At 68.9% G+C, this 55,665-nt stretch carries 63 protein-coding genes (1 of these 63 running past the window's edge); 59 read left to right on the forward strand and 4 right to left on the reverse strand.

The genetic code is table 11. From position 1 onward, the window contains the following. The first annotated feature begins 276 nt into the window (after positions 1–276). The 5 genes from ACZZY9_RS10070 to ACZZY9_RS10090 all read left to right on the forward strand — a co-directional run bounded on the left by ACZZY9_RS10070 (position 277) and on the right by ACZZY9_RS10090 (position 6,593). Entirely contained in the window at positions 277–1,371 is a 1,095-nt protein-coding gene (locus ACZZY9_RS10070; protein ID WP_463463989.1) for a flagellar hook-length control protein FliK, read from the forward strand. Between the two features lie 12 nt (positions 1,372–1,383). Next, the gene (locus ACZZY9_RS10075) at positions 1,384–1,830 is read left to right on the forward strand and encodes a flagellar hook assembly protein FlgD (protein WP_243215751.1); all 447 of its coding nucleotides are present in this window, start codon (positions 1,384–1,386) and stop codon (positions 1,828–1,830) included. Between the two features lie 103 nt (positions 1,831–1,933). Then, positions 1,934–3,106: a flagellar hook protein FlgE gene (locus tag ACZZY9_RS10080; protein WP_463463990.1), complete on the forward strand. Its 1,173-nt coding sequence runs from the start codon at positions 1,934–1,936 to the stop codon at positions 3,104–3,106. Positions 3,107–3,301: 195 nt separating this feature from the next. Continuing rightward, on the forward strand, positions 3,302–5,164 hold the full coding sequence (locus tag ACZZY9_RS10085) for a glycosyltransferase (RefSeq protein ID WP_463463991.1): 1,863 nt from the start codon (positions 3,302–3,304) through the stop codon (positions 5,162–5,164). Beyond that, entirely contained in the window at positions 5,139–6,593 is a 1,455-nt protein-coding gene (locus ACZZY9_RS10090; RefSeq protein WP_463463992.1) for a hypothetical protein, read from the forward strand. Before ACZZY9_RS10085 ends, ACZZY9_RS10090 begins: the two co-directional genes overlap by 26 nt. Before the next feature lie 64 nt (positions 6,594–6,657). Here the strand turns inward: ACZZY9_RS10090 and ACZZY9_RS10095 are convergent, their stop codons facing one another. Together ACZZY9_RS10095 and ACZZY9_RS10100 are read right to left on the reverse strand one after the other, a co-directional pair. Then, the gene (locus tag ACZZY9_RS10095) at positions 6,658–7,512 is read right to left on the reverse strand and encodes a YitT family protein (protein ID WP_463463993.1); all 855 of its coding nucleotides are present in this window, start codon (positions 7,510–7,512) and stop codon (positions 6,658–6,660) included. A gap of 161 nt (positions 7,513–7,673) precedes the next feature. After that, positions 7,674–8,291, reverse strand: coding sequence for a hypothetical protein (locus ACZZY9_RS10100; RefSeq protein ID WP_463463994.1), 618 nt, complete (start codon positions 8,289–8,291; stop codon positions 7,674–7,676). A gap of 310 nt (positions 8,292–8,601) precedes the next feature. Here ACZZY9_RS10100 and ACZZY9_RS10105 point away from each other — a divergent pair, with 310 nt between their 5' ends. From ACZZY9_RS10105 to ACZZY9_RS10175, 15 genes are all read left to right on the forward strand, one after another. Continuing rightward, positions 8,602–8,967 carry a flagellar FlbD family protein gene (locus ACZZY9_RS10105; protein WP_463463995.1) on the forward strand — a complete coding sequence of 122 codons (366 nt, stop codon included), beginning with the start codon at positions 8,602–8,604 and terminating at the stop codon, positions 8,965–8,967. A 1-nt stretch (position 8,968) separates the two neighbouring features. Next, entirely contained in the window at positions 8,969–9,787 is an 819-nt protein-coding gene (locus tag ACZZY9_RS10110) for a motility protein A (protein ID WP_463463996.1), read from the forward strand. Then, the gene (locus ACZZY9_RS10115) at positions 9,784–10,824 is read left to right on the forward strand and encodes an OmpA/MotB family protein (RefSeq protein ID WP_463463997.1); all 1,041 of its coding nucleotides are present in this window, start codon (positions 9,784–9,786) and stop codon (positions 10,822–10,824) included. Before ACZZY9_RS10110 ends, ACZZY9_RS10115 begins: the two co-directional genes overlap by 4 nt. Before the next feature lie 46 nt (positions 10,825–10,870). Further along, positions 10,871–11,806, forward strand: coding sequence for a flagellar motor switch protein FliM (locus ACZZY9_RS10120; protein ID WP_192061013.1), 936 nt, complete (start codon positions 10,871–10,873; stop codon positions 11,804–11,806). After that, complete coding sequence (gene fliN / locus ACZZY9_RS10125) at positions 11,803–12,534, forward strand: flagellar motor switch protein FliN (RefSeq protein ID WP_192061014.1); 732 nt, start codon at positions 11,803–11,805, stop codon at positions 12,532–12,534. The genes ACZZY9_RS10120 and fliN overlap by 4 nt, the downstream gene beginning before the upstream one ends. Before the next feature lie 2 nt (positions 12,535–12,536). Further along, positions 12,537–13,184, forward strand: a complete 648-nt coding sequence (locus ACZZY9_RS10130) for a FliO/MopB family protein (RefSeq protein ID WP_463463998.1) — start codon at positions 12,537–12,539, stop codon at positions 13,182–13,184. A gap of 323 nt (positions 13,185–13,507) precedes the next feature. After that, positions 13,508–14,356 carry a flagellar type III secretion system pore protein FliP gene (gene fliP, locus ACZZY9_RS10135; RefSeq protein ID WP_463464665.1) on the forward strand — a complete coding sequence of 283 codons (849 nt, stop codon included), beginning with the start codon at positions 13,508–13,510 and terminating at the stop codon, positions 14,354–14,356. Beyond that, on the forward strand, positions 14,356–14,631 hold the full coding sequence (gene fliQ, locus ACZZY9_RS10140) for a flagellar biosynthesis protein FliQ (RefSeq protein ID WP_192061016.1): 276 nt from the start codon (positions 14,356–14,358) through the stop codon (positions 14,629–14,631). The genes fliP and fliQ overlap by 1 nt, the downstream gene beginning before the upstream one ends. 8 nt (positions 14,632–14,639) lie before the next feature. After that, entirely contained in the window at positions 14,640–15,398 is a 759-nt protein-coding gene (locus ACZZY9_RS10145; protein ID WP_463463999.1) for a flagellar biosynthetic protein FliR, read from the forward strand. 2 nt (positions 15,399–15,400) lie between these two features. Then, positions 15,401–16,660, forward strand: a complete 1,260-nt coding sequence (locus tag ACZZY9_RS10150) for an EscU/YscU/HrcU family type III secretion system export apparatus switch protein (protein WP_463464000.1) — start codon at positions 15,401–15,403, stop codon at positions 16,658–16,660. Then, on the forward strand, positions 16,660–18,711 hold the full coding sequence (locus tag ACZZY9_RS10155) for a flagellar biosynthesis protein FlhA (protein ID WP_463464001.1): 2,052 nt from the start codon (positions 16,660–16,662) through the stop codon (positions 18,709–18,711). Before ACZZY9_RS10150 ends, ACZZY9_RS10155 begins: the two co-directional genes overlap by 1 nt. A gap of 1 nt (position 18,712) precedes the next feature. Beyond that, positions 18,713–19,810, forward strand: coding sequence for a hypothetical protein (locus tag ACZZY9_RS10160; RefSeq protein ID WP_463464002.1), 1,098 nt, complete (start codon positions 18,713–18,715; stop codon positions 19,808–19,810). Between the two features lie 36 nt (positions 19,811–19,846). After that, a complete protein-coding gene (gene csrA / locus ACZZY9_RS10165; RefSeq protein WP_192061021.1) occupies positions 19,847–20,086 on the forward strand; it encodes a carbon storage regulator CsrA in 240 nt (79 codons plus the stop codon). A 241-nt stretch (positions 20,087–20,327) separates the two neighbouring features. After that, positions 20,328–20,996, forward strand: coding sequence for an ABC transporter ATP-binding protein (locus ACZZY9_RS10170; RefSeq protein ID WP_463464003.1), 669 nt, complete (start codon positions 20,328–20,330; stop codon positions 20,994–20,996). Next, complete coding sequence (locus ACZZY9_RS10175) at positions 20,993–22,432, forward strand: hypothetical protein (protein WP_463464004.1); 1,440 nt, start codon at positions 20,993–20,995, stop codon at positions 22,430–22,432. The genes ACZZY9_RS10170 and ACZZY9_RS10175 overlap by 4 nt, the downstream gene beginning before the upstream one ends. Before the next feature lie 6 nt (positions 22,433–22,438). On the opposite strand, the gene ACZZY9_RS10180 is transcribed toward ACZZY9_RS10175, so the two are convergent. Next, positions 22,439–23,296, reverse strand: a complete 858-nt coding sequence (locus tag ACZZY9_RS10180; RefSeq protein ID WP_146853326.1) for a spermidine synthase — start codon at positions 23,294–23,296, stop codon at positions 22,439–22,441. Between the two features lie 295 nt (positions 23,297–23,591). Between ACZZY9_RS10180 and rpoB the strand changes: the two genes are divergently transcribed. From rpoB to map, 34 genes are all read left to right on the forward strand, one after another. After that, entirely contained in the window at positions 23,592–27,083 is a 3,492-nt protein-coding gene (gene rpoB, locus ACZZY9_RS10185) for a DNA-directed RNA polymerase subunit beta (protein WP_192061025.1), read from the forward strand. Positions 27,084–27,129: 46 nt separating this feature from the next. After that, entirely contained in the window at positions 27,130–31,011 is a 3,882-nt protein-coding gene (locus ACZZY9_RS10190) for a DNA-directed RNA polymerase subunit beta' (protein ID WP_192061026.1), read from the forward strand. A 150-nt stretch (positions 31,012–31,161) separates the two neighbouring features. Then, on the forward strand, positions 31,162–31,707 hold the full coding sequence (locus ACZZY9_RS10195; protein ID WP_463464005.1) for a GNAT family N-acetyltransferase: 546 nt from the start codon (positions 31,162–31,164) through the stop codon (positions 31,705–31,707). Positions 31,708–31,717: 10 nt separating this feature from the next. Continuing rightward, complete coding sequence (locus ACZZY9_RS10200) at positions 31,718–32,263, forward strand: DUF6121 family protein (RefSeq protein ID WP_320479792.1); 546 nt, start codon at positions 31,718–31,720, stop codon at positions 32,261–32,263. A 262-nt stretch (positions 32,264–32,525) separates the two neighbouring features. Next, the gene (gene rpsL / locus ACZZY9_RS10205) at positions 32,526–32,900 is read left to right on the forward strand and encodes a 30S ribosomal protein S12 (RefSeq protein WP_043593380.1); all 375 of its coding nucleotides are present in this window, start codon (positions 32,526–32,528) and stop codon (positions 32,898–32,900) included. Continuing rightward, entirely contained in the window at positions 32,900–33,370 is a 471-nt protein-coding gene (gene rpsG / locus ACZZY9_RS10210) for a 30S ribosomal protein S7 (RefSeq protein ID WP_055799861.1), read from the forward strand. Before rpsL ends, rpsG begins: the two co-directional genes overlap by 1 nt. 84 nt (positions 33,371–33,454) lie before the next feature. Further along, a complete protein-coding gene (fusA, locus tag ACZZY9_RS10215; RefSeq protein WP_243214130.1) occupies positions 33,455–35,569 on the forward strand; it encodes an elongation factor G in 2,115 nt (704 codons plus the stop codon). A 126-nt stretch (positions 35,570–35,695) separates the two neighbouring features. Further along, entirely contained in the window at positions 35,696–36,889 is a 1,194-nt protein-coding gene (gene tuf, locus ACZZY9_RS10220; RefSeq protein WP_192061030.1) for an elongation factor Tu, read from the forward strand. A 123-nt stretch (positions 36,890–37,012) separates the two neighbouring features. Further along, entirely contained in the window at positions 37,013–37,225 is a 213-nt protein-coding gene (locus tag ACZZY9_RS10225; RefSeq protein ID WP_192061031.1) for an Rv0909 family putative TA system antitoxin, read from the forward strand. A gap of 64 nt (positions 37,226–37,289) precedes the next feature. Then, complete coding sequence (locus ACZZY9_RS10230; RefSeq protein WP_320477440.1) at positions 37,290–38,264, forward strand: DNA topoisomerase IB; 975 nt, start codon at positions 37,290–37,292, stop codon at positions 38,262–38,264. Between the two features lie 95 nt (positions 38,265–38,359). Beyond that, positions 38,360–39,187: a DarT ssDNA thymidine ADP-ribosyltransferase family protein gene (locus ACZZY9_RS10235; RefSeq protein WP_206758087.1), complete on the forward strand. Its 828-nt coding sequence runs from the start codon at positions 38,360–38,362 to the stop codon at positions 39,185–39,187. A gap of 428 nt (positions 39,188–39,615) precedes the next feature. Further along, positions 39,616–39,924, forward strand: a complete 309-nt coding sequence (gene rpsJ, locus ACZZY9_RS10240; protein WP_056259724.1) for a 30S ribosomal protein S10 — start codon at positions 39,616–39,618, stop codon at positions 39,922–39,924. Between the two features lie 15 nt (positions 39,925–39,939). Beyond that, positions 39,940–40,590: a 50S ribosomal protein L3 gene (gene rplC, locus ACZZY9_RS10245; protein WP_167627285.1), complete on the forward strand. Its 651-nt coding sequence runs from the start codon at positions 39,940–39,942 to the stop codon at positions 40,588–40,590. A gap of 3 nt (positions 40,591–40,593) precedes the next feature. Then, positions 40,594–41,256, forward strand: a complete 663-nt coding sequence (gene rplD / locus ACZZY9_RS10250) for a 50S ribosomal protein L4 (protein ID WP_192061034.1) — start codon at positions 40,594–40,596, stop codon at positions 41,254–41,256. After that, on the forward strand, positions 41,253–41,552 hold the full coding sequence (gene rplW, locus ACZZY9_RS10255) for a 50S ribosomal protein L23 (protein WP_055799883.1): 300 nt from the start codon (positions 41,253–41,255) through the stop codon (positions 41,550–41,552). Before rplD ends, rplW begins: the two co-directional genes overlap by 4 nt. An 18-nt stretch (positions 41,553–41,570) precedes the next feature. Beyond that, positions 41,571–42,410, forward strand: a complete 840-nt coding sequence (rplB, locus tag ACZZY9_RS10260) for a 50S ribosomal protein L2 (protein WP_192061035.1) — start codon at positions 41,571–41,573, stop codon at positions 42,408–42,410. Between the two features lie 12 nt (positions 42,411–42,422). Next, on the forward strand, positions 42,423–42,704 hold the full coding sequence (rpsS, locus tag ACZZY9_RS10265; RefSeq protein ID WP_123355173.1) for a 30S ribosomal protein S19: 282 nt from the start codon (positions 42,423–42,425) through the stop codon (positions 42,702–42,704). Positions 42,705–42,728: 24 nt separating this feature from the next. Then, on the forward strand, positions 42,729–43,121 hold the full coding sequence (rplV, locus tag ACZZY9_RS10270) for a 50S ribosomal protein L22 (RefSeq protein WP_055799894.1): 393 nt from the start codon (positions 42,729–42,731) through the stop codon (positions 43,119–43,121). Then, complete coding sequence (rpsC, locus tag ACZZY9_RS10275; protein ID WP_043593357.1) at positions 43,121–43,900, forward strand: 30S ribosomal protein S3; 780 nt, start codon at positions 43,121–43,123, stop codon at positions 43,898–43,900. Before rplV ends, rpsC begins: the two co-directional genes overlap by 1 nt. A gap of 2 nt (positions 43,901–43,902) precedes the next feature. Then, a complete protein-coding gene (gene rplP, locus ACZZY9_RS10280; RefSeq protein ID WP_055799897.1) occupies positions 43,903–44,322 on the forward strand; it encodes a 50S ribosomal protein L16 in 420 nt (139 codons plus the stop codon). Further along, positions 44,322–44,651: a 50S ribosomal protein L29 gene (rpmC, locus tag ACZZY9_RS10285; protein ID WP_055799900.1), complete on the forward strand. Its 330-nt coding sequence runs from the start codon at positions 44,322–44,324 to the stop codon at positions 44,649–44,651. Before rplP ends, rpmC begins: the two co-directional genes overlap by 1 nt. Then, positions 44,651–44,947 carry a 30S ribosomal protein S17 gene (gene rpsQ / locus ACZZY9_RS10290; RefSeq protein WP_055799902.1) on the forward strand — a complete coding sequence of 99 codons (297 nt, stop codon included), beginning with the start codon at positions 44,651–44,653 and terminating at the stop codon, positions 44,945–44,947. Before rpmC ends, rpsQ begins: the two co-directional genes overlap by 1 nt. A gap of 34 nt (positions 44,948–44,981) precedes the next feature. After that, entirely contained in the window at positions 44,982–45,350 is a 369-nt protein-coding gene (rplN, locus tag ACZZY9_RS10295) for a 50S ribosomal protein L14 (protein ID WP_043593350.1), read from the forward strand. A 3-nt stretch (positions 45,351–45,353) separates the two neighbouring features. Further along, positions 45,354–45,713 (forward strand): 50S ribosomal protein L24, encoded by a 360-nt coding sequence (gene rplX, locus ACZZY9_RS10300; protein WP_192061037.1) that lies wholly within the window; start codon positions 45,354–45,356, stop codon positions 45,711–45,713. After that, positions 45,713–46,297: a 50S ribosomal protein L5 gene (rplE, locus tag ACZZY9_RS10305; protein ID WP_192061038.1), complete on the forward strand. Its 585-nt coding sequence runs from the start codon at positions 45,713–45,715 to the stop codon at positions 46,295–46,297. Before rplX ends, rplE begins: the two co-directional genes overlap by 1 nt. 141 nt (positions 46,298–46,438) lie before the next feature. Then, positions 46,439–46,837 (forward strand): 30S ribosomal protein S8, encoded by a 399-nt coding sequence (gene rpsH, locus ACZZY9_RS10310; protein ID WP_192061039.1) that lies wholly within the window; start codon positions 46,439–46,441, stop codon positions 46,835–46,837. 6 nt (positions 46,838–46,843) lie between these two features. Beyond that, a complete protein-coding gene (gene rplF, locus ACZZY9_RS10315) occupies positions 46,844–47,380 on the forward strand; it encodes a 50S ribosomal protein L6 (protein ID WP_320477441.1) in 537 nt (178 codons plus the stop codon). Between the two features lie 2 nt (positions 47,381–47,382). Then, positions 47,383–47,754: a 50S ribosomal protein L18 gene (gene rplR, locus ACZZY9_RS10320; RefSeq protein WP_192061041.1), complete on the forward strand. Its 372-nt coding sequence runs from the start codon at positions 47,383–47,385 to the stop codon at positions 47,752–47,754. After that, positions 47,751–48,509 (forward strand): 30S ribosomal protein S5, encoded by a 759-nt coding sequence (gene rpsE / locus ACZZY9_RS10325; RefSeq protein WP_243214132.1) that lies wholly within the window; start codon positions 47,751–47,753, stop codon positions 48,507–48,509. Before rplR ends, rpsE begins: the two co-directional genes overlap by 4 nt. Next, positions 48,509–48,694 carry a 50S ribosomal protein L30 gene (rpmD, locus tag ACZZY9_RS10330; protein WP_055799925.1) on the forward strand — a complete coding sequence of 62 codons (186 nt, stop codon included), beginning with the start codon at positions 48,509–48,511 and terminating at the stop codon, positions 48,692–48,694. The genes rpsE and rpmD overlap by 1 nt, the downstream gene beginning before the upstream one ends. Continuing rightward, the gene (gene rplO / locus ACZZY9_RS10335; protein ID WP_463464006.1) at positions 48,694–49,323 is read left to right on the forward strand and encodes a 50S ribosomal protein L15; all 630 of its coding nucleotides are present in this window, start codon (positions 48,694–48,696) and stop codon (positions 49,321–49,323) included. Before rpmD ends, rplO begins: the two co-directional genes overlap by 1 nt. A 68-nt stretch (positions 49,324–49,391) precedes the next feature. Further along, a complete protein-coding gene (secY, locus tag ACZZY9_RS10340) occupies positions 49,392–50,714 on the forward strand; it encodes a preprotein translocase subunit SecY (protein ID WP_192061042.1) in 1,323 nt (440 codons plus the stop codon). Continuing rightward, entirely contained in the window at positions 50,711–51,334 is a 624-nt protein-coding gene (locus tag ACZZY9_RS10345) for an adenylate kinase (RefSeq protein WP_463464007.1), read from the forward strand. The genes secY and ACZZY9_RS10345 overlap by 4 nt, the downstream gene beginning before the upstream one ends. A 5-nt stretch (positions 51,335–51,339) precedes the next feature. Continuing rightward, positions 51,340–52,173, forward strand: coding sequence for a type I methionyl aminopeptidase (gene map / locus ACZZY9_RS10350; protein ID WP_463464008.1), 834 nt, complete (start codon positions 51,340–51,342; stop codon positions 52,171–52,173). 59 nt (positions 52,174–52,232) lie between these two features. On the opposite strand, the gene ACZZY9_RS10355 is transcribed toward map, so the two are convergent. Next, the gene (locus ACZZY9_RS10355) at positions 52,233–53,483 is read right to left on the reverse strand and encodes an LCP family protein (protein ID WP_463464009.1); all 1,251 of its coding nucleotides are present in this window, start codon (positions 53,481–53,483) and stop codon (positions 52,233–52,235) included. Between the two features lie 179 nt (positions 53,484–53,662). On the opposite strand from ACZZY9_RS10355, the gene infA reads away from it, so the two are divergent. From infA to ACZZY9_RS10380, 5 genes are all read left to right on the forward strand, one after another. Next, on the forward strand, positions 53,663–53,884 hold the full coding sequence (gene infA, locus ACZZY9_RS10360; protein ID WP_043593329.1) for a translation initiation factor IF-1: 222 nt from the start codon (positions 53,663–53,665) through the stop codon (positions 53,882–53,884). A gap of 68 nt (positions 53,885–53,952) precedes the next feature. After that, positions 53,953–54,069 carry a 50S ribosomal protein L36 gene (gene rpmJ / locus ACZZY9_RS10365; protein ID WP_043593327.1) on the forward strand — a complete coding sequence of 39 codons (117 nt, stop codon included), beginning with the start codon at positions 53,953–53,955 and terminating at the stop codon, positions 54,067–54,069. A 177-nt stretch (positions 54,070–54,246) separates the two neighbouring features. Further along, complete coding sequence (gene rpsM / locus ACZZY9_RS10370) at positions 54,247–54,621, forward strand: 30S ribosomal protein S13 (protein ID WP_055799939.1); 375 nt, start codon at positions 54,247–54,249, stop codon at positions 54,619–54,621. 45 nt (positions 54,622–54,666) lie between these two features. Beyond that, positions 54,667–55,065, forward strand: coding sequence for a 30S ribosomal protein S11 (gene rpsK, locus ACZZY9_RS10375; protein WP_055799944.1), 399 nt, complete (start codon positions 54,667–54,669; stop codon positions 55,063–55,065). Positions 55,066–55,253: 188 nt separating this feature from the next. Continuing rightward, positions 55,254–55,665: the start of a DNA-directed RNA polymerase subunit alpha gene (locus tag ACZZY9_RS10380; RefSeq protein ID WP_055799947.1), read on the forward strand. 581 nt of this gene lie beyond the right edge of the window; only the first 412 of its 993 coding nucleotides appear in the window; the start codon lies at positions 55,254–55,256; its stop codon lies off the right edge, out of view.

Consider the following 55,665-nt stretch of genomic DNA (forward strand, 5'->3'; position numbering starts at 1 on the left):
GACGACGCGGCGCCCGCCGACGCCACGCCCGCCGACGCGGCGCCCGCCGACGCCACGCCCGCCGACGCGGCGCCCGCCGCGGCTCTGGCAGCTGCCCTCGCGTCCGCGCCCCCTGTGCCGCCCGTACCCGGAGCATCCTCGACATCCGCTCTTACGCAAGCACGCGTAGGAGCCTCCTCCGCCAGCCCAGCCCCCGCCGCTCACCCGGCAGCTGCGGGCACGTCCGCGCCGCCGGCTCCGGGTGCATCCCCCACTTCGGCTATCACGCCTGCAGGCGTGACAGCTGATCCGACCGGCATCCCTGCTCCGGGAGCGAACGTCGCGGTCGCCGCCGCCCCGTCCGCATCCCTCGCCGGTGCCGGTGCGGGCGCCGGTGTCCCTGCCGGTGCCGCTGCCCCTGCCGGTGCCTCCCTCGCCGCGCCTCCCTCCGACGGTGCCGCTCCGCATGCAGGCGTAATAGCCGAAGCGAGCGCACCCCCCGCCCCGCTCGCGATCTCGCCCGCCGGCGGCCCCGCCGTCGCCAGCCCCGTCGCCTCACCTGCGCCGCCGTCCGCCGGCGGCCCCTTCGCCGGCGCCGCCGCCGCGCCCGCGATGCCGCCCGCCGCCGCACCGATGACGACGCCCTCCCCCGCCGACGCATCTCCCTCCCCGTCACTCGGCGCACCCGTGTCGCTCACGGCGGCTGCGGACTCGTCGGACGCCGCACCTCCCGCCTCCTCCGCGACCGCGACCGCGGCGGCGACTGCGACCGCGACTGCCACTGCGACCGCGTCCGGATCCGCGCAGGCCGCCGCCCTGCCTCCGATGCTCCCTCCCGCGATGCCCGCGCCGGCGACGCCCGGGCCCGGCACAGCGACCGCTCCGGCGCAGACCCCCGCTGCTCCGCCGACCCCCGCCCCGCTCGGCCAGCAGCTGGCCCGCCCCCTGTTCTCGCTCGCCTCGGCAGGCCGCGGCACCCACACGGTGACGGTGACCGTCGCCCCCGAGGCGCTCGGCCCCGTCACGGTGCGAGCCCACGTGTCGTCCGCCGGGATGCAGGTCGAGATGTTCGCCGGCTCCGACGCGGCGCGCGACGCCGTGCGGGCGATCATCCCCGATCTCCGACGTGACATGGGAGGCGCGGGTCTGCAGGTCGGCATCGACCTGTCGAGCCAGAACCAGCCCTCCGACGCGCGCGCCCAGAGCACCGGGGCGCAGCCCGGGAACCACGGCGACCCGGGCCGATCGGGCCAGCCCGGCCAGACACCCGCCCCCGGCACCCGCCGCCCCGCGGACGACGCCCTCGACCCGGTCGACGCCCTCGACCCGACCGCCGCGGTCGACCCGACCCGCACCTCCCTCCTCTCGACGTCCCTCGACGTCCTGGCCTGAACGGATCCAGACATGCCCTCGATCGACCAGATCAGCGGAAGCGTCGACGCCGCGAGCGCCGCCGCGGCCCTCGCCAACTCGAACGCCGCGTCGCGCACCCCGAAGCAGAGCATGGACAGCGAGATGTTCATGCAGCTGCTCGTCTCGCAGCTCAAGAACCAGGATCCGTCGTCGCCGATGGACACGAACGCCATGATCGGCCAGACGACCCAGCTCGCGATGATGGAGCAGATCACCAACCAGACCACCACGGCGACCGAGGGCTTCTCGCTGCAGATGCGCATCGCCGCGTCGAACCTCGTCGGTCGCGAGGTCAGCTACACGGGCGCCGACGGCAAGCCGGTCACCGGCACGGCGACCAGCGTCTCGTTCGCCGACGCCGTCCCCCGGGTCACGGTCGCCGGGAAGGAGGTCGCGTTGGATCTCATCTCCGGCATCTCCGCGACGACCTCGCCCTGACCCGCCTCACCGGCTCGGCCCGCCTCACGCGCTCGCCCCGCCTCACGCTCCCGGCCCCCCACACGCTCTCGACCCCCTCTTCTCCTCTCGAAAGGCAGCACTCATGCTCCGCTCGCTCTACTCCGGCATCTCCGGCCTCCGCTCGCACCAGACCATGCTCGACGTCACGGGCAACAACATCGCCAACGTCAACACCTCGGGATTCAAGGCGTCGACCACGCAGTTCCAGGACACGCTGTCGCAGATGACCCAGAGCGCCGGAGGCCCGCAGACCGGCGTCGGCGGCACCAACCCGGCCCAGGTCGGTCTCGGCGTGCAGGTCGCGGGCATCTCGACGAACTTCGCGCAGGGCTCGGCGCAGGCCACCGGCAAGGCCACCGACCTGATGATCTCGGGCGACGGCTTCTTCGTCACGCGGCTCGGCAACGACACCGTCTACACGCGCGCCGGGTCGTTCGACTTCGACGCCCAGGGGCGTCTGACCTCGGCCGACGGCAAGCTCGTCCAGGGCTACTCGGCCACGAACGGCGTCGTGAACGAAGGAGGCGCGGTGGGCGACATCACGCTGCCCCTGAACGGCGCCGCACCCGCCGTCCGGACGACGACGGCGACCCTCGGCGGCAACCTGCCCTCGGACACCGCGATCGGCGGCGTCGTCCGTCGGGACACGAAGGTCTACGACGCGGCCGGCAACGAGAGCACCATCTCGCTGACCTTCACCCGCACCGCGCAGGGCTGGGACGTCGAGGGTCGGAACGGCACGGCTCAGGGCACGGCGACGCTCGGTTTCACGGCGACCGGCGGCTCGACCGGCAACACCACCCTCACCGTCGGCGGCGTCTCCGTCGCCCTCGGCGGCATCACCGGCTTCGCCGCGCTCGACACCGTCGCCGTCACCGGCCAGAACGGCCGCGAGGCCGGCACGCTGCAGGGCTTCTCGCTCTCGAAGGACGGCACGCTCGTCGGCCAGTTCAGCAACGGCGAGTCGCTGGCCGTCGGTCGCATCGCGCTCGCCACGTTCGCCAACGCCGGCGGTCTCGAGAAGGCCGGCGGGTCGGGCTACCGCGCGACGGCGAACTCGGGCGACGCTCGCATCGGCGCTCCCGGCTCGCCCGGCGTCGGCTCGCTCGCCAGCGGCACGCTCGAGATGAGCAACGTCGACCTGTCGCAGGAGTTCACCAACCTGATCGTCGCGCAGCGCGGCTTCCAGGCGAACGCCCGCATCATCACCACCTCCGACGAGGTGCTGCAGGAGCTGACGAACCTCAAGCGCTGACACCTGAGCCGGCGCCGGCCCCGCCACGGGTGCCGGCTCCGGCACCAGGCCGATCGCCTCGGCGGCGCGACCTTCGCTCCGCGGCCAGCCCGCGCCTCCTCGGGCCCCGTCGCGGACCCCAGTTCTGGTCACAAGGGGGCGCGCGGCCTCGTTCGGGGGGTGCTGTGTCCCCCATTGCGAGGACACGCTGAGGGTATGACCCCCGACCCGACCCGCCTGTCGACGAGCGACGCCGACTACACGGATCCGCTGCTCGAGGCCGGTGTCGCGAGCGAGCGGCAGATCGAGGAGGCGCGGCGCGAGTCCGCCCGCACCGGCAACGGTCTCGACGAGATGCTGGTGCAGCTCGGTGTGGTCGACTCCGTCGAGCTGCAGCGTCTGGTCGCCCGGTCGTGGGGGCTCGACACCGTCGACACCGAGACGGTCCGCTTCGACCGCGACCTCGTGCGGTCCGGCTCGGGGCAGCGGTACATCGCCGAAGACTGGATGCCCGTGCACCGGCGCCGCGACGGCAGCGTGCTGGTCGCCACGGCGCGGCGTCCGACCCCCGACCGGCAGGCGGATCTCGAGGCCGAGCTCGGCGCCCCCGTGGAGTTCCGGGCGGCCTCGACCTGGGGCATCAAGGACGCGACGCTGCGGGTCTTCGACGACATCGTCGCCGACAGCGCGGCCAACGACCTGTTCCGGGCGAACCCGGCGCTCTCGGCCCGCGTGGTGTTCTCGCGCGGTCAGAAGATCGGCGGGGCGGTGCTCGCGGTCGTGATGCTCGCGGCGGCCGTGCTCGCTCCGGCCGTCCTGGCCAGCACGCTGATCGCGATCGTCAGCGTGGTGTTCCTCCTCGGGACCGGCTTCAAGTTCGTCGTCGCGATGCGGGGAGCCCGGTTCGACGTGGTCGAGCGGATCACCGACGCCGAGGTCGCCGCGCTCGACGATGCGGACCTGCCGCGGTACACGGTGCTCGTTCCGGTGTTCCGCGAGGCGAACATCGTGGCGCAGCTGATCGACAACCTCGGTGGGCTCGACTACCCGCTCGAGAAGCTCGAGGTGCTCATCCTCATCGAGGAGGAGGACGACGCCACCCGCGACGCCATCGCCGCCGCCGACCCGCCGGCGCACTTCCATGTCGTCACCGTGCCGAAGGGGCACCCGCAGACGAAGCCGCGCGCCTGCAACGTCGGTCTCTACCTCGCGTCGGGCGACTTCCTCGTGATCTACGACGCGGAGGACACCCCCGATCCCGATCAGCTGAAGAAGGCCGTCATCGCCTTCGAGCGCGGCGGCGAGCGCACCGTCTGCGTCCAGGCGGCGCTCAACTACTTCAACGCCACCGAGAACGCGCTGACCCGCATGTTCACGCTCGAGTACAGCTACTGGTTCGACTACATGCTGGCCGGGCTCGACCACGCCGACCTGCCCATCCCGCTCGGCGGCACGTCGAACCACTTCCGCACCGAGGCCCTCGTCGGGCTCGGCGGGTGGGATCCGTACAACGTCACCGAGGACGCCGACCTGGGCATCCGCGCGAGCGCCCTCGGGTACCGCGTGGGCGTCATCAACTCGACGACGATGGAGGAGGCCAACACCTCCATCCCGAACTTCGTGCGTCAGCGCAGCCGGTGGATCAAGGGCTACATGCAGACCACGCTCGTGCACGCGCGCCGACCGCTGCGGCTGATCCAGCAGATCGGGCTGGTCCGCTTCGCGTCGTTCGCGCTGCTGATCGGCGGCACCCCGGCGACGTTCCTGGGTGTGCTGCCCTCGTACATCGGCACCGTCGTCGCGCTGCTGCTGCCGTCGGACTGGCTGGCGGCGGTGTTCCCCGCCTGGGTGCTCTGGATCTGCCTGTTCAACTTCATCATCGGCAACGGGATCATGGTCTACCTCTCGATGATGGGCCCCTACAAGCGGGGCACCTTCCACCTGATCCACTGGGCGCTGCTCAACCCCGTCTACTGGATCCTCCACTCCGTCGCGTCGTACAAGGCGCTGGCCCAGCTGCTGACCCGACCGCACTACTGGGAGAAGACCGAGCATGGCCTCACCACGCACTCGTCCTGAGGCCGACGAGCACGGCACGGGACCCGCAGGAGGCGCGGCGACGGCAGACGGGGTCGCCCCGGTCGACGAGGCGGTCGCGACCGCCGCCCCGACCCGCGCCTCCTCGGTGGACCTCGGGCTGAGGCTGCCGCCTCTGCGGCGAGCCGCCCGGCTGCAGCGACCCGCCCCGCTGCGGCGCCCCGTCCCGCTGCAGCGACCCGCCCCGCAGCAGCGACCCGCTCCTCCTGCGGCATCGGTCGGGCGACCGCGCGGCACGGCCCGCGCCCTCGCGTTGCGCGAGCTCGTCCAGGAGCGTCGTCTCGCGTCGGTGCTCGCCGGCATGACGCACTCGGCGTTCCCGCGCACCCTCGCCGGGCGCACCGCGATGCGGCTGCTTCTGGCGGCGCCCTTCGTGATCGTCGCGGTGCTGCTCGAGGTCGGGGGAGTGTCCGAATCCGTGTCGGCGAACGTGCTGCTCGTGGCCCGGACCGCGACCGTCGACTGGACGGGGTCGGGGGCCGCCTGGCTGGGCGACACGTTCCCGCCCATCACGGGCGTGGTCGCGGCGATCACCCCGGGAGGTGCGTTCGGCCTGTCGATCGTGGGAGCCCTCTGCGCCGGCGTCGTCGTGCACGCGATGATCGAGATGATGGTGCAGCGGGGCTTCCACGCGTCGACCGTCACGGCCCTGACGCTCGCCCTCGTCGCGAACCCGCTGTTCTTCTTCCTGGCGACCGAGAACCTGCCGGCGTTCCTCGGCATCGCGTTCTTCGGGCTCGCGATGACCGACGTCGTCCGGTTCGTGACGTACCGCAACACGCAGTCCGGGTTCCGGGCCGGCATCCTGCTGATGCTCGCGACCCTCACCGACCCCAACGGGCTGCTCTACGCGACGGCCGCGGTGCTGACGGTGCCGTTCCTGACGCACGGCCGGCATCAGGTCGGCGTGCACCGGGCGCATGCGCTGGTGCTGGTGTTCCCGACGCTGTCGGCGCTCGCCGCCCTGATGTTCGTGCAGTGGAGCTTCGGCGGCGACCCCCTCGGGGCGTTCCGCAGCGTGCTCGACTACGACGCGTCGCGCTGGCCGATCTTCTGGTCGCTGTTCACGACGCCGTTCGGGCTGCTGCTGCTCGCACCCGTGGCCAGCGCCTGGCTGATGACCACCGTGGTGCGGCGCCTCGCGGGAGGTGTGATCGGGACGCTCCTGCTGGCGGCGGTGCTGCTCGGATTCGTGATCGGCACGGTCCCGATGAACTCGGCGGGCAACACCTTCGTGCTCGTGACCCTGGCCGCGATCGCCCTCGTGCCGCCGTCGACCACGGTGCCGCGGATCGCCCTGGCCAACGTGATGGCTCTGCTTCAGCTGACGATCGCCATCGCCGCAGCCCTGCAGCGCGACGTGGTGGTGGTGTGGCTGGACGCGGTGCTGAGGTCGCTCGGCCTGACGTGACCGGGGTGATGCGCTCGGACTGATGCGCTCGGGGCGACGAGGCCGGCCGATCGAGCTCGGCGGCTCACGTGCGGCCCAGGTACCGCCCCTGCTTGTGGTTGAGGGCGAGCACGAGGTTCAGCACGACCGCGCCGAGAGCCGAGAGCAGCACGACCCAGGGCGACGCGACGATCAGCGACAGGGCGACGATGACGACGTCGACGGCCATCTGGACGTACCCGGCCCGCCAGCCGAGTCGCTCCTGCAGCACGAGGGCGAGGATGTTGATGCCGCCGAGGCTCGCGCCGTGGCGGAAGAGGATGAGCAGGCCGACGCCGACGATCAGGTTGCCGCCGAGGGTGCCGTAGACCGGGTTCAGGCTGTCGATCCGGAAGGCGAGGGGGTGCAGGTACGAGAACGCCGAGACGAGGGCGACGGTCAGGGTCGTGCGGAGGGTGAAGGCGAGGCCCTTCTTCCACAGGGCGAGGGCGAAGAACGGGATGTTGACGGCGAAGAACAGCACGCCGAACGAGATGTGGGTGGCGTAGCTGAGCAGCAGCGCCAGCCCGGCGGTGCCGCCGGAGACCGACCCGCTCTCCTTGAGCAGATACAGCCCGAACGAGGCCAGGAACACCCCGGTCACGACGCCCATCACGTTCTCGACGAGGGTGTGCCGGTTGGCGTCGACGGTCGCGATGGTCTCGGTCAGGGCCGGGTCGTCGACCAGCGGGGTCGCCGTGTCGGGCGACAGCGCGGCGTCCAGCCCGTTCGAGTCGGGCGTCGAGTAGACGGGCGAGCCGTTCGGGCCGTTCGGGCCGTTCGTGGCAGCCGTGTCGGTCGAGCCGGTCGAGCCGGTCGTGGGGGAGGCGGTGGTGGGGGAGGAGGGCCGGGCGACAGGGGTGGCGTCGCGCGTGCCGTCGTTCGCGGGGGTATCGGTCACCGGAGCATCCTGCCAGCCCGGTGTTACGCGCTCGTGTCGCCGCCCCCTCCCGCCCCGCGCATCGAAGTGACCCGTCCGGGGCCCTCCCACCCCGCGAAGGCCCCGAACGAGTCACTTCGATCCCGCGCCGGCCCGCCCGGCGGCGCCGGGGGCGGCGGCGCTCACGCGGCGGTCGCCAGCACGAGGGGCACCACCACGATCGTCGTCGCGACGACCACGAGGAGTCCCGTGACACCCGGCCGGCGGAGCGTGAACGTCAGGGTGCCCGGCCTCTCCGCTTCGGCCTGAGGCCCCGTCAGGGTCTGCTGCAGCGGAGTCGGGTCCGCACCGACCCGTCGCGCCACGTCGGCCAGCGCCTCGGGTGCGAAGTACGCCTCGGTCAGGCCGACCAGGCTGCCGGACGAGCCGCGCACGCCGACGTACTCGAGCTCTTCGAGGCCCTGCTTCAGGCGGCAGTGGATGCCGCGCTGCGTTCCGTCGAGCAGCACGGTGCTCTCGCGCCCGAGTCGGCGGTAGGTCAGGCGGTCGGCCGTGACGGTCACCGTGGCGGTGTGGACGAAGACGATGAGGGTGGGGGCGACGATCGCGACGCCGACGGCGAGCACGATCAGCGTGCTGGGCCCCACGCGAGCCGTGACGAGCACGAGGAGGAGGGCGAGCGGGATCAACGCCCTCTTCGCCCGGCGCCCGAACGACGACCATGCGGGTCGGTGGACGACGGGCTCCGAGTCGAGGGTGAGGCGGGATGCTGGCGAGGGGGAGGGGCGGAGGGATTCCAAGGGCGTCGCTTTCGTCGGGCGGCGCTGTCGCCGCGTGGCCAGCCGTAACGATAGCGAACGTCAGCCTATCGACCGATATCCGCAACCCTCCCTGTGGAAAGCCCCCGCGCCTCCTCGGCCACCGCATCGAGACGACTCATCCGGGGGCCCCGCGCCCCGCGAAGGCCCCGAACGCGTCACCTCGATGCCGCCACCACCCCGCACCTAACGGCCACCGACCCCCGGCCGATAGTGACCCGTAGCCACCCAGGACGGGAGGCCACCCCGCCCCACGGATGGAGGCGGGAGAACACAGACCTAGGACGGGCCGATGATCGTCGTCACGCGACTCAACGACAGCAGATTCGCTGTCAATCCAGACCTCATCGAGCGCATCCACGAGACGCCCGACACCACGCTGATCATGGTCGACGGGGCGAAGTACATCGTGACCGAGCCGATGTCCGAGGTCATCGAGATGATCGCCCGCTACCGGGCCCGCATCGTCGCGATCGCCTACGACGAGCCGCACGCGACGTCGCCGTCCGTGCAGCCGCTCGGTACGCGCAGCGGCACCGGTCCGCAGCTCGGGCTCGTCCGAGGCTCAGGAGGCGCGGGTCGACTCAGCGACCTCCGCCCGGCCCCCGCAGACGAACCGACCACGGACGCCCCGGCCACCACCCCCGCGGGGCGCTGACGTGGATCCCGCGACCATAATCGGCATCGTCCTCGCGTTCGGTGCGCTGTTCGGCATGATCCAGCTCGAGGGCGTCAACCTCATGGGTCTGCTGCTGCCCGCGCCGATCATCCTCGTGTTCGGGGCGACGATCGGCGTCGGCATCGCCGGCACCACGATCCGTGACGCGATCCTCAGCTTCACGAAGATCCCCCGCGCCTTCACCGGCAAGGTGATCCCGCCGCAGTCGGTGATCGACGGCATCGTGGGTCTCGCCGAGAAGGCGCGCAGCGAGGGGCTGCTGTCGCTCGAGGCCGAGGCCGAGAAGATGGACGACCCCTTCATGAAGGGCGCGCTGCAGAACATCGCCGACGGCACCGACGGCGAGGAGCTGCGGATCCTGCTGGAGGACGAGATGGAGTCGCGTCTCGCGGCCGACCGCACGGCGTCGAAGTTCTTCATGAGCCTCGGCGGGTACGCGCCGACCGTGGGCATCGTCGGCACGGTCGTCAGCCTCACGCACGTGCTCGAGAACCTCGCCCAGCCCGACGAGCTCGGCCACATGATCGCCGCCGCGTTCGTCGCGACGCTCTGGGGCCTGCTCACCGCCAACTTCCTCTGGCTGCCCATCGGCGCCCGTCTCAAGAAGCTGGCCGACCTCGACGAGGCCCGCATGACGCTGCTGCTCGAGGGGGTGCTGGCGGTGCAGGCGGGAAGCCAGCCGCGCCTCCTCGGCGAACGCCTCAAGGCGATGGTCCCGTCGCATGCCCTCGAGCAGGGCGCGAAGGGCGCGAAGGCCACGGGCCGGGTCGACGCCGGCGACCGGGGGGTCTCGGTATGAGCGGGTCGCGCGGCGCTCGCAAGAAGAAGGTCCATGAGGACGAGCACCCCGACGAGCGCTGGATGGCCTCGTACATGGACATGATCACGGTGCTCATGTGCATGTTCATCGTGCTGTACGCGATGTCGACGGTCGACCAGGACAAGTACGTCGCGCTCCGCAACTCGCTCGCGACCGGCTTCGGGCAGACCGAGCTCGGCGCGATCGACTCGGCGTCGGGCACCGTCGTGCCGGTCGACCAGGTGACCCCCGAGGGCGAGGGGTACTCGGCGGGCGACGAGACCGACATGGCCGAGGCCGCCGCGTCGGGCGAGGCCGAGACGGGCGAGGGCACCGAGACCTCCGAGGCTCTGGCGAAGAGCGAGCTCGACGATCTGACGGCGATCAAGGCGGCCATCGAGGCGAATCTCGACGGGTCGGGCCTCAGCGCCGACGTGCAGTTCGCGACGGACGCCCGGGGGCTGACGGTGCGGCTGGTCGGCTCCGAGACGTTCTTCGGCACGAACAGCGCCGACCTGAGCGCCGAGGCGACGAGGGTCATGGACGCGATCGCGCCGGTGCTCAGCACCTCGGCGCACGACGTGTCGGTCGAGGGTCACGCCGATCAGCGCAGCTCGACGGCGCCGTTCGCGACGAACTGGGAGCTCTCGTCGGCGCGGGCGACGCAGGTGCTGCGCGATCTGGTCGAGCGGGGCGGCATGCCGGTCGAGCACATCCAGGCCGTCGGGTTCGGCTCGTCGCGTCCGCTGGCCGCCGGGGGGTCTCCGGCCGATCTCGCGGCGAACCGCCGGGTCGACATCGTCGTCCTGTCGAACCAGTCCGACGACGTCAGCGCCCTGCTGCCCGAGCTGCAGAGGGCCGCCGAGGGGGCCGGAGGCGCGGTGACCGCGGGCCGGAACGACGCCGCCGCCGAGGTGGCCGCCACCACGGCCGAGGCGCCGGAGCCGGTCGACGCCGAGGCGCCCGCCGCCGACGAGGCCCCCGACGAGGCCGCCGCCGACCACGACTCCGAGGGGGCCCAGTCCGGGGGGCACTGATCACCGTTCTCTAACGCCCGGGAGGCGCGGGTCGATAGGTCCGTCCGTGACCCTCCTCGACGCTCCCGCACCGGCCGCGACCGCCGGCCCGTCGGCGCGCCCGCAGAGGACCGTCGAGGTCTACGACTTCCGCCGCCCGACGACGCTGGCGCGCGAGCACTCCCGGGTGCTCGAGCTGGCGTTCGAGACGTTCGCGCGTCAGTGGGGCACGCAGCTCACCGCGAAGGTGCGCGTGCTGTCGCAGGTCACCTCCGAGAGCGTCCAGATGCTCACGTACGACGACTACGCCGCGTCGTTGCCGGCGACCACGGCGATGGTGCTCTGCCCCCTCGAGGGGGTCGCGGCGAAGGCCGTCGTCCAGTTCTCGGCGTCGGCCGCGCTGGCCTGGGTCGGTCACATGCTGGGTGCGGCGAAGCCCCCGGTGACCCCCGAGCGCGCCTTCACGCCGATCGAGCAGGCGCTCGTCCGGCGTCTCATCGAGGACGCCCTCGACGATCTGCGCTACTCGTTCGGCGGGCTGCTCGTCGATCAGATCGGCGTCGGCGGCTTCCAGTACAACTCGCAGTTCGCCCAGGCGGCGCAGAAGTCCGACCTGATGATCGTCGCGGTCTTCACCATCCAGGTCGGCGAGCGCTCGTCGCTCGCGACCGTCGCCCTGCCGGCCGACGTGCTGCTGCCCCAGCTGGGCGACGCGACGCCGACGGTCGACCCGGCCGACGCCCGGCGTCTGCTCGGTGCGCAGCTGGCCTCGGTGCCGGTCGGCGTCTCCCTGCAGTTCGCCCCGGCCGCCGTGCTGCCGAGCGTGGTGCTCGGGTTGTCCGTCGGCGACGTGCTGCCTCTGCCGCACCCGCAGTCGCGTCCGCTCGAGATCCGCGTCGACGGTCAGCCCGTGGGTCGCGCCGCGGTCGCGTCGAACGGCTCCCGTCTCGCCGGCATCGTCGTCTCCACCTCTCTGACCGGCACCGAAGAAGGAACCTCATGACCGCCACGACCATCACCCTGCACACCGCGGCGGCCGAGGCCCTGGTCGCGAAGCTGCCGACGCCCACGCCGTTGCGGGCCGTCCTCCTCGACGCCGGGCAGTCCGCGCAGAACCGGACCGCCGCCTCCCCGGTCGTCGTCACGTCGTTCGTCGGCGGGGTCTCGGCCGACACGGCGCTGGTGCTCGTCGACATGGACCGCCTCGGCGCCGCCGCCGGCACCGACAGCCCGCTGGTCTCGGTGACCGACGTGCTGCGACCGGCGCTCGAGGCCGCGACGTCGGTGCTCGGCGTGGGAGTGCTCGGCGAGAGCCGTCGCGAGCCCGCCGACACGCTGCTCGCCGATCCCGACACGGTCGTCTTCGATCTGACCGCCGCGGGAGCGCCCGCCGGCTGGTTCGCGATCCGCCTCCGCGAGAACGGGACGGTAGGAGGCGCGGCGCCCGTCGATCACGCCGCCCCGCTGTTCTCGTCGATGGCCGGCAACCTCGGTCGCATCAACAACGTCGAGATGGCCCTCACCGTCGAGATCGGTCGCACGCGGATGTCCGTCCGCGACGTGCTCGGACTCGAGCCCGGCGCCGTCGTCGAGCTCGACCGTTCGGCCGGGGCCCCCGCCGACGTGCTGCTGAACGGGCGCCTGATCGCGCACGGCGAGGTCGTCGTCGTCGACCAGGACTACGCGGTCCGCATCACGACCATCCTCGACGTCGCCGACGGCGCGATCTGATCGTGGACACGCTCTTCGTCGGTCTCCGCGTCGTCCTCTCGCTCGGCGTCGTGCTCGCACTGCTCTACGTGCTGCAGAAGCGCATCGTCAAGGGCGGTCGCGCCGGTCGTCAGGCCGCGCAGGTGACGGTCGTGGCGCGCCAGGGGATCGGCGCGAAGGCCAGCGTCGTCGTGGTCGACGTCGAGGGCGAGCGACTCGTGCTCGGGGTCACCGACGCGTCGATCACGGTGCTGGCCGCCGCCGACCGTCCGGTCGAGCCGGTCGCGCTCGAGCTCGTCCCGGCCCCTGCTTCGGCTCCGGCACCGGCTGCGGCACCGGCTCGGGCTGCGACTCCGGCCCAGGCACCGGCCCCGAGCTTCGCCGCGGTGCTCTCCGCCCATCGAGGTGACGCATCCGGGGTGGTCCCCGCGCCCGAGGCCCCCCGACGCGTCACCTCGATCGCGCCTGCCGCCGCGGCGAGCGCGAACGGCGAGCCGATGCTGCGGCCGCGCGGCGCCGCGCGCCGCGCCGCGGCCGTCCGCGAGCGCGCCCCGCGCGACCTCGCCGAGCGCCGCACCGGTCGCGCCGCGAAAGCCCTCGACGGCTCGATCCTCGCCCCCGACACCTGGCGGCAGGCGGCCTCGGCCCTCCGCAGCGGACGAGCCGGATGACCCTCCGCGCCCCGTCCGCCCGGACGACCCGCGCCTCCTTCGCCACCGCCGTCGCCCGCCTCGCCGGGCCCACCCTGCGCGACGGCCTGCGCGGTCGAGCCCCGGCCCCGCGCGCCCAGACCGGCCGCACCACGATCGACCGCACCTCCGCCGGTCGTCACTCGCTCGTCCGCACCGTGCCGCTCGCCGACCGCCGAGCCCTCGCGCGGCACGCCCTCGGCGCCGCGCCCGTCGGCACAGCCCCGCTGCGATTCGCCGACACCCGTCTCGCCCGCGCCGTCGTCGTCGCGCTGCTCGCGATGATCGTCGCCTCGGGCCTGATCATGCTGATCGGTCAGCAGGCGCTCGCCGCCCCGGTCGAGCCCACCGCGCCCACCGCCCCCGTCGAGCCCGGCACCGGCGGCACCGGCACCACCGACGGCACCACCCCCGGCACCGGCGGCACCGCCCCGACCGACTTCACCGACGGCGACCAGACCGAATCCGACGGCACGGGCACCGGCGGTCTGAACATCGACATCAACGGCCCCGACGGCGCTCCCAGCACGGCGGTCGTGACGCTGCTCGGCATCACGCTGCTGAGCGTCGCGCCGGCCCTGCTGCTGATGATGACGTCGTTCACGAAGATCTTCGTGGTGCTCGCGATGACCCGGAACGCCCTCGCGCTGCCGTCGATCCCGCCGAATCAGGTGCTGGCCGGGCTCGCCCTGTTCCTCAGCCTCTTCATCATGGCTCCGATCCTCGAGCACATCAACGCCGACGCGGTGCAGCCCTACCTCGACGGCAGCATCGACTTCCAGGCGGCGATCGACGCCGGCAGCGCGCCCCTCCGCGAGTTCATGCTCGCGCACACCCGCCAGGAGGACCTCGCGCTGATGACCCGCTCGGCCGACCAGCCGAACCCAGACAGCCAGGCCGACGTGCCGATGCTGACGCTCATCCCGTCGTTCATGATCAGCGAGCTGCGCGCCGCGTTCATCATCGGGTTCGTCATCTTCATCCCGTTCCTCGTCATCGACCTCGTCGTCAGCGCCGCGCTCATGTCGATGGGCATGATGATGCTCCCGCCGGTGATGATCTCGCTGCCGTTCAAGATCCTGCTGTTCGTGCTGGTCGACGGGTGGGGGCTCATCATCACGAGTCTCATCGAGAGCTATCAGGTGACCGCCTGATGGACTCCAACGCCGTCCTCGACATCTCGATGCAGGCCCTCGTCATCACCGCGAAGCTCGCCGCGCCGGTGCTCATCACCTCGCTGGTCGTGGGGTTCGCGATCTCGCTGCTGCAGTCGATCACGCAGATCCAGGAGGTCACGCTCTCGTTCGTGCCGAAGGCCGTCGCCGTCGGCATCGCCCTGATCGTCTGCGGGCACTGGATGATCGCCGAGATGGTCACCTTCACGCACGTGGTGTTCGACCGCATCCCGCAGCTGCTCACGGGCGGCTGACCCCGACCATGGATCTCGACCTCGACCTCAGCGGTCTCGAAGCGACCTTGCTCGCCGCCGTGCGGATGACCGCGTTCATCGTCGTCGCGCCGCCGTTCTCGTACCGGGCGTTCCCCGGCCGGGTGAAGGCGATGCTGGCGCTGGGGCTCGCGCTCGCCGTGGCCCCGCGGGTCTCGCCCGGCTACGAGTCGCTGGCGACGGGGCCGTTCGTGCTCGCCCTGGTGCTCGAGGTCGTCGTCGGCGCCGTGCTGGGGTTCCTCGTCCTCCTGGTCTTCTCGGCCGTTCAGGCGGCCGGCAGCCTGATCGACCTGTTCGGCGGGTTCACCCTGGCGCAGGCGTTCGACCCGCAGTCGATGATCAACGGCGCGCAGTTCACGCGGCTGTTCCAGATGACGGCCCTCGCGCTGATGTTCGCGAGCGGCGGCTACCAGCTGATCATCGGCGGTCTCACCCGGTCGTTCGACGCGGTGCCGCTGGGGCTCGGCATCGACCTGGCCGATCCGGTGTCGCTGATGACCGACGGGGTCACGCAGATGTTCCTCGCGACGCTGCAGATCGCCGGGCCGCTCTGCGTCGTGCTGTTCCTCGCCGACGTCGGGCTGGGTCTGCTCAGCCGGGTCGCGCCGGCTCTGAACGCCTACGCGATGGGCTTCCCGCTCAAGATCCTGATGACGGTCATGCTCGCCGGCGGGGTCTTCCTGGCGCTGCCGAGCGTGGTGCAGAACCTCTCGGGCGACGCCGCCGACCTGCTCACGGGGGTGAGGTAGCCATGGCCGACGACTCCGGCGAGCGCTCAGAGGACGCCACGCAGAAGCGGATGAAGGAGGTCCACTCCAAGGGTCAGCTGTCGAGGTCGCAGGACCTCAGCGCCTGGCTCGGGGTGGGCGCTGCCGCCGTCATGATCCCGACCACCATCGAGCGGGGCGCCGAGGCCGGCACCGATCAGCTGTTCTCGATCGGTCAGGCCATCCGGCATCCCGACGCGCAGACCGTGGTCACGCTGCTGGGCGAGGGCGTGGGCTCGATGGCCGCGACGATCGGCCCGATGCTCGCCGTCGTCGGCATCGTCGTGCTGCTCACCGCGATCGTGCAGGGCGGAGTCCACATCAAGCGGATGACGGGCAACTACGAGCAGTTCAACCTGATCAACGGGCTGAAGACGACGTTCGGCGGTCAGGCCCTCTGGAACGGCGCGAAGGCCCTGATCAAGACGGCCGTGGTCGGTCTCGTGCTGTGGATGGCCATCCAGGGGCTGATGCCGGTGCTGATGAACGGCGGCGGCCTGAGCGTCTCGGCCCTGCTCGACGAGGCGACGTCCGGCACGGCGATCCTCCTCCAGGCCGCGGTCGTCGCCGGTCTGGTGCTCGCCGCCGCCGACGTCTTCGTCGTCATGCGCCGCAACCGCAAGAAGACCCGCATGACCAAGAAGGAGGTGCGCGACGAGAACAAGAGCACCGACGGCGATCCGCTGGTCAAGTCGCAGCGCCGTTCGCGGCAGCTCGCCATGAGTCGCAACCGCATGATGGCCTCGATCGCCGACGCGGACGTCGTGATGGTCAACCCGACCGACTACGCGGTGGCCGTCCGCTACGAGCCGGGTCGTTCCGCTCCGCGGGTCGTCGCGAAGGGCGCCGGCGCCGTCGCGGCCCGCATCCGCGAGCAGGCGGCCGCCGACGGGGTCCCGCTCGTCGAGGACGTCCCGCTGACCCGCGCCCTGCACGCGAACTGCGGTCTGGGCGACGAGATCCCCGTCGACCTCTACACGCCGGTCGCGCGGGTGCTGACCTTCGTCATGGCCCTCCGGGCGCGGGGCGCGTCGGCCGTCGCGGGCACCCACGCGAACCCGCGTCCGACCACCCCCGACGAGGTCGCCGCCGTGCTGACGCCCGGGTCGCTCGCGGCCGAGGCGGTGCCGCAGCGTCTGCGGATCGCTCGCGACGCGGCCGCCCCACCCGCGCCTCCGGGTTCCGCCGCCGTCCGCCCCTCCCGCCCTGCTCCCCGTCCGTCCGCCTCCGGAGGAACCGCCTGATGATCAAGACCCTCCCCAAGCTCGCCGTCCCGGTCGGCATCGTCGGCATCGTGCTGCTGCTCGTGGTGCCGGTGCCGGCCCCGATGCTCGACGTGCTGATCATCCTCAACATCCTGCTGGCGCTGGTGATCCTGCTGACGACGCTGTTCGTCAAGAAGCCGCTCGACTTCTCGGTGTTCCCGTCGCTGCTGCTCGTGGCGACGCTGTTCCGGCTCGGTCTCAACGTGGCGTCGACGCGGCTCGTGCTCGGCGAAGGCTACGCGGGCGACGTCATCGCGGCGTTCGGGCACGTGGCGGTCAGCGGGTCGATCATCATCGGCTCGGTGATCTTCCTCATCCTGGTGGTCATCCAGTTCGTCGTGGTGACGAAGGGCGCCGAGCGCGTGGCCGAGGTCGGGGCGCGCTTCACCCTCGACGCGATGCCCGGCAAGCAGATGGCCATCGACGCCGATCTGAACGCGGGTCTGATCACCGACGAGGTCGCGAAGCAGCGCCGGGCCGACGTCAGCGCCGAGGCCGACTTCTACGGTGCGATGGACGGCGCGTCGAAGTTCGTCAAGGGCGACGCGATCGCCGGCATCATCATCATCATCATCAACCTGGTCGGCGGGGTCGCGATCGGCGCCCTGCAGAACGGGATGGAGATCGGCGAAGCCCTCAACCACTACGGTCTGCTGACGATCGGCGACGGTCTCGTGACGCAGATCCCGGCGCTGCTGATGGCCGTCTCGACCGGCATGATCGTCACGCGCTCGGGCGCCGACAGCGACATGGGCTCGCAGGCCGCGACCCAGCTCGGGCAGTCGCGCATCGCGATCGCGGTGGCCGGCGTCGCCGCGATCGGCATGGGGTTCATCCCGGGCATGCCGATCGTGCCGTTCCTGGTCGTCGGCGCGACGCTGCTGATCGTCGCCCAGCGGCTGGCGGCGAAGTCGAAGGCCGAGGAGGCGCGCGCGGCTCTCGAGAGCCGGCAGGCCGCCGTCGTCGCCCCCACCGACACCACCGACGACCTCCTCGAGCAGATGCGGGTGCACGCGCTCGAGATCCTCCTGGCACCCGACCTCGTCGACATGGTCGGCGGCTCGTCCGACGACCTCCTCGGCCGCGTCAAGGCGCTGCGTCGCAAGATCGCCGTCGACCTGGGCATCGTGGTGCCCCCGGTCCGCACGCGCGACAGCGTCGACCTGCCGCCGTCGACCTACTCGATCCGGATCGCCGGGGTCGAGGCCGGCCGCGGTCAGGCGCCCGCGCGGTCGGTGCTGGCCCTCGGCGAGCACCTCGACGCCCTGCCCGGCACGGCGACCATCGAGCCGGTCTTCGGTCTGGCCGGCAAGTGGGTGCCCGCCGAGATGCGGCACAGCGCCGAGATGACCGGCGCGACCGTCATCGACCGGGTGTCGGTGCTGGTCACGCATCTGTCGTCGATCATCGCGGACGAGGCGGCGCGGCTGCTCAGCCGCGAGGACGTGCGGGTGCTCACCGAGGGCGTCAAGCAGATCAACCCGTCGGCGATCGACGACCTCGTGCCCGGCATGCTCTCGCTGGCCGAGCTGCAGCGCGTGCTGCAGGGGCTCCTGGCCGAGCGGGTGCCGATCAACGACCTCGGGCGGATCTGCGAGGGGCTGACGCTGCGGGCGAAGGTGTCGACCGACCCCGAGGGGCTCGTCGAGGCGGCCCGCGCCTCCCTGGGGCCCGCCCTGGCGGCCCGTCACCTCGACGGGTCCGTGCTGCGCGTGATCATGATCGACCCGGGGCTCGAGCAGTCGATGCTCGAGGGGCTGCGGCCGTCCGACCAGGGCACGCAGATCCTGCTCGACGGGCACCGGGTCGAGCAGGTGCTCGGCTCGCTCCGCGACTCCGTGGCGGCGGTCGAGTCGCAGGGTCTGAGCGCGGTGCTGGTCTGCGCACCCGCCCTCCGCCCCGCGATCCACCGACTCGTCTCGGCGCAGCAGAACGGCCTGCCGGTGCTGTCGTACCAGGAGGCGACGGCGGCCGGGTCGACCATCGAGACCGTGGGCGTCGTGCGCGCCAGCGATGCGATCGTGGCCTGAGATGGCTCCGACGAGAGTGGTGATGACGGGCGAGTCCCTCGACGAGCTGCGTCGGCGCGTGCGCGAGGCCCACGGCCCGGGCGCGCGGATCGTCGCGGCCCAGCGGGTGACCGTCGGGGGAGTGGGCGGGCTCTTCGCGCGCAAGCACTACGAGGCGACCGTCGACGTGCCCGACCCGTCGGCCGACCAGCCGTCGGCCCGCGTCACCATCACCCCGCCGGCGTCCCGGGCCGGCATCGCGACGCTGCTGGCCGACGCCGACGCCGCCGACGGGTTCTCGCCCGCCGTGCCCGCTGCACCGGCCGCGTCCGCCGCGCTCGGGTCCGCGCCCTCCCCGGCACCGGGGGCCGATCCGTTCGACCAGGTGATGTCGGGCGCGCGGGTGCCGGGCGACAGCCCGCGACGTGCCGCCCGTGCCGCCGCCGCGTCCGCCGCGACGGCCGCGTCCGCCGCGGCACCTCGCGACGCCAACCCCGGGGTGCAGCCGGCGACCCGCAGCGACGCGTTCGCCGAGATCATGGACGACCTCACCTTCAACGGCATCGCCCCGGCACCGCGCGGGCCGGTCGTCCCCGCCGAGGAGGCGCGGCCCGGCCCCCTGACGAACGCCGCGGAGTTCCTCGCCGCGGCCGCCGCCTCCTCGTCCCCCGCGCTCGTCGCGAGGTCCGAGGTCGACGTGCCCGCGCCTCCTGCCGTCCTGACCGGTGCCGGAGACCTCGTGGTCGTCGTGGGGCGCCCCGGAGACGCGTTCCGGGTGGCGGCGCAGATGGCGTCGTCGTTCGGCTTGCGGTCGGTCGACGTCGACGACCGGCGGAGCGCCATCCTGGCCCGGGCCGAGGGGGTCAACGGCGGCACGGCCGTGGTCACCGCCCTCGCGTGGGACGGGTCGGCGGCGGAGGCCCTGCGCTCGATGTCCGCCGACCAGGTGTGGGTCGCGGTCGACGTCGGCCGCAAGCACGACGACACGGCCCGCTGGGTCGAGGAGGTGCGGGTCGTCTCCGATGTCGCCGCCGCCGCGGTCGTGGGCGAGGCCGACACCGCCACGCCGGGCACGGTGCACCTGCTGGGCGTGCCCGTCGGGTGGCGCGAGTCCCTCTAGACCGATCGTTCGCGTCAGCCTGGGTAAGGTGGTCGGATGCTGGTGTTGACGCGCAAGGTCGGGGAGCGGATCCTCATCGGTGACGACATCGTCATCACCGTGCTCGACTCGCGCGGCGACGGCGTGCGCATCGGCATCGACGCCCCTCGCGGGGTGAAGATCCAGCGCGAGGAGGTCGTCAAGGCCGTCGCCGAGGCCAACGCCGAGGCCGCCGCGGCCCCCGCCGACGCCGAGGCCCGCCTCCGAGCCGCCCTCGGCGGCCCCGCCCCCCGCTGACCCGCGCCGCTCCTCCTCCTGTGATCGCGGCTACCGCGCCCCGAACACGCTCCGCGACGATCTGGTCGCCTGGCGCTGAAATGCCTCACGCCTGTAATGTTAACCGGGTGTCGGCAGATGGCGAGAGGTGACTCATGGTCGAAGACGACGTCAGGCCCCGAGATCCGGTTCGAGACGAGAGCGCGCCGATCGGGCCGGGGCTCGAGCCAGGCATCGTGACCAGCTCGGCTCGAGGTCTCGCATGACCCGCATCGATCTACGAGATGTCGTCGTGACGCATCCCGACCGGCGACGACCGCCGATCCTCGCCGGGATCGACCTGACCGTCCTGCCCGGGGAGTTCGTCGCCCTCGAGGGGGCATCGGGCGCCGGCAAGACGACCCTGCTGGCCTGCCTCGCCGGTCTCGATCGGCCGTCCCGGGGCCTCGTCGCCCTCGACGGAGGCGATCTCCGGTCGCTCTCACCTCGTCGTCTGGCCGCCCTGCGTTCCCATGGCGTCGGCCTCGTCCTGCAGCGCGACAACGTCCTCTCGGCTCTATCCGTCGCCGAGAACGTCGGCCTCCCTGCGCGCATCCGGGGTCGACCGCTTCCCGACACGCAGGTGCTCGAAGCGCTCCATGCGGTGGGTCTGGCCGACCGGGCCGAGGCTCGTCCGGCTCAGCTCTCCGGTGGAGAGCGTCAGCGGGTCGCCGTCGCGCGATGTCTCGCCTCCCGGGTGCCGCTGATCCTCGCCGACGAGCCGACGGAGGCGCTCGACCGACACGGCGCCGGCATCGTCGTCGATCTGCTCCGGCATCAGGCCGAGCGGGGGTGCACGGTCGTCATGGTGACGCACGACGCCGACGCGGCGGCCAGGGCCCATCGTCGGGTGCTGCTCGAGCGCGGGATGATCAGGAGCGACCGCAGGTGAGGCTGGTCGGGCTCGTCCATCGAGCCTCGTCCTCGCGAGCGGCCCTCTGGGCGGAGGTCATGGTCTCGTGCGCGTCCGTCCTCGCTCTCGCCCTCATCGTCTCCGCGCACCTGGCGGCAGTCGCCAGCGTGCCGTCTGCCGCCGACGAGTCGGCGGACGCGACTGCGACGGCGCTCACCTTCGCGGTCGTCACGGCTGCTGCGGTCGTCAGCGCCACCGTCCGGGCCGTCCACGACGCTCGGCGTCCGGTCCTGCTGGCCCTGATCAGTCTCGGTGCCGACCCCGCAGCCGTGACCGTCGCCTGTGCGCTGCGTTCGGTTCTGCTCGCCGCCGGCGGGGCCCTCATCGCCGGAGTGCTCATGATCCCGATCGTCGTCTCATCGGGACTCGACACCTCCGTGCGACTGCTCGACAGGGCCGCCCAGACCGTCGGTCAATCAGCCACCACGGTCGCGATGGCGTCTCTGGCGGTCATGTCGATGTTCTGCCTCTCCGCCTTCGCCGCGGCCATCCCCTCGCGACGGAGGCTGCCGGCCGCGGCGCTCCGCGAGACGAGTCGTCGCGCGTTCCCGTCCTCGGCATTCCGCGTGGCCGCGTCGCTCGTCGTCCTGGTCTCGGTGATCGGTCCCGTGGTGGCCCTCGCCCTCCTGTCTCCGGCGCTCCCACGGCTCGTCCGAGCGCTGAGCCCGGCCCTCTCGCCAGAGGAGCTGCGGGGCGTCGAGAGGCTGGTCGAGATGTCCGAGGGGTCGTGGGCGATGGCGTTCATGGTGGCCTCGACGCTGGCCGTGGTCGTGACCCTCGCGATGCTCGCTCCGGTCGTCGGAGTGGCATTGGTCCGGGCTGCCGCGGCCCTCGCCCCCCTGCGAGGCGTGGTCTGGTATCTCGCCCGCCGCATCGCAGTCGAACGAGTCGCCGTCACGTCCGCGTCCGCCTCCGCCACCGTCATCCTGGTCGGGCTGGTGGCTCTGACCCAGGCCACCTTCGACCTCGCCGCCATGACCGGCTTCGAACTGCAGACCACCGTCGCGGAGCAGTGGCTCGAAGTCGCCTGGAGCCTCGGCCCTGCGGTAGTGATCGCTCTTAGCGGGGGTGTCGCGGCGATGCTCGTCGCGTCCAGACAGGACTCGAGCGACTGGATCGCGCTCGCAGGGATGGGTCTGTCGCGGCGTTCCGCGCGACTCGTGCCTCTGGCTCAGGCGTCTCTGCAGACCTGCGCCGCCGGGGTGCCCCCTGTGGCGCTGGCCCTGCTGGCTCTCGGTGCCGCCCTCGGTCTCGCCGAGGTGACCGGGTCGACGGTCGTCGTCTCCGCGCCCGACCTCCGCCCCGCGGCGGCGGCTGTCCTGGTCTGCCTCGTCGTCGACGTCTCGGTGTCGATCCGGCGACTCCCCGACGCCCTGGGGCGGGGAGGGAGGGCCGGGGGGCGGCTCCTCCTGTGATCGCGGCTACCGCGCCCCGAACACGCTCCGCGACGGCTCGGGCGACGGCACGGCGGTGGCGTCGGTGACGACCGGCGCTCCGGCGATGAAGTCGCGCAGCTCACGACCGTGCACGACCTTGGCCGGCAGCGGGTCCGACGAGTAGAGCCGGGGCATGCGGTCGGTGGGCAGCGGCGACGGCGAGCCGATGAGCACGACGTTGCCGAACCTCCTGCCCTTCAGGGTGGCGGGGTCCGCGACGGCCGCGACGTGCTCGAAGACCGTCGCCAGGGTCGACGCCTGCCCCCGGGCGAAGGCCAGGCCGGCGCCGTCGGCGGAGTTGACGATGAGCATCCCGGTCGGCGACAGGAACTCCGCCGCGGCCGAGTAGAACTCGAGCGAGGTCACGTGCGCGGGGATCTGCGACCCGCCGAACACGTCGACCACGAGCAGATCCACAGTGCCCCGCAGCCCGGCCGGCAGCTTCACCATGACCTCGCGGGCGTCGCCGTAGCGGACCCGGATGGAGGCGCCCCGCGGGAAGGGCAGTCGCTCCCGTACCAGCGCCACGAGATCCGCCTCGAGCTCGATGACCTGCTGGCGCGACCCGGGGCGGGTGGCCTCGACGTAGCGGGGCAGGGTCAGGGCGCCGGCGCCGAGGTGCAGAGCCGTCACGGGGCCCTCGGGGAGCAGATCGATGGCGTGGCCGATGCGGTGCACGTACTCGAAGGCGAGGTGGGTCGGGTCGTCGAGGTCGACGTGCGACTGCGGCGTCCCGTCGACGATCAGCGTGTAGGCGCCGGGGCGGTGGCGGTCCTCGTCGATGCGCGCGAGACCCGCGCCGATCGAGATCTCGGCGGGGGGTTCGTCGTGCTGTGCGGCCATGGGGTCAACCCTGGCACGGGTTATACCGAATCCGGCACAGAAGGTCAACGACAGGGCTTGCCAGGCGTGTCCGCAGCGACCTAGTATGGACCTTTGCGCTCCCCGTGCGTCGACTCGTCATATTCCGGTCGGCGACGCACCTCCGAGTTCAGGCCCCCGAATATCGCGGCGGGGGCGTCCTCGGCTTCGACCTCCGGCCATGCGCCGCGGGGCCGACGTCCCCCGGGAGGGCCGTTCACCACTCACCATACTGTCCGACAGTGATGACCCGACGGGGTCCACGGAGGTAACTTCCTTGGCTGCTGCGAACACCGCAAACACCAACTCACCCAAGAACGGCCGAGGCGCATCGCGACTCTCGTTCGCCAAGATCACCGACACGCTGACGGTCCCCGACCTTCTGGCGCTGCAGACGGAGAGCTTCGACTGGCTCGTCGGCAACGACATCTGGAAGGAGCGCCTCGCTGAGGCGACCGAGCAGGGTCGCACCGACCTCGCCCTCCACTCCGGCCTGGAGGAGATCTTCGAGGAGATCTCCCCGATCGAGGACCTCGGCGAGACGATGCAGCTGTCGTTCACCGCTCCCGAGCTCGAAGAGCCGAAGTACACCATCGACGAGTGCAAAGAGCGCGGCAAGACCTACGCCGCACCGCTGTACGTCAACGCCGAGTTCATGAACCACCTCACCGGTGAGATCAAGACGCAGACGGTCTTCATGGGCGACTTCCCGCTGATGACCGAGCGCGGAACCTTCATCATCAACGGCACCGAGCGTGTCGTCGTGTCGCAGCTCGTCCGCAGCCCGGGCGTGTACTTCGAGCGCGCCTCCGACAAGACCTCCGACAAGGACATCTACTCGGCTCGCGTCATCCCGAGTCGCGGTGCCTGGCTCGAGTTCGAGATCGACAAGCGCGACCAGGTCGGCGTCCGCATCGACCGCAAGCGCAAGCAGAGCGTCACCGTCTTCCTCAAGGCCCTCGGTCTGACGAGCGAAGAGATCACCGAGAAGTTCAAGGGCTTCGCCTCCATCGAGGCGACCCTCGAGAAGGACGCCATCCTCACCAAGGAGGAGGCGCTCAAAGACATCTACCGCAAGCTGCGTCCCGGCGAGCAGGTCGCTGCCGAGGCTGCGCGCGCGCTGCTCGACAACTTCTACTTCAACCCGAAGCGCTACGACCTGGCGAAGGTCGGTCGTTACAAGATCAACCGCAAGCTCGGCATCGACGCGCCCCTGGTCGACTCGGTCCTGACCGTCGACGACATCGTCGCGACGATCAAGTACCTGGTCTCGCTGCACGCCGAGCAGAAGACGATGGACGGAGTCCGCGAGGGCGAGTCCGTCGAGCTGCGTCTCGACGTCGACGACATCGACCACTTCGGCAACCGTCGCATCCGCGCGGTCGGCGAGCTGATCCAGAACCAGGTCCGCACCGGTCTGTCGCGCATGGAGCGCGTCGTCCGCGAGCGCATGACCACTCAAGACATCGAGGCGATCACGCCGCAGACCCTGATCAACGTGCGCCCCGTCGTCGCCGCGATCAAGGAGTTCTTCGGGACGTCGCAGCTGTCGCAGTTCATGGACCAGAACAACCCGCTGTCGGGTCTGACCCACAAGCGCCGCCTGTCCGCTCTCGGACCGGGTGGTCTGTCGCGTGAGCGCGCCGGCGTCGAGGTCCGAGACGTCCACCCCTCGCACTACGGCCGCATGTGCCCGATCGAGACCCCGGAAGGCCCGAACATCGGTCTGATCGGCTCGCTCGCGTCGTTCGCCCGCATCAACTCCTTCGGGTTCATCGAGACCCCGTACCGTCGCGTCGTCAAGGGCAACGTGTCCACGACGATCGACTACCTGACCGCGTCCGAAGAAGACGAGTACGTCGTCGCGCAGGCCAACGCGCCCCTCGACGACAAGTTCGACTTCGTCGACGACAAGGTCCTGGTCCGCAAGAAGGGCGGAGAGGTCGAGCTCGTCGGCAAGGACGAGGTCGACTACATGGACGTCTCGCCGCGCCAGATGGTCTCGGTCGCCACGTCGCTCATCCCGTTCCTCGAGCACGACGATGCGAACCGCGCCCTCATGGGTGCGAACATGCAGCGTCAGGCCGTCCCGCTGGTCCGCAGCGAGAGCCCGCTCGTCGGCACCGGCATGGAGGGCTACACGGCCATCGACGCCGGTGACGTGGTCACCGCCGACGCCGCCGGCGTGGTCGCCGAGGTCTCGGCCGACGTCGTCACCGTCCAGCTCGACGCCGGTGGAACCCAGGAGTACTACCTCCGCAAGTTCGACCGCTCGAACCAGGGCGCCAGCTACAACCACCGCGTGATCGTCGACGCCGGTCAGCGCATCGAGGTCGGCGAGGTCATCGCCGACGGACCCGCCACCGAGAACGGCGAGCTCGCACTCGGCAAGAACCTGCTCGTCGCGTTCATGCCCTGGGAGGGCTACAACTACGAGGACGCGATGATCCTGTCGCAGAACCTCATCAAGGACGACACGCTCTCCTCGATCCACATCGAGGAGTACGAGGTCGACGCCCGCGACACGAAGCTCGGCAAGGAGGAGATCACCCGTGACCTCCCCAACGTCAGCCCGGATCTGCTGGCCGACCTCGACGAGCGAGGCATCATCCGCATCGGCGCCGAGGTCCGCCCCGGCGACATCCTCGTCGGCAAGGTCACGCCCAAGGGCGAGACCGAGCTCAGCGCCGAAGAGCGTCTGCTCCGTGCGATCTTCAACGAGAAGAGCCGCGAGGTCCGCGACACGTCCCTGAAGGTGCCTCACGGCGAGCAGGGGACCGTCATCGGCGTCAAGGTCTTCGACTCGCAAGACGGAGACGACGAGCTCGGCTCGGGCGTCAACCAGCGCGTCGTGGTGTTCATCGCCCAGAAGCGCAAGATCACCGCGGGTGACAAGCTCGCCGGTCGTCACGGCAACAAGGGCGTCATCTCGACGATCCTCCCCGTCGAAGACATGCCCTTCCTCGCCGACGGAACCCCCGTCGACATCATCCTGAACCCGCTGGGCGTCCCCGGTCGAATGAACTTCGGCCAGGTGCTCGAGATCCACCTCGGGTGGATCGCGGCGCAGGGCTGGAACGTCGAGGGCATCCAGGAGTGGGCGAAGAACCTGCCCCCCGAGGCGCTCAGCGCCGCTCCCGGCACGAAGGTCGCCACCCCGGTGTTCGACGGTGCCGCCGAGCGCGAGATCGAGGGTCTGCTCGACTCGACCCTCCCGACCCGCGACGGGGAGCGCCTCATCGGCTCGTCCGGTAAGGCCCGCCTCTTCGACGGTCGCTCGGGTGAGCCGTTCCCGAACCCGATCTCGGTCGGCTACATGTACATCCTCAAGCTGCACCACCTCGTCGACGACAAGATCCACGCTCGCTCGACGGGTCCGTACTCGATGATCACGCAGCAGCCGCTGGGTGGTAAGGCGCAGTTCGGTGGTCAGCGATTCGGTGAGATGGAGGTCTGGGCCCTCGAGGCCTACGGCGCCGCATACGCGCTGCAGGAGCTCCTGACCATCAAGTCCGACGACATCCTCGGCCGCGTCAAGGTCTACGAGGCGATCGTCAAGGGTGAGAACATCCAGGAGCCCGGCATCCCCGAGAGCTTCAAGGTCCTCATCAAAGAGATGCAGTCGCTCTGCCTGAACGTCGAGGTCCTCTCGGCCGACGGCCAGACGGTCAGCCTGCGCGACACGGACGACGAGGTCTTCCGTGCCGCCGAAGAGCTGGGCATCAACATCTCTTCCCGCTTCGAGTCGTCGAACGTCGACGAGATCTAAGCCCTCCCCAGACGACGTCGACACTTTTTTCACAAAGGGATAAACATTGATCGAAGCAACAACTTTCGACGAGCTGCGGATCGGCCTCGCAACGGCCGACAACATCCGCGCTTGGTCGCACGGTGAGGTCAAGAAGCCGGAGACCATCAACTACCGCACGCTGAAGCCCGAGAAGGACGGCCTCTTCGGAGAGCAGATCTTCGGGCCCTCGCGCGACTGGGAGTGCGCCTGCGGCAAGTACAAGCGAGTCCGATTCAAGGGCATCGTCTGCGAGCGCTGCGGCGTCGAGGTCACGAAGTCGTCGGTGCGCCGTGAGCGCATGGGCCACATCGAGCTCGCCGCTCCCGTCACGCACATCTGGTACTTCAAGGGCGTCCCCTCGCGCCTCGGCTACCTGCTCGACATGGCGCCGAAGGACCTCGAGAAGGTCATCTACTTCGCCGCCTACATGGTCATCTCGATCGACGAGGAGGGCCGTCACGCCGACATGCCCGGACTCGAGAACGAGCTCCGCCTCGAGATCAAGCAGCTCGAGTCGCAGCGCGACACCCGCATCGCCGACCGTCTCCAGAAGCTCGAGGACGACCTCGCCGCTCTTGAAGAAGAGGGTGCGAAGAGCGACCAGAAGCGCCGCGCGAAGGACGGCGCCGAGAAGGAGATGTCGCAGACGCGCAAGTCGTTCGACGAGGACATCAACCGCCTCGAGCGCGTCTGGGAGGACTTCCGGTCGCTGAAGGTCGGCGACCTCAAGCCGGAGGACGCCGTCTTCCACGAGCTCCAGGACCGCTTCGGCATCTACTTCGAGGCCCACATGGGCGCCGAGGCGATCAAGAAGCGCCTCGAGGGCTTCGACCTCACCACCGAGGCGGAGAACCTGCACCTGCAGATCTCCGAGGGCAAGGGTCAGAAGAAGATCCGCGCGATCAAGCGCCTGCGCGTCGTCAGCTCCTTCCTCGCCACGGGCAACTCGCCCGCAGCGATGGTGCTCGACGTGGTGCCGGTCATCCCGCCGGAGCTCCGCCCGATGGTCCAGCTCGACGGTGGCCGTTTCGCGACGTCCGACCTGAACGACCTGTACCGCCGCGTCATCAACCGCAACAACCGCCTCCGTCGTCTGCTCGATCTCGGCGCGCCCGAGATCATCGTCAACAACGAGAAGCGGATGCTGCAGGAGGCCGTCGACGCACTGTTCGACAACGGCCGTCGTGGTCGTCCCGTCACGGGTACCGGCAACCGCGCCCTGAAGTCCCTGAGCGACATGCTCAAGGGAAAGCAGGGTCGCTTCCGCCAGAACCTGCTGGGCAAGCGCGTCGACTACTCGGGTCGTTCGGTCATCATCGTCGGCCCGACGCTCAAGCTGCACCAGTGCGGTCTGCCCAAGCAGATGGCTCTCGAGCTCTTCAAGCCCTTCGTCATCAAGCGCCTGATCGACCTGAGCCACGCTCAGAACATCAAGTCGGCGAAGCGCATGGTCGAGCGTTCGCGTCCGCAGGTCTGGGACGTCCTCGAAGAGATCATCCGCGAGCGTCCCGTGCTGCTGAACCGTGCGCCCACGCTGCACCGTCTCGGCATCCAGGCGTTCGAGCCCCAGCTCGTCGAGGGCAAGGCCATCCAGCTGCACCCGCTCGTCTGCGCGGCGTTCAACGCCGACTTCGACGGCGACCAGATGGCCGTCCACCTGCCGCTGTCCGTCGAGGCCCAGGCCGAGGCGCGCATCCTGATGCTCGCGTCGAACAACATCCTGAAGCCGTCCGACGGCCGTCCGGTGACCCTGCCCGCACAGGACATGATCATCGGTCTGCACTACCTGACGACGGTCACCCCCGGCGCCACCGGTGAGGGCCGCTCGTTCTCGTCGGTGTCCGAGGCGATCATGGCCATGGACCAGGGGTCGCTCGACCTCAACGCCATGGTCAAGATCCGCATGAACGGCGTGCACTTCGCCGAGGGCGAGGCGCCCGAGGGCTACGAGGTCGGACAGGACATCCTGCTCGAGACGACGCTGGGTCGCGCTCGCTTCAACGAGAACCTCCCCGCCGACTACCCCTTCGTGCAAGAGGTCGCCGACAAGGGCATGCTCTCGACCATCGTCAACGACCTGGCCGAGCGGTACCCGAAGGTCGCGGTCGCCGCGGCGCTCGACAACATCAAGGACGCCGGCTTCTACTGGGCCTCGCGCTCCGGTGTGACCGTCGCGCTGTCCGACGTGCTGACGCCGCCGCGCAAGCCCGAGATCGTCGCGGGCTACGAGAAGCAGGCCGCAGCGGTCCAGTCGGAGTTCGACAAGGGTCTGATCTCGGACGCCGAGCGTCGTGCCGACCTGATCAAGATCTGGACGGAGGCCACGAACGAGGTCGCCGCCGAGATGCGGGCGAACTTCCCGATCGACAACACCATCAACCGCATGGTGACGTCGGGTGCTCGTGGTAACTGGCTGCAGGTGCGCAACATCGCCGGCATGCGAGGCCTGGTGAACAACCCGAAGGGCGACATCATCCCCCGCCCGATCATCTCGTCGTACCGCGAGGGTCTGTCGGTGGCCGAGTACTTCATCGCGACGCACGGTGCCCGCAAGGGTCTGGCCGACACGGCCCTCCGTACGGCCGACTCGGGGTACCTGACCCGTCGACTCGTCGACGTGTCACAGGACGTCATCATCCGTGAAGACGACTGCGGCACCTCGCGGGGCCTCGAGATGCCGATCGCCGCACCCGACGCCGACGGCGTCATGGTGCGCGACGCGACCGTCGAGAACACCGTGTTCGCACGGTCTCTCGCCGCGGCCGCGGTCGACGCCAAGGGCACGGTGCTGGCCGAGGCCGGCGCCGACGTCGGAGACGTGCTGATCGACGAGCTCGTGGCGGCCGGTGTCGAGACCATCAAGGTCCGCTCCGTCCTCACCTGCGAGGCCGCCGTCGGTGTCTGCGCCCAGTGCTACGGCCGTTCGCTGGCCACCGGCAACCTCGTCGACATCGGAGAGGCCGTCGGCATCATCGCGGCCCAGTCGATCGGCGAGCCCGGCACGCAGCTCACGATGCGCACCTTCCACACCGGTGGTTCGGCTTCGGCCGACGACATCACGCAGGGTCTTCCCCGCGTGACGGAGCTGTTCGAGGCGCGTACCCCCAAGGGTGCGTCCCCGATCGCCGACGGTGCCGGTCGCATCACCATCGAGGACACCGACAAGGCTCGCCGCGTCATCCTCAACCTCGACAACGGAGACGAGCCGGTCATCTACCCGGTGCTCAAGCGCTCGACCCTCCTCGTCGAAGACGGTCAGCACGTCGAGCTCGGCGCGCAGATCATCGCGGGCGCCGTCGACCCCAAGGAGGTCCTGCGAGTCAAGGGCGTCCGTGCGGTTCAGCAGCACCTCGTGGGCGGCGTGCAGGACGTCTACCGCTCGCAGGGTGTGCCGATCCACGACAAGCACATCGAGGTCATCGTCCGTCAGATGCTCCGCAAGGTCACCGTCGTCGACCACGCCGACACCGATCTCCTCCCCGGAGAGCTCGTCGACCGGTCGAAGTACAACGAGATCAACCGTGCTGCGCTGACCGAGGGCAAGCGGACCGCGTCCGCTCGTCAAGAGGTCATGGGCATCACCAAGGCCTCGCTGGCGACCGAGTCGTGGCTGTCGGCCGCGTCCTTCCAGGAGACGACCCGCGTGCTCACGCAGGCCGCGATGGAAGGCAAGAGCGACCCGCTGGTCGGTCTGAAGGAGAACGTGATCATCGGAAAGCTGATCCCCGCGGGCACCGGTCTGTCGCGTTACCGCGACGTCTCGGTCGAGGCGACGGAAGAGGCGAAGGCCGAGCGGTACCCCAACCGCGTGTTCACGGACGACGCGTCGTTCAACGAGGCTGACCTCAGCTTCGTCGACTTCGACTCGTTCTCGTCGGACGACTTCACGCCCGGCACCTACAACTGATCCGCGGAGGTGCGGTGAGGGTCAGTCCCGCACCGCGCCTCCTCGAATCGACACAGGGCCCCGGCCCACGCCTCGTGCGTGGACCGGGGCCCTCCGTCGTCCCCGCCTCACTCCGGCGGGTGACCGTTACCGGGCGATAGGGTCGGCGGCGTGCGCTACGAACGGCAGCTGTCAGACACGGTCCACCTGAGGGAGGCGCGGGTCGACGACGCCGCGTCCCTCGCCGCCGCCTACGACCGCAACAGAGCGCACCTCGTCCCTTGGGATCCCGAGCGCACGCCCTCGTTCTTCACGGAGCACGGTCAACGGAGCGTGCTGGCCGGTCGGCTCGCGTCCTCGGCGGCGGGGGAGGGGCAGTCGTTCCTCCTGATCGAGGGAGACGAGGTCGTCGGCGGCATCTCGCTCAACCAGATCGTCCGCGGCCCCGTCCAGCGGGCGACGGTCGGCTACTGGCTCGACCACGAGCACGTCGGTCGGGGCCTGGCGACGGCCGCCGTCGGAGCCGTCGTCGACTTCGCGACCGTGACCCTGCGTCTGCACCGCCTCGAGGCGGGCGCCCTGCCCCGCAACGCCGCGTCGCGGGCCGTGCTGATCCGCTCCGGCTTCGTCGAGTACGGCTATGCGGCGAGCTATCTGCGCATCGCGGGCGTGTGGGAGGACCACGTGCTGTACCACCGCCTCCTCGGCTCGGCGTAGCCTCGACGACATGAATCGCGCCGTCTACGCGGTGATGGGCACCGTCCTCTTCGCGGCGCTGATCATCACCACCGCCGCGTTCGAGAGCGTGCTCCTCGACCGCGACGTCATCGCCGAACCCGACGCCGGCACCCTCCTCGGCCCCGCGATGTTCGCGGTGGCGGTGCTGATCGTGCTGCTGTCGCTCCTGCGGTCCGCCGCCCTGGCCGACGCCGTCGACGGGGCCGCGCCGACCATGCGCGGCGCGTTCCCCGCCCAGCCGGCCGACGATCCCGCCCGGCGAGCCGCGACCCGGCCGGCGCTCGATCCCGACGACGAGCTCCGTCCGCGACATGCTCCACTGCTGCCGGCCGCGATCACGACCGCTGCGCTCGTCTATCTCGCGATGCTGCTCGTCGGGTCGGTCTGGTACGGGCTGGTCAGAGACGACCTGTTCTGGGCGACGCTCTTCGCCGGGCGGTACGCGCTGTCGCCGCTCGTGCTCGGCTCCGCGCTGTGGGCGGGTCTCGTCGTGGCGGGCACCGTCGCCGTCTCACGCGTCGCACCCCAGGCGTAGGTCGTCTGGAGCTGCCCCGCGGCCGGTCCCGCTGCCGGCCGACATTTGATTAACCCCCCGGGTCGAAGCTATGCTCTAGCGGGTGTGCGTTTAACCGCGCCCACACCCATTACCCCTCGGCGTCGCCGTCGAGTCGGGTAGCGACCGTCTCGGTCTCCGAGACGAGGATTCCGGCGATTCCGCCGGACAGAGCACAGCGATGCGAGAGCAGCGCGACTCGGCCGGGTCGTCAGACCGGGCCGAGATCGAACGAGGAGAACCAGTGCCAACTATTCAGCAGCTGGTCCGCAAGGGACGCACGCCGAAGGTCGTCAAGACCAAGGCCCCCGCCCTGCGGTCCAACCCCCAGCAGCGTGGCGTGTGCACGCGTGTGTACACCACCACCCCCAAGAAGCCGAACTCCGCGCTCCGCAAGGTCGCTCGTGTGAAGCTCTCGAACGGCACCGAGGTCACCGCCTACATCCCCGGCGAGGGCCACAACCTGCAGGAGCACTCGATGGTGCTCGTCCGCGGCGGTCGTGTCAAAGACCTCCCCGGTGTGCGCTACAAGATCGTCCGTGGCGCCCTCGACACCCAGGCCGTGAAGAACCGCAAGCAGGCTCGCAGCCTCTACGGTGCGAAGAAGGACAAGAAGTAATGCCTCGTAAAGGACCCGCGCCCAAGCGCCCTGTCGTCGCCGACCCGGTCTACGGTGCGCCGATCGTCAGCCAGCTCGTCAACAAGATCCTCCTCGACGGCAAGAAGGGGCTCGCCGAGCGCATCGTCTACGGTGCTCTCGCCGGCGTCTCCGCCAAGAACGACCAAGACGCGGTCGCCACGCTGAAGAAGGCGCTCGACAACGTGCGCCCGACTCTCGAGGTCCGTTCGCGTCGCGTCGGCGGTTCGACCTACCAGGTCCCCGTCGAGGTCAAGCCCCACCGCGCCAACACCCTGGCTCTCCGCTGGCTCACCAGCTACGCCAAGGCTCGTCGCGAGAAGACCATGACCGAGCGTCTCATGAACGAGATCCTCGACGCCTCGAACGGTCTCGGCGCCGCTGTCAAGCGTCGCGAAGACACGCACAAGATGGCCGAGTCGAACAAGGCCTTCGCGCACTACCGCTGGTAACCGGCCGAGGAGGCGCGGTGTGCGCATCCCGCGCACCGCACCTCCTCGTCCCCCCACTCCCCACCTATCCCTTCGGAGGAACCCGTGGCACAAGATGTGCTCACCGACCTGAACAAGGTCCGCAACATCGGCATCATGGCTCACATCGATGCTGGCAAGACGACGACCACCGAGCGCATCCTGTACTACACGGGCATCACCCACAAGATCGGTGAGGTCCACGACGGTGCGGCCACGATGGACTGGATGGCGCAGGAGCAAGAGCGCGGCATCACCATCACCTCGGCTGCGACGACGTGCTTCTGGAACAAGAACCAGATCAACATCATCGACACCCCCGGTCACGTCGACTTCACGGTCGAGGTCGAGCGCTCGCTCCGCGTCCTCGACGGCGCCGTCGCCGTCTTCGACGGCAAGGAGGGCGTCGAGCCCCAGTCCGAGACCGTCTGGCGTCAGGCCGACAAGTACGACGTGCCCCGCATCTGCTTCGTCAACAAGATGGACAAGCTCGGCGCCGACTTCTACTTCACGGTCGACACGATCATCAACCGCCTCGGCGCCAAGCCGCTGGTCATGCAGCTCCCGATCGGTGCCGAGAGCTCCTTCGAGGGCGTCGTCGACCTGGTCGAGATGCGTGCCCTCACGTGGCGCGGCGACGCCAAGGGTGACGTCGAGCTGGGTGCCAAGTACGAGATCGAAGAGATCCCCGAAGACCTGAAGGAGAAGGCCGCGGAGTACCGCGCCAAGCTCCTCGAGACGGTCGCCGAGTCGGACGACGCGCTGCTCGAGAAGTACTTCGGTGGCGAAGAGCTCACGATCGCCGAGATCAAGGGCGCCGTCCGCAAGATGACGGTCAACTCCGAGCTGTACCCGATCTTCTGCGGTTCCGCCTTCAAGAACCGCGGCGTCCAGCCGATGCTCGACGCGGTCATCGACTACCTCCCCTCGCCGCTCGACGTGCCTCCCATGGAGGGCCACGACGTCCGCGACGCCGAGAAGGTCATCATCCGCAAGCCCGAGTCGTCGGAGCCCTTCTCGGCTCTCGCCTTCAAGGTCGCGGTGCACCCGTTCTTCGGTCGTCTGACCTACGTCCGCGTCTACTCGGGTTCGATCGAGTCCGGCGCCCAGGTCATCAACTCGACCAAAGACAAGAAAGAGCGCATCGGCAAGATCTTCCAGATGCACTCCAACAAGGAGAACCCGGTCGAGAGCGTGACCGCCGGCCACATCTACGCGGTCATCGGTCTGAAGTTCACCACGACCGGCGACACCCTGTGCGACCCGTCCGAGCAGATCGTGCTCGAGTCGATGACGTTCCCCGAGCCCGTCATCGAGGTCGCCATCGAGCCGAAGACCAAGGCCGACCAGGAGAAGCTCTCGCTGGCCATCCAGAAGCTCGCCGAAGAGGACCCGACGTTCCGCGTCGAGCTCAACGTCGAGACCGGTCAGACGGTCATCAAGGGCATGGGCGAGCTCCACCTCGACATCCTCGTCGACCGCATGAAGCGCGAGTTCAACGTCGAGGCGAACGTGGGCAAGCCCCAGGTCGCCTACCGCGAGACCCTCAAGAAGGGCATCGAGCGGTACGACTACACGCACAAGAAGCAGACCGGTGGTTCGGGTCAGTTCGCGAAGATCCAGATCGCGCTCGAGCCCTACGAGGTCACCGCCGAGTCGACCTACGAGTTCGTCAACAAGGTCACCGGTGGTCGCGTGCCGCGCGAGTACATCCCGTCGGTCGACGCCGGCATCCAGGACGCCATGCAGGTGGGTGTCCTCGCGGGCTACCCGACCGTGGGTGTCCGGGCGCTGCTGCTCGACGGTGCGGCGCACGACGTCGACTCGTCCGAGATGGCCTTCAAGATCGCTGGGTCGATCGCCTACAAAGAGGCGGCTCGCAAGGCCCAGCCCGTTCTCCTCGAACCGCTCATGGCGGTCGAGGTCCGTACGCCCGAAGAGTATATGGGCGACGTCATCGGCGACCTCAGCTCGCGACGCGGGCAGATCTCGTCGATGGAAGACGCCAGTGGTGTGAAGGTCGTTCGGGCCAGCGTGCCGCTGTCGGAGATGTTCGGATACGTCGGTGACCTGCGGTCGAAGACCTCGGGTCGTGCCGTCTACTCGATGACGTTCGAGTCCTATCAGGAGGTCCCCTCGGCGGTCGCCGAGGAGATCATCCAGAAGAACAAGGGCGAATAGTCCCGAACCACGCGGCCGAACCTCGACCGCGTAACATGTACACACACCAATCCGCAGTGTCCGGTAGGCCGGGTCATCGACCCGGCCCCCGGCTCCACTGCAACCGAGTCCTGAGGAGGACCCACAGTGGCTAAGGCCAAGTTCGAGCGGACCAAGCCGCACGTCAACATCGGAACCATCGGTCACGTCGACCACGGCAAGACCACGCTCACCGCGGCGATCACCAAGGTGCTGCACGACAAGTACCCGAACCTCAACGAGGCGTCGGCGTTCGACCAGATCGACAACGCGCCCGAAGAGAAGCAGCGCGGCATCACGATCAACATCTCGCACGTCGAGTACCAGACCGAGAAGCGCCACTACGCTCACGTCGATGCACCCGGCCACGCCGACTACATCAAGAACATGATCACCGGTGCGGCTCAGATGGACGGCGCGATCCTCGTGGTCGCCGCCACCGACGGCCCGATGCCCCAGACGCGTGAGCACGTCCTGCTCGCCCGTCAGGTCGGCGTGCCCTACATCGTCGTGGCCCTGAACAAGTCCGACATGGTCGACGACGAGGAGATCCTCGAGCTCGTCGAGATCGAGGTGCGCGAGCTCCTCTCCAGCCAGGACTTCGACGGCGACAACGCTCCCGTCGTGCAGGTCTCCGCTCTCAAGGCCCTCGAGGGCGACGAGAAGTGGGCCGCCACGGTCGCCGACCTGATGGACCAGGTCGACGAGAACGTGCCGGAGCCCGTCCGTGCGACGGACCAGCCCTTCCTCATGCCCGTCGAGGACGTCTTCACGATCACCGGTCGTGGAACCGTCATCACCGGTCGTGTCGAGCGAGGCATCCTGAAGCCGAACGACGAGGTCGAGATCGTCGGCATCAAGGAGAAGTCCTCCAAGACCACCGTCACCGCCATCGAGATGTTCCGCAAGACCCTCGAAGACGCACGCGCCGGTGAGAACGTCGGACTCCTGCTCCGTGGCACGAAGCGTGAAGACGTCGAGCGCGGCCAGGTCGTCGTCAAGCCCGGCTCGATCACGCCCCACACCGAGTTCGAGGCGAACGTCTACATCCTCTCGAAGGACGAGGGCGGCCGTCACAACCCGTTCTACGCGAACTACCGCCCGCAGTTCTACTTCCGCACCACCGACGTCACGGGTGTCATCACGCTGCCCGAGGGCACCGAGATGGTCATGCCCGGCGACACGACTGAGATCACCGTTCAGCTGATCCAGCCCATCGCCATGGAAGAGGGCCTCCGCTTCGCCATCCGCGAGGGTGGTCGCACGGTGGGTGCCGGTACCGTCACCAAGATCGTCAAGTAAGTACTGGTCCTCCAGCACTGCTGATCTCGAGAGAGGTCGGACCCTTCGGGGTCCGGCCTCTTTCTCGTCTCCGGGTACACGATGGACTCGAGCCGGACCGACCGGCACGGACGGGAGATCTCCATGGCAGGCTTCGACGACATCAGCAAGAAGGCCCAGGCCTTCCTGAAAGACGGCAAGGTCCAGGAGGCGCTGAAGAGCGAGAAGGCGGAGGGCGTCAGCGACTCCGTGCTCGACGCCGTCGCCAAGGCGGCCGACAAGGCCACCGGTGGCAAGCACTCCGACAAGATCGAGCAGGCACGGCGGCAGGCCGACGAGAAGCTCGGCGACCGCTGACGTGTCATGACCGGCGGGCGGCCTGGGATCACCCCGGGTCGCCCGTCGGGTGTTTACTCGACTGATGCCGCGCCTCCGTCGAACCGATGCCACGAGGCCCGGCATCTCGCGCAGGCGGGCGGGCTCCGGCTTCTCCTACCGCGACGAGAACGGCGCGCTCGTGACCGACCCCGGGCTCAGGGCTCGGATCGATCATCTCGGCATCCCACCCGCCTGGACCGACGTCTGGATCGCGCCCTATCCGAACGGCCACGTGCAGGCGACGGGTGTGGACGCCGCCGGGCGTCGACAGTACGTCTACCACCCCACCTGGCGTGAGCAGAAGGACCGCCTGAAGTTCGATCGTGCGATGGCTCTCGCCGAATCGCTGCCGGCTGCCCGCGGGCGCGTCACCCGGCATCTGCGACTCGCCGAGCCCGTGCGTGAGCGCGCCCTGGCGACCGGCTTCCGCATGCTCGACACCGGCTCCCTCCGGGTCGGCTCCGAACGCTACGCCGAGCAGCACGGCAGTCATGGGCTGTCGACGCTGCTCTGCGCGCACGTGTCGGTCTCCGGCGACGCGGTGTCGCTGGCGTTCCCCGCCAAGAGCGGTCAGGCGTGGGAGTCGTCGATCCGTGACGCCGACCTCGCGTCCGTCGTCCGCGGGCTCAAGAGCCGCGGCCCCCGGGCGCGTCTCCTGGCCTGGCGTCCCGCGGCCGGCGATCCGTGGCGCCCGCTGCACGCGGTCGAGATCAACGACTACGTCCGAGAGCAGACCGGGGGAGACTTCACGGCGAAGGACTTCCGCACGCTGCACGGCACGGTGGCGGCAGCGGTCGGTCTCGCGAATGCGGGCCCGCAGCAGACCCCCACGAGGAGGCGCAAGGCCGTCTCGCAGGCCATCGCGGCGGCCGCAGAGGTGCTCGGCAACACCCCCGCCGTCGCCCGGGCGTCGTACGTCGACCCGCGTCTGATCGATGCCTACGAGCACGGGGAGACCATCGATCCGGCTCGCATCGCCTCCGCCGAGTCGGAGGTCAGAGCGCTCCTCTACCGGTGAAGCCGCCCCGAGCGTTCGCCAGCGCTCGGCTCGATGACGTACCGTTGAGGGTTGCGTCGGATCGAGTCCGGCGCCCGAGAGGAACTACTGCAGTGATGGACGAGTGCATCCACGGTTTCGAGAGAGAGCTGTGCGACATCTGCGCGCCTCGCCGACGCGAGCCCCAGGTCGACGCCGACGGTCAGGTCAAGACCCTCGTGCCCAAGCGGCGTGCCGCCTCTCGGAAGCCCGAGTCGCTCCGCAGCACCCCCGCACTCCCTCGGGACATGGCGGCGTCCGCCGTGGCCGCTCAGGCGGCCCAGACGCCCGTCCCCGTGTTCTCCCAGCAGCGCGTCTACCACTGGACCCACGTCTCCAACCTGCCCGGCATCCTCGAGTCCGGTGAGATCCGCGCCGGCGCCACGCCGGTGCTCGACGTCAGCTCCGAGGCCACCCGTGCGCTCCGCGCCTCGGTGACCGCCGCCTCCGGCGCTCCGCTCGCCGACCACGTGCCGTTCTCGCTCTCGCCCCACGCCACCGCCTGGGACACCGTGCGCTCCGGTGCCGAGGGCTACGAGTGGTCCGACGCCGCCCGCACGGCGAAGGCCACGGACTTCGTCATGCTCGTCGTCCCGATCTCCGCCCTGGGCGACGACTTCGTCGTCACCGAGGGTGACGCTGCGGTCCAGGGTGTGCGCGCCGGTGTGGGCGTCGACGACGCCGCGGGCATGGTGCGCCGGTTCTCGCTCGCCGACCCCGACCTGCTCGAGCCCGAGGTGCTCGTCCCGTCGCGTGTCGCCTTCGACGCCGTCACCCTCGTGGGCGTGCCGAACGACAAGGTCCGCGACGCCGTCAAGAACCTCGTGGCCGACGCCGGCGGGCACGCCCCGCGCATCTCGGTCTACCCGCCCTGGTTCCGACCCTCGCCCGTCGAGCAGGTCTGATTCCGACAGGGGTCGCGTCCACCCAGGAGGCGCGCGCGGCCCCTCTCCGAAATCCGCGACACGCCCGGGTTGCAGCAAATGCAGGCGTGTGGCAAAATCGTCTAGTTCCACACTTCGGGTTGCGCCACGGGCGCCACCACGGATCACTGCCAGGCAGTGCACAGACGTATCGCGTCTGGGCCGCGGGTAGCAGGACGCATCTCACAATCGAATCCCTTGCGACGCCCGCCCCTCGGGGTGCGGCAGGCGGGGCGATGACCACGATGACTGCCCTCCCCGGGTCTTCTCCGCGGCCATCGGCCGGGTTCCGAGATGGATTGACACAAGAACAGCGGTACGCGAGAGACACGTAGTGCCAGATGTTTGCCCAGCAAACAGCGTCAGGCGGCCCTCGAGGTGCGCGACGTCCGAACGAGAGAGAGTCACACATGGCGGGACAGAAGATCCGCATCCGACTTAAGTCGTATGACCACGAGGTCATCGACTCCTCCGCGCGCAAGATCGTCGACACGGTCACCCGCGCGGGCGCTACGGTGGTCGGCCCCGTGCCGCTGCCGACGGAGAAGAACGTGGTCGTCGTGATCCGTTCGCCCCACAAGTACAAGGACTCGCGCGAGCACTTCGAGAAGCGCACGCACAAGCGCCTCATCGACATCGTCGACCCGACGCCGAAGGCCGTCGACTCGCTCATGCGTCTCGACCTCCCCGCCGACGTCAACATCGAGATCAAGCTGTAGGGGGCGACCATGACCATCAGCACCACGAAGAACGTCAAGGGCCTGCTCGGCAAGAAGCTCGGCATGACCCAGGTCTGGGACGAGAACAACAAGCTCATCCCCGTCACCGTCGTCGAGATCGCTCCGAACGTCGTGACCCAGGTCCGCTCGCTCGAGAAAGACGGTTACACGGCCGTCCAGATCGCCGCCGGTCAGATCGACCCCCGAAAGGCCACCAAGCCGGCCGTCGGTCACTTCGACGCCGCCGGTGTCACGCCCCGCCGCCACCTCACCGAGGTCCGCACCGCCGACGCCGCCGAGTACGCACTCGGTCAGGAGCTCACGGTCGACACCTTCGAGGCCGGCCAGAAGGTCGACGTCGTCGGCACCTCCAAGGGCAAGGGCTTCGCCGGTGTCATGAAGCGTCACAACTTCAAGGGCGTCGGCGCCTCGCACGGTGCCCACCGCAACCACCGCAAGCCCGGTTCGATCGGTGCTTCGTCGACCCCCAGCCGTGTCTTCAAGGGCATGCGCATGGCCGGTCGCATGGGTGGCGACCGGGTCACCATCCTGAACCTCACGGTGCACGCCGTCGACGCCGAGAAGGGTCTGCTGCTCGTCAAGGGCGCCGTCCCCGGTGCTCGCGGCCGCATCGTTTTCGTCCGTACCGCCGTGAAGGGGAAGTAGCTCATGGCCACCACTACCGCATCGGCCGCCTCGGTCGACGTCCTCGACGCCACCGGCTCGAAGACCGGCACCGTCGAGCTGCCCGTCGAGCTCTTCGACGTCGTCACCAACGTCCCGCTGATCCACCAGGTCGTCGTCGCCCAGCAGGCCGCCGCCCGTCAGGGAACCCACAAGACCAAGCGTCGTGGCGAGGTCTCCGGCGCCGGTCGCAAGCCGTTCAAGCAGAAGGGAACCGGTCGCGCTCGTCAGGGCTCGATCCGCGCTCCTCAGATGACCGGCGGTGGCATCGTCCACGGGCCGCAGCCGCGTGACTACGCGCAGCGCACGCCCAAGAAGATGATCGCCGCAGCCCTCCTCGGCGCCCTGTCCGACCGTGCACGCGGTGCCCGCGTCCACGTCGTCGAGAGCTTCGTCGCCGACTCGATCAGCACCAAGGTCGCGCTCGACCTCCTCGCGTCCGTCGCGTCGAGCAAGCACGTCCTGATCGTCGTCGACCGCGACGACGAGCTGACCCGCAAGAGCGTTCGCAACGTGACCACGGTCCACGTGATCACGTACGACCAGCTCAACGCCTACGACGTGCTCGTCAGCGACGACATCGTCTTCACGAAGAGCGCCTTCGACGGCTTCGTCGCCTCGAAGACCAAGAAGGAGGCCTCCGCATGAGCGGCTACGGCAAGGACCCTCGCGACGTCATCATCTCGCCCGTCGTCTCCGAGAAGAGCTACTCCCTGATCGATCAGGGCAAGTACACCTTCATCGTCGACCCGCGGTCGAACAAGACCGAGATCAAGCTCGCCATCGAGAAGATCTTCGACGTCAAGGTCGACAGCATCAACACGCTCAACCGGACGGGCAAGACCCGTCGCACCCGTTTCGGGACCGGCAAGCGCAAAGACACCAAGCGCGCCATCGTGACGCTCAAGTCCGGTTCCATCGACATCTTCACGGCTGTCGGCTAGGGAGCAGAGGGATAAAACATGGCTATTCGTAACTACAAGCCCACGACGCCGGGTCGCCGCGGTTCGTCGGTCGCCGACTTCGCGGAGATCACGCGTTCGACGCCCGAGAAGTCGCTGCTCCGTCCGCTGACCAAGTCGGGTGGGCGTAACAACGCCGGTCGCATCACGACCCGTCACATCGGTGGTGGCCACAAGCGCCAGTACCGCGTGATCGACTTCCGTCGTCACGACAAAGACGGCGTCAACGCCAAGGTCGCTCACATCGAGTACGACCCCAACCGCACGGCGCGCATCGCGCTCCTGCACTTCATGGACGGCTCGAAGCGCTACATCATCGCTCCGAACAAGCTGTCGCAGGGTGACATCGTCGAGTCGGGTGCCGGGGCCGACATCAAGCCCGGCAACAACCTGCCGCTGAAGAACATCCCCGTCGGTACCGTCATCCACGCCATCGAGCTCAAGCCCGGTGGAGGCGCGAAGATGGCCCGTTCCGCCGGTGCGTCGGTCCGTCTGGTCGCCAAAGACGGCCCCTACGCGCAGCTCCGTCTGCCGTCGGGCGAGGTCCGCAACGTCGACGCCCGCTGCCGCGCCACCATCGGCGAGGTCGGCAACGCCGAGCAGTCGAACATCAACTGGGGCAAGGCCGGCCGCATGCGCTGGAAGGGCGTCCGCCCGACCGTCCGTGGTGTCGCCATGAACCCCGTCGACCACCCGCACGGTGGTGGTGAGGGCAAGACCTCCGGTGGTCGTCACCCGGTCAGCCCGTGGGGCCAGAAAGAAGGCCGCACGCGCCACCCCAACAAGGAGAGCGACAAGCTCATCGTCCGTCGTCGTAACGCTGGCAAGAAGCGTAAGTAGGAGTTGTAGAAGATGCCACGCAGTCTTAAGAAGGGCCCCTTCGTTGACGACCACCTGCTCCGCAAGGTCGTCACGCAGAACGAGGCCAGCACCAAGAACGTCATCAAGACCTGGTCGCGCCGATCGATGATCATCCCGAACATGCTGGGACACACCATCGCCGTGCACGACGGACGCAAGCACATCCCCGTGTTCGTGACCGAGAGCATGATCGGCCACAAGCTCGGTGAGTTCGCGCCCACCCGCACCTTCCGTGGTCACGTGAAGGACGACAAGAAGGGTCGTCGCCGCTAACGCGGCGACGTAAGGAGGAGAGAAATGGTGGAGTCGATCGCACGCGTGCGTCACATCCGCGTCACCCCCATGAAGGCCCGTCGCGTCGTCAACCTGATCCGCGGCAAGCAGGCCCTCGAGGCCCTGGCCATCCTGAAGTTCGCGCCCCAGGGTGCGAGCGAGCCCGTCTACAAGCTCGTCGCGTCGGCCATGGCCAACGCCCGTGTCAAGGCGGACAAAGACAACAGCTACCTCGACGAGCAGGACCTCTACGTGAGCCGTGCATTCGTCGATCAGGGTGCAACCCTCAAGCGGTTCCAGCCGCGAGCCCAGGGGCGCGCCTTCCAGATCCTGAAGCGCACCAGCCACATCACGATCGTCCTCGCGACGCCTGATGAGGTCGAGGCTGCCGACGCTACGAAGAAGGCGAGCAAGTAATGGGCCAGAAAGTAAACCCGTACGGCTTCCGTCTGGGCATCACCACCGACCACGTGTCGCGGTGGTTCACCGACAGCACCAAGCCGGGCCAGCGTTACAGCGACTACGTCGCCGAAGACGTGAAGATCCGCACCCTGCTCAAGACCTCGCTCGACCGCGCCGGCGTGGCCAAGATCGAGATCGAGCGCACCCGTGACCGCGTCCGCGTCGACATCCACACCGCCCGTCCGGGCATCGTGATCGGTCGTCGTGGCGCCGAGGCCGAGCGCATCCGCGGCGACCTCGAGAAGCTCACGAGCAAGCAGATCCAGCTCAACATCCTCGAGGTCAAGAACCCCGAGGCCGAGGCTCAGCTCGTCGCACAGGGCATCGCCGAGCAGCTCGCTGCTCGTGTCGCCTTCCGTCGTGCGATGCGCAAGGGCCTCCAGGGCGCGCAGCGCGCCGGCGCCAAGGGTGTCCGCATCCAGGTGTCCGGTCGTCTCGGCGGCGCCGAGATGAGCCGCTCGGAGTTCTACCGCGAGGGCCGCGTGCCCCTGCACACGCTCCGCGCGAACATCGACTACGGCTTCTACGAGGCCAAGACCACCTTCGGTCGCATCGGTGTCAAGGTCTGGATCTACAAGGGCGACATCACCAACAAGGAGCTCGCACGCGAGCAGGCGAACCAGAAGTCGTCTCGCCCCGAGCGCCGTAACGACCGTGACGGTGCCCGTCGCGGCGGGGGCGACCGCGCTCCCCGCGAGCAGAAGGCACCCGCCACCACAGGAGCTGAGGCGTAACCATGCTTATCCCCCGTCGTGTCAAGCACCGCAAGCAGCACCACCCCGGTCGCAGTGGCCAGGCCACTGGTGGCACCAAGGTCAGCTTCGGTGAGTACGGCATCCAGGCACTCACGCCCGCTTACGTGACCAACCGTCAGATCGAGTCCGCTCGTATCGCCATGACGCGTCACATCAAGCGCGGCGGCAAGGTCTGGATCAACATCTACCCCGACCGCCCCCTCACGAAGAAGCCCGCCGAGACCCGCATGGGTTCCGGTAAGGGTTCGCCCGAGTGGTGGGTCGCCAACGTCAAGCCCGGTCGCGTGCTCTTCGAGCTCAGCGGCGTGTCTGACGAAATCGCGCGCGAGGCACTCACTCGTGCGATCCACAAGCTGCCCCTCAAGGCACGCATCATCAAGCGCGAGGAGGGCGACGCATAATGGCGATCGGATCCAAAGAGCTCCGTCCGACCGAGCTCGACACTTTCGAAGACGAGCGTCTGGTCGACGAGCTGAAGAAGGCCAAAGAAGAGCTGTTCAACCTGCGCTTCCAGTCGGCCACGGGCCAGCTCGAGAGCCACGGCCGCCTGCGTGCCGTGAAGCGCGACATCGCTCGCATCTACACGGTTCTGCGTGAGCGCGAGCTCGGCATCCGTGCCACCCCCGTCGCCGTCGAGGCCGCTCCCAAGGCGACCAAGAAGTCGACCAAGAAGGCCGCCGCCGACGAGGCGCCCGCCGCCGAGACCGTCGAGACCGCCGAGGAGAAGTAATGGCTACCGAGAACAAGACCGAGGTCGACTCGGCAGCCGTCGAGACCCGCGGCTACCGCAAGACCCGTCGCGGCTACGTGACCAGCGACAAGATGGACAAGACCATCACCGTCGAGGTCGAGGACCGCGTCAAGCACCCCCTGTACGGCAAGGTCATCCGCCGCACGTCCAAGGTCAAGGCGCACGACGAGGCCAACGCGGCCGGTGTCGGCGACCTCGTCGTGATCAGCGAGACCCGTCCGCTCAGCGCCTCCAAGCGCTGGCGCCTGGTCGAGATCCTCGAGAAGGCGAAGTAGGCCTCGCGGCCTGCTTGCGTAGAAGGAGACACAAGTGATTCAGCAGGAATCCCGCCTCAAGATCGCCGACAACACCGGTGCGAAAGAGATCCTCACCATCCGCGTCCTCGGAGGCTCCGGCCGTCGTTACGCGGGTCTCGGTGACGTCATTGTCGCAACGGTGAAGGACGCCATCCCCGGCGGAAACGTCAAGAAGGGTGACGTCGTCAAAGCCGTCATCGTTCGCACCAAGAAAGAGGTCCGTCGTCCGGACGGCTCTTACATCAAGTTCGACGAGAACGCCGCAGTGATCCTGAAGGCCGATGGGGACCCCCGCGGTACCCGTATCTTCGGGCCGGTCGGTCGCGAACTTCGCGACAAGAAGTTCATGAAGATCATCTCGCTGGCGCCGGAGGTTATCTAAGTCATGGCAAACATCAAGAAGGGTGACCTGGTTCAGGTCATCACCGGCGCGACGCAGACGCGTGGCGGCGACCGTGGCAAGCAGGGCAAGGTCCTCGAGGTCCTCGTCGAGCGCAACCGCGTGGTCGTCGAGGGCGTCAACCTCGTCACCAAGCACGTCCGCGTCGGCCAGACGCAGCGCGGCACGAAGACCGGTGGCATCGAGACGCACGAGGCACCCATCCACGTGTCGAACGTCGCCATCGTCGACCCCAAGACCAAGAAGCCGACGCGAGTGGGCTTCCGTGAAGAGACGGTCACCAAGGGCGGCGTCACCAAGACCGTCCGTGTCCGTTACGCCAAGGCGTCGGGAGAGAACCTCTGATGACTGACACCACCACCACCCCGACTGCGCTGCCGCGCCTCAAGGCGAAGTACCGCGCGGAGATCCTTCCGCAGCTGAAGAGCGACTTCGGTTTCACGAACGTCCACCAGGTCCCCGGCCTGGTCAAGATCGTCGTGAACACCGGTGTCGGCGAGGCCGCTCGTGACAGCAAGATCATCGACGGTGCCATCAAGGACCTCACCGCCATCACGGGTCAGAAGCCGCAGGTCACGAAGGCTCGCAAGTCGATCGCCCAGTTCAAGCTCCGCGAGGGTCAGCCCATCGGCGCCCACGTGACGCTTCGCGGCGACCGTGCATGGGAGTTCCTCGACCGGCTGCTGTCGCTCGCGCTTCCCCGCATCCGCGACTTCCGTGGTCTCAGCGACCGCCAGTTCGACGGAAACGGCAACTACACGTTCGGTCTCACGGAGCAGAGCATGTTCCACGAGATCGACCAGGACCGCATCGACCGCGTGCGTGGATTCGACATCACCGTCGTCACCACCGCCAAGAACGACGACGAGGGACGCGCGCTGCTGAAGGCGCTCGGCTTCCCGTTCCGTTCGGCCGACTCGGCCAAGTAAGATCGTCCGGTCGGCAACTCGCACGTCGAGTTGCCGGCCGTTCCCCTGAGGTCGCGGAGATTCGCTCTGCGACCACCCGATCGTCCAGGTCGGCACCCGGTGTACCGGATGTCGAAACCGGATGAGAAAGAGATCAATCGCATGACGATGACAGATCCGGTCGCAGACCTGCTGACCAGACTGCGCAACGCGAACTCGGCCTTCCACGAGACCGTGTCGCTTCCGAGCAGCAAGCTCAAGTCCCACATCGCCGAGATCCTCAAGCGCGAGGGTTTCATCGAGTCGTGGAAGGTCGAAGACGCCCGCGTCGGACAGACCCTCACCATCGACCTCAAGTACGGCCCCGCCCGTGAGCGCTCCATCAAGGGCATCAAGCGCGTGTCGAAGCCCGGTCTCCGGGTCTACGCGAAGTCGACCGAGATCCCTCAGGTGCTCGGTGGACTCGGTGTAGCCATCCTGTCGACTTCCTCCGGTCTGCTGACCGACCGTGAGGCCCAGAAGAAGGGCGTGGGCGGAGAAGTCATCGCCTACGTGTGGTAACTCGTCATGTCTCGAATCGGAAGACTCCCCATCTCGATCCCTGCCGGGGTCGACGTGAAGATCGACGGCCAGGCCGTCACCGTCAAGGGCCCCAAGGGTGAGCTGTCGCTCATCGTGAAGAGCCCCATCGAAGCCAAGCTCGAAGAGGGCACGGTCGTCGTGACCCGCCCCGACGACGAGCGCGAGTCGCGTTCGCTGCACGGCCTCACGCGTACCCTCATCGCCAACCAGATCATCGGTGTGACGCAGGGCTACACGAAGGGCCTCGAGGTCGTCGGAACCGGCTACCGCGTCCAGGCCAAGGGCTCGAACGTCGAGTTCGCCCTCGGTTACTCGCACCCCATCACCGTCGAGCCGCCTGCGGGCATCAGCTTCACGGTCGAAGGCAACAACAAGCTCACGGTCGTCGGAATCGACAAGCAGGCCGTCGGCGAAGTCGCCGCCAACATCCGCAAGCTGCGCAAGCCCGAGCCCTACAAGGGCAAGGGTGTGCGCTACGCCGGCGAGGTCGTCCGCCGCAAGGCCGGAAAGTCAGGTAAGTAATCATGGGTCTCGGTACACGAGGAAAGAGCAAGTCGGCCGCCACCAAGCGCCGTCACACCCGCCTGCGCAAGAAGGTCGTGGGCACCGAAGAGCGCCCCCGTCTCGTCGTCACCCGTTCGGCCCGGCACGTGTTCGTGCAGGTCGTCGACGACAGCAAGGGCTTCACCGTCGCCAGCGCATCGACCCTCGAGGCCGACCTGCGGTCGTTCGACGGTGACAAGACCGCTAAGTCCCGCAAGGTCGGCGAGCTCGTCGCCGAGCGCGCCAAGGCAGCGGGCATCGAGGCCGTCGTGTTCGATCGCGGCGGCAACAAGTACGCCGGACGCGTCGCGGCCATCGCCGAAGGCGCCCGAGAGGCTGGTTTGAACCTGTGAGCGACGCTACGAACACCACACCCCCCGCCGAGCCCGAGGCGACTGCGACGACCGAGGCGACCAAGGCTCCGGCCGAGGCCGTCGTCGAGCGCCCCGTCGAGACGGCTGCGGGCTCCGAGTCCAACAACCGCGAGGGTGGTCGTACCGACCGCCGTGGCGGTCAGGGACGCGGGGATCGCAACGCCGGTGGCCGCGGCCGCGGTGACCGCGACGACAAGAGCCAGTTCCTGGAGCGAGTCGTCACGATCAACCGCGTGTCCAAGGTCGTCAAGGGCGGTCGTCGCTTCAGCTTCACCGCGCTCGTCGTGGTCGGAGACGGCAACGGACTCGTCGGCGTCGGCTACGGCAAGGCCCGCGAGGTCCCCACGGCGATCAGCAAGGGCGTCGAAGAGGCGAAGAAGAACTTCTTCCGCGTCCCCCGCATCGGCAACACGATCCCGCACCCCGTGCAGGGTGAGGCCGCTGCAGGCGTCGTCATGCTGCGTCCGGCCTCGGCCGGTACCGGTGTCATCGCCGGTGGTCCCGTCCGCGCCGTGCTCGAGTGCGCCGGTGTCCACGACGTGCTGAGCAAGTCGCTCGGTTCGTCCAACACGATCAACATCGTCCACGCGACCGTCGAGGCGCTCAAGCAGCTCGAAGAGCCGCGTGCCGTCGCCGCCCGTCGTGGGCTCGACATCGACGCCGTCATGCCGGCCTTCATGGTTCGTGCAGAGCAGGCGGCGCGTGACGCAGCAACCGCGAAGGCAGGTGCATGATGGCCGCCAACCTCAAGGTGACCCAGATCAAGTCCGTAATCAGCGAGAAGCAGAACCAGCGTGACACGCTGCGGAGCTTGGGCCTCAAGCGCATCGGCCAGTCGGTCGTCCGCGAAGACAACAAGCAGAACCGCGGCTACGTCAACACGGTCGCCCACCTCGTGAAGGTCGAGGAGATTGACTAATGGCTGACGAGAAGAAGGAGACGGCCGCGAAGGCCGCTCCGAAGAAGGCCGCCGCCACCAAGGCGACGACCACGAAGGCTGCCCCCAAGGCAGCCGCCAAGAAGCCGGCTGCCGACAAGGCCGCCGCTTCGACGGGTTCGACCACCAAGGCCGCTCCCGCCGCGAAGTCGTCCGACGACGTCGCCCGTCCCCAGGTGCTCAAGGTGCACCACCTTCGTCCGGCTCCCGGTGCCAAGAAGGCGAAGACCCGCGTGGGACGCGGTGAAGGTTCGAAGGGTAAGACCGCTGGTCGTGGAACCAAGGGCCAGAAGGCCCGGTACCAGGTCAAGGTCGGCTTCGAGGGTGGGCAGATGCCGCTCCACATGCGTACTCCGAAGCTGCGCGGGTTCAAGAACCCGTTCCGCGTCGAGTACCAGGTCGTGAACCTCGAGAAGCTCGGCGAGCTCTACCCGCAGGGTGGCGACGTCACCGTGAGCGACCTCGTCGCCAAGGGTGCAGTCCGCAAGAACGAGAAGGTCAAGGTCCTCGGACAGGGCGACCTCAGCGTCAAGCTGACCGTCGCGGTCGACAAGGTCTCCGGCTCCGCCGAAGACAAGATCGTCGCCGCCGGCGGGTCCGTCACCAAGTAATCACCTGAGGGGGTGGTCCGAGAGGGCCACCCCCATCAGTCGTCTATCCTCGTACCGGGAGGCACCACGTGTTCAGAGCTGTCGCGCGAATCATGCGCACCCCCGACCTGCGTCGCAAGATCGGGTTCACGCTCGGCATCATCGCGCTCTTCCGGTTGGGTTCGTTCATCCCCGCACCGTTCGTCGATTACCAGAACGTGCAGCTCTGTCTCGCCGGCAACACCGGCACGTCGGGTCTCTACGAGCTCGTCAACCTCTTCAGCGGTGGCGCGCTCCTCCAGCTCTCGGTCTTCGCGCTCGGCATCATGCCGTACATCACGTCGTCGATCATCGTGCAGCTGCTCCGGGTCGTCATCCCCCACTTCGACACTCTCTACAAAGAGGGCCAGTCGGGCCAGGCGAAGCTGACCCAGTACACCCGTTACCTCACGATCGCGCTCGGCATCCTGCAGTCGACGACCCTGATCACCGTGGCCCGTTCCGGCGCCCTGTTCAGCGGATCCGGCGCAGCCGAGTGCAGCCAGCTCATCACGAACGACGCGTGGTACGCCGTCATGCTCATGGTGATCACCATGACCGCCGGTACCGGCCTCATCATGTGGATGGGCGAGCTCATCACCGAGCGCGGCATCGGCAACGGCATGTCGCTCCTCATCTTCACGTCGATCGCCGCCCGGTTCCCCACGGCTCTCTGGAGCATCGCCCAGGCTCGTGGCTTCGAGATCTTCCTCATGGTCATCGCGGTAGGCCTCGTCATCATGGCCGCCGTGGTCTTCGTCGAACAGTCCCAGCGCCGCATCCCGGTCCAGTACGCGAAGCGGATGGTCGGTAGACGGACATACGGCGGCAACAACACGTACATCCCGATCAAGGTCAACATGGCCGGCGTCGTGCCCGTCATCTTCGCCTCGTCGCTCCTCTACCTGCCAGCCCTCGTCGCGCAGTTCAATCAGCCCGCCGACGGCACGGCTCCGCCCGCATGGGTCAGCTGGGTCCAGGCCAACCTGACGTCCGGTGACAACCCCCTCTACATGCTCGTTTACTTCGCGCTCATCGTCGGGTTCACGTACTTCTACGTCGCGATCACCTTCAACCCCGAAGAGGTCGCCGACAACATGAAGAAGTACGGCGGGTTCATCCCGGGCATCCGCGCCGGTCGACCCACCGCCGAGTACCTCGACTACGTCCTGACGCGGGTCACGCTCCCCGGTGCCCTCTACCTCGGCATCATCGCCCTCATCCCGCTGATCGCCCTGGCGACCGTGGGCGCGAACCAGAACTTCCCCTTCGGAGGCGCGAGCATCCTAATCATCGTGGGTGTCGGTCTCGAGACGGTGAAGCAGATCGACTCTCAACTCCAGCAGCGTCACTACGAAGGGCTCCTCCGATGAGCACCGGTGTCGACGGACACATCAGCCCGCGCCTCCTCATCGTCGGTCCCCCCGGGGCCGGCAAGGGCACTCAGGCGTCGGCCATCGCCGAGGCGTACGGCATCCCCGCCGTGTCGACGGGTGACATCTTCCGTGCCAACGTGAAGAACGAGACCGAGCTCGGGCTGAAGGTCAAAGCCATCCTCGCCGCCGGCGACTACGTTCCCGACAGCCTGACGAACGAGCTCATCTCGGATCGTCTCGCGCAGAGCGACGCCGCAGAGGGCTTCCTGCTCGACGGCTACCCGCGCACGATGGCTCAGGTCGACTTCCTCGACGCCCACCTGGCCGAGCGGGGATCGTCGCTCACCGGTGTCGTGCAGCTCGTCGCGGATCGCGACGAGATCGTCGAGCGTCTCCGTAAGCGCGCACTCGAGCAGGGTCGCGACGACGACACCGAAGAGGCGATCCGCCACCGTCAAGACGTGTACCTGCGTGAGACGGCACCGCTGGTCGAGACGTACCGCGAACGCGGTCTGCTCGTCGAGGTCGACGGTCTGGGCAGCATCGCCGAGGTGGCGGCACGCATCGACTCGGCGCTGACCGAGCGCGGTTTCCGCTCCACCGCCGCGGCCTCCTGAACCTGATGGGTCTGCGGAGACCCGGCATCTACAAGAGCCGGGACGAGATGCGGTCCATGGTCCGTCCTGGTCTCCTGACGGCCGAGTCGCTCGACGCGGTAGCCGCGGCCATCCGACCGGGTGTCACGACCCGAGAGCTCGACGCCATAGCCGAGGCCGTCATCCGAGACGGGGGCGGCGTGCCCAACTTCATGCTGGTGCCCGGGTACCGCCACACCGTCTGCGCGTCGGTCAACGACGAGGTCGTCCATGGCATGCCCGGTGAGCGTGTGCTCCGCGCGGGTGACATCGTGTCCATCGACAGCGGGGCCGAGGTCGACGGCTGGAACGGCGACAGCGCCCGCACCTTCGTCCTCGACGATCCGTCGCGTCCCGACGTCGTCGCCTCGCGTCGGCGGCTCAACGACGTCACCGAGCAGGCTCTGTGGCACGGCATCGCGGCACTCGCGACGGCGCGCAGGCTGGACGAGGTCGGTGGCGCCATCGAAGACCACGTCGAGAGCCAGGGCCGGTTCGGCATCATCGAGGACTACACGGGTCATGGCATCGGCCGTTCCATGCACGAAGACCCGCCCGTCTTCAACTACCGGGTCTCGGGGCGCAGCCCTTCGGTCAAGCCCGGCCTCGTCGTGGCCATCGAGCCCATGATCACTTCCGGCACGATCGACACCGTCACCGGTGCCGACGAGTGGACGGTCTCGACCGTCGATGCTTCCGACGCGGCGCACTGGGAGCACTCCATCGCCGTCCACGACGACGGCATCTGGGTGCTCACCTCCGCCGACGGCGGCGCAGCCGGTCTCGCCCCGCTGGGCATCACGCCGGTCCCGATCGCCTGAGTCGACCCGAGCGCGACGTGCGGTGCGGAACGGTGGAACGACCACTCCGCCCGGTGGGATCAGCCGTTGCCGACGCTGCAGGTCTCTTCCGCTGCGGTCTGCCCGGAGATGGTCGAGGGCAGCGTCGAGACGGGCGCGTCGGTGGCAGGTGCCGTGGGCGCGGCCTCCGCGTCGGGCGCGGGAGTCGTCGGGCTGACGGGCGTGGACGGCGTCGCGGTGGGATCCTGTGCGACGGACGCGCGTCCGTTGCTCTCGTCGCCGACCGTGAACTTGGTGTCGGCCGCCAGTGCCGCGTTCAACGTCGCCGCGTCGGCTTCGGACGCCACGACCCGGTTCGAGTCGTAGGGGTCGTCGACGACGGGGTACTGGACGAAGACGATCTCGGCCGGCGAGAGGTCCCGTGCGGCGTATGCCAGCTGCACGAGCGTGTCGGGGGAGTTCAGCGTCGAGGAGAGCTCCATGTTGCTGAGCGCCGCGGAGGCGAGCTTGTAGAGCGTCGCGGGGTTCGAGAGCGTGCCGACGGAGAGGATCTGCCGCATCATGGCCGACAGGAAGACCTGCTGCGAGCTGATGCGCGCGAGGTCGCTGCCGTCGCCGACGCCGTGACGTGTGCGCAGGAACGCCAGAGCGTCGACGCCCTGGAGGGAGTGCGTCCCGGGGGAGAGGTCGAGCCCGCTGTCCGTGTCGGTGATCTGCTGAGCGACGCAGACGTCGACGCCGCCCAGGGCGTTGGACATCTCGATGACGCCGTCGAAGGTGATCGCCGAGGCGTAGGGGATCGCGAGACCCGTGATCGACTCGACCGTGGACACCGTGCAGGAGAGCCCGCCGCGCTCCAGGGTGGTGTTGAACTGGACGCGGGTCTCGGCCGGGTAGTACGTGCCGTCGGGTCCAGTGCACTCGGGGACGGAGACCATCATGTCGCGGGGGAAGCTCACGGCGCTCATCTGGGAGTGGTCCTCCGAGAGGTGCACGAGGATCGTCACGTCGTTGCGAGCGCCGTCGGTCGTCCCGGCGTCGATCTGGCTGTCTGCGGTTCGGACGTCCGTGCCGACGAGGAGGATGTTGGCTCCGCCGGTGATCTCGGAGATCCGGATGTCCCGGACGGAATCCTCGTTGCCGAGCACGACCGTCGAGACGTCCGAAGTGGCCGAACGCACGGCTATCGCCGCCACCGAAGCCCCGCTCACCAGCGCGACGGCGAGCCCGCCCGCCACGAACGCGAGCAGCGGGCGGACCGGACCACGTCGTCGCAGCCGCCCGTGACGGGCGATGCCGCGGGGGCTCCTCGGAGTGGTTCGTCCGGGCATTCGGGCTCCCTGTCTCGGCATGTCTCGACGATCCGGCGTGTCGCATCGACAACGCAGGTTGCTGAACTATAGCGGCATCACATAAGATCGACCCTTGGTGTCTTGTGTCGGCTTCATCTGACAGACCGCACCGCATCCCCGCACGACCAACACCCCCGAACCTGAGCGACAGTGAGGCTATGGCCAAAAAAGACGGTGTCATCGAAATCGAAGGCGCAGTGATCGAGGCTCTTCCCAACGCGATGTTCCGCGTTGAGTTGACGAACGGCCACCGAGTTCTCGCCCACATCTCCGGCAAGATGCGTCAGCACTACATCCGCATCCTCCCCGAAGACCGCGTGATCGTCGAACTCTCGCCCTACGACTTGACCCGCGGCCGGATCGTCTACCGCTACAAGTAGGGCGTGCTGGAAAGGAACGGCCCCGCGCACCCGCGGGGCACGAAGCCAGCGAGATCAAGGAATCAGCAATGAAGGTCAACCCCAGCGTCAAGCCCATCTGCGAGCACTGCAAGGTGATCCGCCGCAAGGGCAACGTCATGGTCATCTGCAAGAGCAACCCGCGCCACAAGCAGCGTCAGGGCTAGCTCTCAGGCCGCGTCCGCGCGGTCTGAAGATGCCGGGCCGGTGAGCCGGCCCACAGCAAGATCGACAAAGCAGCACCAGAACCACGAACGCTCCGGCGGTCGTGGGGACACCCCGGGGCGGAGGCCCGGGCACCGGTGCTGTGACAGACCTCCACCACTCTCTGAGGAGAAGCCACCATGGCACGTCTAGCAGGCGTTGACATCCCGCGCGACAAGCGCGTGGAAGTCGCACTGACCTACATCTACGGAGTCGGCCGCACCCGTGCGCTCCAGACTCTCGCTGACACCGAGATCGACGGCAACATCCGCGTCAAGGACCTGACGGACGACCAGCTCGTCCTTCTCCGCGACCACATCGAGGGCAACTTCAAGGTAGAGGGTGACCTCCGTCGCGAGGTCGCCGCCGACATCCGCCGCAAGGTCGAGATCGGCAGCTACGAAGGCATCCGCCACCGCCGCGGTCTGCCTGTCCGTGGACAGCGCACCAAGACGAACGCTCGTACCCGCAAGGGCCCGAAGCGCACCGTCGCCGGCAAGAAGAAGGCTCGATAGGCCCCGGCTCCCGCCGTACTCGCCCTTAGGTTGTAGGAGAAAAAATTGGCAGCACCGAAGTCGGCCGCGCGTAAGCCCCGCCGCAAAGAGAAGAAGAACGTCGCTGTGGGTCAGGCCCACATCAAGAGCACGTTCAACAACACCATCGTTTCGATCACCGACCCCTCGGGTGCCGTGCTGAGCTGGGCTTCGTCCGGCGCCGTCGGCTTCAAGGGTTCGCGCAAGTCGACGCCCTTCGCCGCGCAGCTCGCTGCCGAGTCGGCCGCGCGACAGGCGCAGGAGCACGGCGTCAAGAAGGTCGACGTGTTCGTCAAGGGTCCGGGTTCCGGTCGCGAGACGGCGATCCGCTCGCTCCAGGCCGCAGGCCTCGAGGTGGGTTCGATCAACGACGTCACCCCGCAGGCGCACAACGGCTGCCGCCCGCCGAAGCGTCGTCGCGTCTAACTGAGTTACCGCCCGTCGCGCCTCCCTCACCCGGTATCTGGGTCGAGGAGGCGCGGCGGGCTACACCGCGTTCGCACCGCCTCCTGCACCACCGGCAGGGGCATCACAACTCAACAGACCCGACCGGCCCGCCACCTGTCGTACCGCCAAGAGTCATATAGCGGACTCTTCGCCGAAAGGAATCCACAGTGCTCATTGCACAGCGCCCCACCCTCACCGAGGAGAACATCTCGGAGTTCCGTTCACGCTTCGTGATCGAACCCCTCGAGCCCGGTTTCGGCTACACCCTTGGCAACTCGCTGCGCCGCACTCTTCTGTCGTCGATCCCCGGAGCCGCTGTCACCAGCATCCGCATCGACGGTGTGCTGCACGAGTTCACGACCGTCCCCGGTGTGAAAGAAGACGTCACCGAGGTCATCCTCAACATCAAGCAGCTCGTCGTCTCGAGCGAGCACGACGAGCCCATCACGGCGTACCTGCGCAAGCAGGGTGCCGGTCAGGTCACGGCCGCCGACATCTCGGCTCCCGCCGGTGTCGAGATCCACAACCCCGAGCTGGTCATCGCGACCCTGAACGACAAGGCCAAGTTCGAACTCGAGC

The sequence above is a fragment of the Frigoribacterium sp. AC394 genome (assembly GCF_979258095.1).

Coding starts and splice junctions, on each gene's coding strand:
- rpsM (WP_055799939.1), top strand. CDS start 54,247: ATGGCACGTCTAGCAGGCGTTGACATCCCGCGCGACAAGCGCGTGGAA.
- ACZZY9_RS10150 (WP_463464000.1), top strand. CDS start 15,401: ATGGCCGACGACTCCGGCGAGCGCTCAGAGGACGCCACGCAGAAGCGG.
- ACZZY9_RS10355 (WP_463464009.1), bottom strand. CDS start 53,483: ATGCCCGGACGAACCACTCCGAGGAGCCCCCGCGGCATCGCCCGTCAC.
- rpmJ (WP_043593327.1), top strand. CDS start 53,953: ATGAAGGTCAACCCCAGCGTCAAGCCCATCTGCGAGCACTGCAAGGTG.
- rplE (WP_192061038.1), top strand. CDS start 45,713: ATGACTGACACCACCACCACCCCGACTGCGCTGCCGCGCCTCAAGGCG.
- ACZZY9_RS10080 (WP_463463990.1), top strand. CDS start 1,934: ATGCTCCGCTCGCTCTACTCCGGCATCTCCGGCCTCCGCTCGCACCAG.
- rplV (WP_055799894.1), top strand. CDS start 42,729: ATGGTGGAGTCGATCGCACGCGTGCGTCACATCCGCGTCACCCCCATG.
- rpmD (WP_055799925.1), top strand. CDS start 48,509: ATGGCCGCCAACCTCAAGGTGACCCAGATCAAGTCCGTAATCAGCGAG.
- ACZZY9_RS10105 (WP_463463995.1), top strand. CDS start 8,602: ATGATCGTCGTCACGCGACTCAACGACAGCAGATTCGCTGTCAATCCA.
- ACZZY9_RS10225 (WP_192061031.1), top strand. CDS start 37,013: ATGGCAGGCTTCGACGACATCAGCAAGAAGGCCCAGGCCTTCCTGAAA.
- fliN (WP_192061014.1), top strand. CDS start 11,803: ATGACCGCCACGACCATCACCCTGCACACCGCGGCGGCCGAGGCCCTG.
- rplO (WP_463464006.1), top strand. CDS start 48,694: ATGGCTGACGAGAAGAAGGAGACGGCCGCGAAGGCCGCTCCGAAGAAG.
- rpsS (WP_123355173.1), top strand. CDS start 42,423: ATGCCACGCAGTCTTAAGAAGGGCCCCTTCGTTGACGACCACCTGCTC.
- rpsC (WP_043593357.1), top strand. CDS start 43,121: ATGGGCCAGAAAGTAAACCCGTACGGCTTCCGTCTGGGCATCACCACC.
- rplD (WP_192061034.1), top strand. CDS start 40,594: ATGGCCACCACTACCGCATCGGCCGCCTCGGTCGACGTCCTCGACGCC.
- map (WP_463464008.1), top strand. CDS start 51,340: ATGGGTCTGCGGAGACCCGGCATCTACAAGAGCCGGGACGAGATGCGG.
- rplX (WP_192061037.1), top strand. CDS start 45,354: ATGGCAAACATCAAGAAGGGTGACCTGGTTCAGGTCATCACCGGCGCG.
- fliP (WP_463464665.1), top strand. CDS start 13,508: ATGCTGATCGGTCAGCAGGCGCTCGCCGCCCCGGTCGAGCCCACCGCG.
- csrA (WP_192061021.1), top strand. CDS start 19,847: ATGCTGGTGTTGACGCGCAAGGTCGGGGAGCGGATCCTCATCGGTGAC.
- rpsJ (WP_056259724.1), top strand. CDS start 39,616: ATGGCGGGACAGAAGATCCGCATCCGACTTAAGTCGTATGACCACGAG.
- ACZZY9_RS10345 (WP_463464007.1), top strand. CDS start 50,711: ATGAGCACCGGTGTCGACGGACACATCAGCCCGCGCCTCCTCATCGTC.
- ACZZY9_RS10235 (WP_206758087.1), top strand. CDS start 38,360: ATGGACGAGTGCATCCACGGTTTCGAGAGAGAGCTGTGCGACATCTGC.
- ACZZY9_RS10085 (WP_463463991.1), top strand. CDS start 3,302: ATGACCCCCGACCCGACCCGCCTGTCGACGAGCGACGCCGACTACACG.
- ACZZY9_RS10115 (WP_463463997.1), top strand. CDS start 9,784: ATGAGCGGGTCGCGCGGCGCTCGCAAGAAGAAGGTCCATGAGGACGAG.
- ACZZY9_RS10230 (WP_320477440.1), top strand. CDS start 37,290: ATGCCGCGCCTCCGTCGAACCGATGCCACGAGGCCCGGCATCTCGCGC.
- ACZZY9_RS10145 (WP_463463999.1), top strand. CDS start 14,640: ATGGATCTCGACCTCGACCTCAGCGGTCTCGAAGCGACCTTGCTCGCC.
- ACZZY9_RS10170 (WP_463464003.1), top strand. CDS start 20,328: ATGACCCGCATCGATCTACGAGATGTCGTCGTGACGCATCCCGACCGG.
- ACZZY9_RS10200 (WP_320479792.1), top strand. CDS start 31,718: ATGAATCGCGCCGTCTACGCGGTGATGGGCACCGTCCTCTTCGCGGCG.
- fliQ (WP_192061016.1), top strand. CDS start 14,356: ATGGACTCCAACGCCGTCCTCGACATCTCGATGCAGGCCCTCGTCATC.
- rpsH (WP_192061039.1), top strand. CDS start 46,439: ATGACGATGACAGATCCGGTCGCAGACCTGCTGACCAGACTGCGCAAC.
- ACZZY9_RS10090 (WP_463463992.1), top strand. CDS start 5,139: ATGGCCTCACCACGCACTCGTCCTGAGGCCGACGAGCACGGCACGGGA.
- rpsG (WP_055799861.1), top strand. CDS start 32,900: ATGCCTCGTAAAGGACCCGCGCCCAAGCGCCCTGTCGTCGCCGACCCG.
- rplW (WP_055799883.1), top strand. CDS start 41,253: ATGAGCGGCTACGGCAAGGACCCTCGCGACGTCATCATCTCGCCCGTC.
- rpsQ (WP_055799902.1), top strand. CDS start 44,651: ATGGCTACCGAGAACAAGACCGAGGTCGACTCGGCAGCCGTCGAGACC.
- ACZZY9_RS10155 (WP_463464001.1), top strand. CDS start 16,660: ATGATCAAGACCCTCCCCAAGCTCGCCGTCCCGGTCGGCATCGTCGGC.
- rplP (WP_055799897.1), top strand. CDS start 43,903: ATGCTTATCCCCCGTCGTGTCAAGCACCGCAAGCAGCACCACCCCGGT.
- rpmC (WP_055799900.1), top strand. CDS start 44,322: ATGGCGATCGGATCCAAAGAGCTCCGTCCGACCGAGCTCGACACTTTC.
- ACZZY9_RS10075 (WP_243215751.1), top strand. CDS start 1,384: ATGCCCTCGATCGACCAGATCAGCGGAAGCGTCGACGCCGCGAGCGCC.
- rplR (WP_192061041.1), top strand. CDS start 47,383: ATGGGTCTCGGTACACGAGGAAAGAGCAAGTCGGCCGCCACCAAGCGC.
- rplF (WP_320477441.1), top strand. CDS start 46,844: ATGTCTCGAATCGGAAGACTCCCCATCTCGATCCCTGCCGGGGTCGAC.
- ACZZY9_RS10180 (WP_146853326.1), bottom strand. CDS start 23,296: ATGGCCGCACAGCACGACGAACCCCCCGCCGAGATCTCGATCGGCGCG.
- ACZZY9_RS10160 (WP_463464002.1), top strand. CDS start 18,713: ATGGCTCCGACGAGAGTGGTGATGACGGGCGAGTCCCTCGACGAGCTG.
- infA (WP_043593329.1), top strand. CDS start 53,663: ATGGCCAAAAAAGACGGTGTCATCGAAATCGAAGGCGCAGTGATCGAG.
- rplB (WP_192061035.1), top strand. CDS start 41,571: ATGGCTATTCGTAACTACAAGCCCACGACGCCGGGTCGCCGCGGTTCG.